Origin of the sequence: Terriglobus sp. ADX1 (assembly GCF_036877645.1) — a bacterium.
Taxonomy (GTDB): domain Bacteria; phylum Acidobacteriota; class Terriglobia; order Terriglobales; family Acidobacteriaceae; genus Terriglobus.
Window position 1 is genome coordinate 1 of record NZ_JAEDXV010000014.1, and the last position, 57671, is coordinate 57671.

Below are 57671 nucleotides of genomic sequence, written 5' to 3' on the forward strand. Positions count from 1 at the left end.
GTGGTGACTTTATGTTTATTCATAAAGTCACTGAATGCACCGTAGCCCTTCGTCGTATTGCAGATGATCGTCGTAGGCTTCCCGTCGCGTGGTCCGTAACGGAACTTTTCCAACGCCGCAACTACGCCGTTGTATTGCGTAGCATCCACGCTGTGTGCATTCCAGCCAAACGAGCGGAAGACTTCATCCAGCGGCGGCATCGGAAAGAGCGTGCGGTTGTGAACATCAAGCTGACCATGGTTTCGGTCAACCAGCACGCACAAATTATCCAGATGGCTTTGCCCCGCATACAGGATGGTCTCCCAGCATGTTCCTTCCTGCAGTTCGCCATCGCCCACCATGACGTACGAATCGAAACGCGGACTGGTCTTTCCAGCAATGGCAAATCCTTGTGCTGCGCCGATGCCCTGCCCCATCGGTCCGGTGGCGATGTGAATGCCAGGCAACACAGGACCGGGGTGCCCATTGAGCAGGCTATGGTGCGAGCGCGAATGTGATAGCAATTTCGAATCAAAGTAACCAAGCTCCGCATAGATCGAGGCAAGCGTTGCAACCGCATGCCCCTTACTCAACGTGAAGATATCTTGCCCCCGGCGCGTTGGGTCTTCTATGTCGAGCGAGAGAAAACCACCATAGAACAAGGCCACCATGGGAATGGTGGCAGAAAATGCCCCACCTGCGTGTAGTCCATTATCGACAGCATCACGGCTCTGCGAGAGTATCAGCAAGCGTATGTCTGAATCCTTAATTGCAAGCAGCCTTAAGAGCCCTTCACGAATCAAGTAGTTGGGCTGGGAGAGCAAAGCCTCTCCAAAAGCAAATGGTGTTCCCGTTTTCATCTTGTTCAAAGTCCTTGCACCTTCCAGTCGCTTATTGTTTTGACGGCAGAGCAAACACGTAATATCCCTGCGAAGGTGCCGCATCACCTGATGTTTCCTTTGCAAGTGGTCCATCGCTGTTCTGATGAGCTCCCACATCCGTCCCGGCGAGTACCGTACCTGGTCTTGCACTGATTACGATGTACTCTTTACCATTCACCTCGTACACAGCAGGAATGCCTTCGGGTGCTGCAGGAAGTTCTTTCTCCCATAGAACTTTCCCAGTGTCCTTGTCATACGCGCGGAACTTGGAATCAGACTTGGTGCCAGAGAAGATAAGCCCCCCGGCTGTAACTGCAACACCGCCACGAGGCCAATAACTTCCAGTTCCCTTAATTCCTTTCGCTTCAAGGCGGGTAATTCCTCCAAGCGGAACCTGCCACGCGATGGTGCCACGATTCAGGTCATACGCAGTCAACGTCGACCACGGCCCCTTAATAGCGGGCAACCCATCTTCTGAATCCATGTAGCCATAGCCCGTCCAATAACGCTGACCGGCGGTCTTAGGTGGTGGGGCTAGTAACGCATCCAAATTCGGTGGGGCCTTAGCCGTCGACGGACTCTCAAGATACGCAACAAGCGCATCAAGATCAGTGTTCGTGAAATCAGCGAAGGCAGGCATGGGCGACTGACCGTTGTGCACGGTCTCTTTCACGCGAGACGCACCAATCCGTTCCACAACACCTTTCAGTGAGGGGATAGCAGGCGGTTGCCCCTGCTGCTCTGCAAGATGACATGCCTGGCAATTTTGCTTGTAAAGAACTAATCCGACTGTAGACGGCGGGCCCTGGATTGGGCGACGTGGCGCTCGTGGCTCCAGCTTCAACATTGACGGAGCATTCTTGGCCTGCACATAGACGAATCCCGCATCAGGATCAGCTGCAAGAGCACCCCAATTTGCACCACCGCCATTTCCAGGAGCCTGAATCGTGTTCTGCAGTGCGGGCGGCGTAAACAAGCCGTCGTTCTTTGCTTCCCGCACAAGCTTCCGCAATCGCTCTTGTTCCGCGGGTTCCTGGATATATGGGTTGATGTCGTCTGCAGTAAAGGTCTGTCGCACGAACGGCGGTACCACTGTGGGGAAAGGCTGCGTTGGCCACGCCTGTTCTCCAGGAACAGTTGAAGCTGGCACAGGCCGTTCTTCAATCGGCCACAGTGGCTTACCCGTCACGCGATCCAGAACATACAGAAAACCATTCTTACCCGCAGCTGCAAGAGCATCCACAACCTTGCCGTCATGCTTCACGGTAATCAGCTTCGGCGATGCTGCCAGATCGTAATCCCACAAATCGTGATGCACAGCCTGAAAGTGCCACAGGTATTTGCCGGTCTTTGCATCCAAAGCAAGAATGCAATTGGCGTACAGATTCATACCCTTTCTGTCCGCACCATAGAAGTCATACGTGGCCGATCCAAGCGGGAAATAAGCAATGCCACGCTTCTCGTCAATTGAGAATTCGCCCCATGTATTCACGCCGCCTTCGTGTTGCCATGCATCCGGTGGCCATGTGTCATATCCAGGCTCACCCGGATGCGGAATCGTATGAAAGCTCCACGTCAGCTTGCCCGTGATCACGTCATACGCACGTATATCTCCTGGAGGCGAACCGTAGTCCTCACCAGGAGCCGACCCCATAAGGATCAGGTTTCCAAATATCTTCCCAGGCGTACTCGACTGAATGGATCGAACCTTCGAAGGATCACGCCCCAACCCTTCTTTTAGATTCACGCTCCCATTCACACCAAAGGAAGTGATCAATGTCCCAGACTTTGCGTTCAACGCATGTAATTCGTTATTGCTTGCAAACAAAATGCGCGCATCCGTGCTATCGCTGCTCTTCCAATAGGTGAGGCCACGATTGGTAATCCCACGAGGATTCTGCGTGTCATGCACCCAAATCTCTTTGCCTGTAACGGCATCCAGAGCCGCGATGCGATTACTCCGGCCCAACACAAACATCACACCATCAACAACGATAGGATTTGAACCGAATAGCAAGCCGTTATTACCCGCTGGATAAAACCACGCTTGCTGGAGCTGGGTTACGTTCGTTTTATTGACCTGCTTCAGAGAAGAATACTGAGATGCATCCGAGCTGCCTTCGAACTGAGACCAGTCAGCGTATCGCTTGTGTTGTTCCGCACGAACGGTAGTCGCACGTTTGCTGGAGAGCGCCACTATTAATGTTGCGGATGCGCATAAGCTCGCGCCGATGAACTTGCGATATTGCATGAAGTTTCTTCCCTAAGAATTCTTACTTCCAATTTCGCGACAAACACCCCGTGCGCGGTTTAGCACACGGGGTGCGTGAACAGTTAAAACACCAGGCGTGCGTGCATCTGAATCTGTCTCGGGTCAAATGCATTCATATTTACGGTTCCGAATGTACTACTGGTACCGAGACCAGGGATCAGGCCTTTGCTCGCATTGTTCACCAGGTTGGGTGATCCAAGACCTCCGACATAGGCTCCGTTGAACTCAGCAGTGTTCAGCAAATTCGTCGCTTCCGCTGCAACGTCCAGCTGGAATCGTTCAAACAGCGGGAAGCTGCGCCGTAGACTGAAGTCCACGTTGTAACGGCTGTTCGTCCGGATGTTTCCATCCGTTTGTGCATGATTTCCAACCCAGTACAAATCCTGCACGATGCTTCCGTTCGGAGTCGTAAGCGTTCGGCTGGAGTAAGCGCATGCGTTGTATTTCAGCAGTGAGTATTTTGCTGGCGTCACCGTTTTGCCGCAAGGAAGAGTAACCGTTGTCGAACCGTTGTACCGCTTCTGGAACTCCTTTGGAAGAACAACATTCTGTCCAGCGACACGATCCAAGCGAGATGTCAGCGATCCATTGTTTGAGAAGCTCAAAACAACCGGCATGCCGGATTGCATTGTCACTACGCTGCCAAAACTCCATCCTCCCAGCAGCGCGCGTCCCACCACATTTCCAAGGGCGTACTTTCCATCCTTTCCAAACTGTGACTTGTAAATCAACGTGGCTACAAGACGATGCGGTTGGTCAGCAAGACCATAGTTCCGATTAAGCCCATTGTTCAAAAGATCCGGTGTTCCAAGCGAACCACCAGCATTCACGCCTTGTCCATCTTCAATGCCTGTAACTGAATAATCCAACTCCTTGCTCCATGTGTAATTCAGAATCATATTGAAGCCAGACTGGAAGTTGTGGCGCAACGAAGCCTGCAATGAGTTGAAGTTGGAGTAGCCTCTTGATCCGTTGAGAAACGCTCCGTAAAGCAACGGATAGGGCGTCTGTGGGATGAACTGCTGAATCGTTGAACCTGCAAGCGCATTCTGGAACGGCAGCAGTTGTCCACCCACTGGCTGATACGGATTCTGTACCAATGCCGTTGCCGGATTCGATGTCCCGTTGTTTGCGATGTACTGACTACGATAGTTCGCGAGAATGGTAGGGTCGACAGATTGCAGCGTCTCAAAGGGCTGATTACGGGTTGTCAGGTTTGATCCATAGGATCCTGCCCATCCAATCGACAACAGGTAACCGCCGCCTTTGCCAAAAGCCTGTTCAAGGAACACATTTCCCTGCTTCATCACCTGGTTCTTCAGGTGCCGATCGAAATACGCACCCGTTGTTCCATACACCTGCGGTGCAGCCGCATTCGCTCCGACTGCTGGCACAAGCGGAGAGGCATCCGTGAATCGCGTAACAGGAACACCTTGCGGGTTTGTGCCAAACGGCAACGCCTGATTACCTGGAGAGAATGGCGTTCCACCGTAATCGTTCGGGCTTGAGAAATAACCTGTATTGCTTGGCAGATACGCGAATGCAAATCCGCCGCGAATCACAGTACCCTCATGCACCTGGTACGCAAGTCCAACGCGAGGCTGAAAGTCCGTGTATTCCGTATCCCACAGGTTTCTGCTGTAGCCATTCGTTCCGGGAAAGGCAATCACCCCCTTGCTTCCGAACGGATTATTCCGTGTAAAGTCAATACCGGATAGACGGTTATACCGCTCCGTCGGTCCAGGCTGCAGATCCCAACGAAGGCCCAGGTTGATGGTCAGATTCGGCCGCACCTTCCAGTCGTTCTGTGAGTACACAGCAAAGTATTTCGCAGCGTAGGCGGGCTTCAAGTTGGCGCCCGGACGAACAAACCATACACCTTCGCCCAACAGCATGGTTGCACCTGAAATTCCCTGCAGATTCGGGCTCGTGTTGCCAGGCGCCTGGCCACCGCTTGCAGTTACATACCGGAAGGAATAGTTTCCTCCGGGATCGGCAGCGCAGCAACCACCAATGTTCGCGGAAGCCTCTTCGAAGTCGTTGTAGTTAGCCAGCATGACACGGTATTCAGAGCCAACCTTATACGTCCATTTGCCCGCGACTTTCGTCACACTTCCATTCACGGCGTGAACCAGTTGATGTTCGGCCTTGCTTGCGAACTGTCCGGCCGAAAGCGCCGACCAGTTGCTGCCTCCGCCGCTGCCGCCAAATCCCGCGGGGCTCACAACCGGGGCAGCGCCAGGTTGAGCAAACAGAGCCTGCGTCGCCGTCGGAATTCCAAAGCTACCGTAATCGGTGAATCCAGAATGATTGCCCGCATAGTTGTAGGTGTTAATTCTTGTCACGCCATAACGTACGTCAACATACAGTGTGGGTGAAAGCGTGATGGTATCACCGATTTGCGCATACGGATTCTGATCCTGCGTCGTTGTCGGCGCGTTGTTAAACGGCGCCGTACCAAACGGGCGCGGCTGAGAGATCGTCCCGTAATCGATACCACCGCTTGCATAAAACGAATGACGTCGCCACTTGAAGTCGAGACGGTTATTCGATGATTGGCGACGCACCATATTCACCACCGTAGCGGTGAAGTTATTGGTGTTGTACACATCATCCGGTGTGCGATTCGGCAACGGATAGTAGCTAAACATTTTGACCGCATACGGATTCGGATTCGGAATGATTGAATTTGGAATCTGTGCACGTTCGTATAAGTTCGTGCCGCGTTGTGTCACATTGAATGGATCGAACACCAGTGCGGGAACCGGGTTGCCGTTAGCATCCTGCTGGAAGGTCTTACTGAAATCGCCGACCCGTTCCAGCGCCGTAGGCACAGTCTGAAGATACGTCTGCCCTTGGTTAAAGCGCAGGTAGTGATAGCTAGACGAGAAGAAGATCCGATCGCGCCAGATCGGCCCCGTGATGGCTCCGCCAAAGTCATTCACCTTGAAAGCAGGACGCCGGATTCCCTGCGCCTTATTGCCAGGCGAGTTTGCATTCAAGGCCTCATTACGAATCATGTAAGACACCTGTCCGTGAAACGCATTCCCACCCGACTTCGTTGTAATTGCCATCACGGAATCACCGCGTCCATAATCCGCAGTGAAGTTATTCGCAATCACGCGAACTTCCTGAATGCCCTCGGTATTCGGAACGATCGCTGCTTCGTTGAAGCCGTTGCCCGTAATTGGAAGACCATCGAGCTGAATGTCATTCTCATAAGCTCGCCCACCGTTCACACCGATCGCGGAAAACTGAGCACGTCCCGCAACACCCACGCCGAACGAATTAAGGTTCTGCGTGCTTGCCGAAGTGTTACGAGGCTGGACACCATTTTGTAGGGTCGCGTAATACAACGGATTTTGCGTGATGTTCGGGATAGCCTCAATCGTCTGAGCATCTACCGCACCAGACACCGTGCTGCTTTCTGTCTGAATCTGTGCAGCGGAGGCATTCACTTCCACTTGCTCTACAGAACCTCCAACAGACAGCGTGCTATCCACCTTCACCGTCTGCGAAGTGGTCAGAACAACTCCCTTCGCCTTGAAGTCCTGAAAGCCGCCCTTACTCACCGTAACGGTGTACTTGCCAGCAGCAAGATACGGAATGGTGTATTGTCCGGCGCTCGAAGCTTCCGTCTTTTGAGTTTCATTGGTTGCTTCGTTCGTCACGGTCACCGTGGCGCCGGGCAAGAGAGCACCGGTGCTGTCGATAGCTGTTCCGGTGATGGTTGCGGATCGAATCTGTGCGCTCGCAGATGAGACAAGTACTGCGGCAAGTGCGATTGCCGATCCAAAACTCTTTCTGTAGTGCATGTGTTGGCCTCCAACTACGCGTTGCGTATTATGCAATTCGGGTTGCGTTAACGAGAGAAGGCTAGCAACGTTAAACAGAATTCGTCAAGGATTAAAAAATATTTTCAGACGATTGCTGTAATGCCTACTTACGCTCGATAACGCGCAACAAAATGTGCGTATCCACGCGAATAAGCGCCGCCGCTTTCTCAATGTGAGAAGGTACGTGTGCCTTCCCCACATCGCATGCGACGACTATGGTGAACCCGGGAATACAGTGGTCTACAACTGCGCTTCGCGCGTGTAGGTATGCAAACGCATCTGCATCTTCACCAGATTTCTGCGGAAGTGCCCGTGACCTAACGGACACGAAGACTCTCTAGTGTCTGCTAACGAATTGACTCGTTACAGTACCTCAGATGAGTACTGCAACGGCGAACTATGTGTGTACTCCCATTCTCATCTTTTGTTGGTAACGACAGCGTTATTTGTTCTTTGTGCGAGCTGCGTGCTTGTCTCGCGTATTCCAGTAGATGTCTGTTCCAAAACGAGTGGAGGTTACGATATCCAAGACACCATCCCGATTCAGGTCCACTGCAAGCACATCTGACCCCACACCACTGTGCGTATCAATTAGCTCTGGAACCAGCTTCGCGCCGCCAGGTGCCTTCGGGTCATGCACCGTCTTGTACCAGTAAAGGACTGGTGCATCTCGCGGATCAGGATCAAGGTTCGTATCCAGATGCGAGAAGTATCGCTTTCCAACAATGAAATCGGTAAGACCATCTCCGTCCACATCTCCGAAGCCAGAGCCATGCAGCTCAGAGAAGGTCACGTTACCCGCATTTGCAGTGGTGAAATCATCCATCACCATGTGTTCAACGAAGGTGATGTTCCCGTTCTCACGCTTCTGCTCATACCAGGCAAGTCCCCATCCGTGAGAATTTAATGACGTCACAATGTCATTCAATCCATCTCCGTTTACGTCGTAGACAGCCATAACGCTGCCTCCCATCATGCCGCGACCATACTTCGCGAAAGCCTGCGGATGATATGTCCAGGCTGTATTTGCAGCGTTCTGGGCGGGTTGCTCCCACCATCCGAACGGATCAATGATGTCCATGCGGCCATCCCCGTTCACATCGCCTACCCCAATGCCATGCGATGCTCCGTATCCCTTCTCAGAGATGTTATGAATCCTCCAGGGTTTTGTAGGATCAGAAGGATCAGGCTTCAGATAACGAACGTATCCTTCGCCAGAACAAACGAGTTCTGGCTTGCCGTCACCATCCACATCACGCAGAACCGCAATCTCACTCTGTACAGCGGAACCAACGGTGTACTTGTCCCATCGGCGATTCTCTCCTTTGGGATTGATGTAGAGCTGAATACCGGGGCCATTGCCAAACATCACGGTCAGAACATCAGGCCAGCCATCCCCATTGAAGTCTGCTGCAAACTCCATCGTCGAATCCGTTGCAAACTCGGTCGTGGGGTTTGAGCTTAGCGCCATCCATATCTCACGAGAGGTACGGTAGTCCGGGCCGTAGTAGATGTAAGGCCCGGAAACAATGTCCAACACACCATCGTGATTGAAGTCGGCGGCAGCGGTGCCCCACGAATAATAAAAATCGTTGAGCTTCTGCTTGCGGAAACCGTCGCCCACCTTCTCCGTGTCGCGAACCTTGCGATTCAGATCCTTCAAAGCTACCTTGCGAACACTGACCTGGCCGCCACTTCCCACATAAAGCCCAACGCTTCCGTAGCCCTCTTCTGAGATCGCACCTTCCTGGTGTCCATCATTCAGGAAAGATCGAACTGTGTTCGCATCAAAGAAACTCTCGACGCGATTCCAATCGCCGACTTTCAATGAAGTATCAGGAGCATGCAATGGCAACGCAACAGTGTTTGCATTTCTTGGCCGGGGAGACCCAGCGGTCTGAGGCTTTGCTGGAGGAGGCGTAACCCGCTGCAACAAGCCACCACGCGCTAGCGCTTCTTTGTGAACGATCTTGCCATCCCGATCAATGGAGACAGCAAACGTTGGAAGAGAGCTTTCGCTGAAAGAAACAAGAACGCCTTTCAAACCACCATCGGGAGTCGGCACTGCACGCAACAGAAATCCTGAATCGCAAGGATTGCTGCAGCGGAATTCACTGTAGAGGGCCACATCCTGATAGGACGTATCCGAGAGAAGCCATTCCCCATTCGCTCCGCCGTGGCCAACAATACTGTCTCCCTCCGGCTGCCAGGACCCACTCCCTTTCGAAGACCATGTATGCAATGTGTTGTTCTGATATCGAATATCCGGCTGAAAAGACTGCGCTCCCGCGCTCGACGTCGAACATGCAATACCAAGAAATAGCAAGAGGATGGCGAGATGCTTCATAGGAAGTTACTCCAGAAATCAGCGTGACGTGTTGCGAACTTAGTCTGTGACGTGAACGGCGTAATAAACCAGCTATGGAAGAGCGTAAGCATAGACTGTTGGATGAGCCGGCGTGGGAGCATTGCCACCGCCAGCAACGACAACGACATACTGTTTCTTATTCGAACCCTGATAAGAAATGGGAACAGTAAACCCGTTTGAGTTGAGAGTTGTCTCCCACAATTTCTTACCGTTGTGCGAGTCAAATGCGCGGAACTTCTGATCCTCCGTAGCTGCAATAAAAACGAGGCCGCCAGCAGTTGCAATTGGGCCCCCGGTGTTTGTTCTTCCAGTGGTTGGAATCCCCATCGCATCAAGTTCTGGGAATGATCCCAAAGGAATACGCCACGCAATCTCGCCCGTGTTGACGTTCACGGCGCTTAATTCACCCCATGGCGGCGCCTGACAGGGCCACGGCCCCACTTGAAACAGGTCTTTCACACCAGCTGGAGGATGATCTGGCCCAACACGGCTATAGGTTCCGTCTTTCTCCAGCACCAACTTGCTCAGCATGCCTTCACTCTTGGTATTCACGAAGAGCAAACCAAGCTTAGGATCGAACGCGGTTCCACCCCAATTCCCTCCACCTGTCCATCCCGGAAACACAATACGAAGCTTGGGACCATACTCGGCATAGGGGCCTCCCGTCAGAACACCACCTTCCAACCCAAGCAAGTTTTTGCATGCCTTATCGTGCTCTGGAGTCAACTTAGCCAGCTCAGCATCCGTGCCTTCGAAATGATTCAGACTCAAAGCCCCCGGCTTAACCGGAAATGGCTGAGTCGGAGATGGCTCATCTCCGGGAGGCACGTTATCTGCAGGTATGGGCCTTTCTTCAACATCAAAAATCGGCTTTCCTGTTTTGCGATCAAGGATAAAGAGCAGACTCTGCTTCGTGCTCTGCGCGACTGCCTCGATCGTCTTACCGTTTCGATGGACGTCTACTAACACCGGAGCAGCTGTAATGTCGTAGTCCCAATTGTCGTGATGCGTTGTCTGGAAAAACCATTTCAACTTCCCAGTAGTCACGTCCAGCGCAACAAGTGACGAACCATACAGATTCGTTCCTTTACGATCACCACCATAAAAGTCGGTCGTAGCGGTCCCCAGAGGAATGAAGATCGTGCTGGTCTGCGCATCCACCGTCATCAATCCCCATACATTCAACCCGGAGCGATCCTGCCATTGATCCTCTCGCCACGTCTCATGGTTCGCTTCGCCAGGACGTGGAAGCGTATGGAAAGTCCACACGAGTTTTCCCGTCCGCACGTCCCATGCCCGGATATCACCACTCGGCCCTTTACTCGGCATCTCCTGCAGTTGGCACCCGGTGATAACGAGATTCTTGAAGATCGCAGGAGGAGATGAGATGCCATAGTGTGCATTGGGATATTTATCGGCAACGCCAACGCGCACATTCAAAGCACCATCCTCACCAAACGACTTCGCTGCCTCGCCAGTCTTCGCATCAAGCGCGAACAGCTTTCCGTTTGAAGTTCCAATAAAGATGCGTGGTCCATCGCTTCCTTCTCCGGGCCAATAGGAAATTCCTCGCGACGCCGGATTGGCTGGCAACGTGTGGTCCCAGATCACAGTTCCATCCGTGGCATGCAGCGCAACGACATGAGAGAACGGCGTAGAAAAATACATCACGTCGCCAACCACCAGCGGTGTCGTTTTCGAAGTCCGAACAATTCTTCTTCCACTTGCTGTCATCACAGTGGGTGTTGCCACTGGCGCGGTCATATCGAAGCTCCACGCAAGCTTCAAGGCTGCCACATTCGAAACATTGATTTGCTTCAGTGGCGAAAAGCGCGCGCTTGCTGTGTCGTGACCATACATGGGCCAATCCGCACCCTTCTGAGCACTCATGGTGGCAGCAAAAGACAGAACTGAGAAAAAGATCAAATACTTGTTGAACACGAAGCCCTCTTGTTGCGTATTACGCAATTACATTTGCTTAATGAGAGTGAACAAGTGTATAAATCTCCGTGTTCAGGAAAGTCAAGCATCCCCGTAATCCTTTCCGTGGGTTTCATCAGAAGCGAGCTTTGAATGCACCGAGCAATAGGTTCCCTCCAGCCGAATCGAAAGAAATATCACCAGCAAACGCACAGTGGGGTAGGCTTTTTGGCGCGGCTGTGCACTGCTTTCCTCCTGATGGTCACCCTGTGTATCAAGACCTATGCGCAGTCGGCACCCCAAGCAGCTTCGTCCGACCTCCCACCCGGTGACGGAAAAGCCGTTGTCCAGCGCGCCTGTACCACGTGCCATACAACGGGAACAATTTCTCGCAAACGGGCCACCGCGCCGGAGTGGTCAGCCACAGTGGATGAAATGGTGAATCGAGGCGCGGAGCTGAGCGATGAAGAGATCGTCACAGTCAGTCGTTATCTTGCGGCGAGTTTCCCTGCGACATCGAATCCGAACACAACAACCACACCAGCCCTTCCATAAAGATTCAGGTCCAATCGCATTCACGCCGGTTACGATGCCGGCAGTACGGGAGAAACAGCATGGAGTTAAACCGCCGCACGTTCTGCAAATCAGTCGTGTTCACTGCCAGCCTTGCAGCACTCACCCCCGGTTCCCTCTTAGCATCACCTCGCAAGCGCAACATCGTTGTGGGCCATACAGCGATCACGTGGTCAAACAAAGACGTTGCAACTGCAATCGCAGACATCGGTAGCGTGGGCTTCTATGGATTCGAAACATTCGGTGAAGTACTGGAAAGTTGGGAGCAACAGCCAGGCGGCCTGGGTGCCGTGCTTCGCGCACATTCTCTGCCATTGATCTCTGCGTATTGCGCCATGAACCTAACCGATGCCTCAGCAAGAAAGGAAGAGATTGCCAAGGCTGTCCGCTGGGCAAGTATCGTTAAGAAATACGGCGGTCGCGTTGCCGTCATCGGACCCAATGCCGTGGATCGCAAGACGTATGACTTCTCGCAGCACAAGTCCACCATCGTAGATTCGCTCAACCAAATCTGCCAGGCCGTAACTGACGTTGGCATTACCGCAGCGTTGCATCAACACACGGGAACATGCGTTGAATCGAAGGACGAAACATACGAGATTCTCCATACCGTGAACACGAAATATGTTCGCTTCGGTCCTGACATTGGCCAACTCACAAAGGGTGGCTCCGATGCAGCCGCAGTCGTTCGCGACTTCCTTCCCATCATCGAGCATATGCACCTGAAAGATTGGAACGGCAAAGACGATCATTTCGCCGGGTATTGCCCACTAGGACAGGGCAAGGTCAACGTACCAGCAGTGCTGGATCTGATGGCAGGTCGAAAGTTGAAGGGCATGATCATGGTGGAACTCGACTACGACGGCAAGGAGTCGTTCGTTCCCCTAAAGCTGGTACAGGAAAGCAAGCAATACCTGCAGTCGCAAGGCGTCCGCTTTCGAAGTTAATTGGGACGTCTTTTATAGACGAGCAAAGACAAGCTGTTATGGAATTTGCCTCGGTGGAATATATAGAAATCAAAACGGGAATCGTCTTTAAAGGCGACACCAGCGATGGCGACTATAGCGTACCGCTTTTGAATTCATATCGCTCCGTTTGGGAGCTTCTTCGACAGTGGTGTGGGATGGATGCAGCGATTGCATCTCGTGAAGGGCCGTATAGCTGCCTTAGAGAGGCAGGTCTGGGATGCCGCGTACGCCTTGCAGAAGGCGGGACTTGATAGCGAATCAGACAAGCTGCGCCGAAAGCTGACTGCATAGAGCACTTCTATGCACCGGAACAACTGCTCGCTGGGTGCAACGCGTATCCTTCGGTATTCACCAGCCGGTCGCTTCGGAACGCTTTGTTACCCAGAATATGTTTATCTGCGTGACCGTCTTCGCAATCCGGCTGAGTTCCTGCTTGAGCATTGGATCACCCTGACGTCGAGGCGGTTAACTCAACGCACCCACCATCACGATTGTCGTAGAACTTCTTCCACACATCACTCATCGTGCGTTTCAAGATTGTGTCGTATGCCTCTTTGAGGCCGGGATCATTGGGCCGATTCGGTACTGGGGAATCTCATTGTCGGGAGTACACTGCCAAGCTTCTCACTGTTGCAACAGGCCAAGGCACTCATCGAGCCAATCAACCGACTGCTGGATTTCTTCCGTGATGGGCGTTTCTCAGTAGTAATCTGCTTCGACCCTAGCTTGCAATTCAGGGAAGCTGCCAAAAGTGGGTGAGTTCGCGTATACATGGCCGTAGGAGTGGAGATTTAAATGCTCTTACCGATCGTCCTTGCCGCATCATTGGCCATGTCGGATTCCGATCAGGCGCTCGCCATTCACATCCGCGAGATTACAACTCGGAGGCTCCTGACCCAGGTTCCCTCTGAAGAAGCTGCGATAGACGCCGAAGTCCAAGTCATTTACGCCAAGCACGGCCTGCTTACCAGATCGGAAGTCGGTGATGAAGCAGCCTACGACTTCATCTTCCTGCTTACAAATCAGTTACACGCTTTTCAAACGCGGGTTCTGAAAGCATTAGACCAGCCCGGCGCTGGTCACGACCTCCCTCCGGATGCGGTGACCTTTCTTCGGACGCGGTACCGCTTGGATGGGGTCAAAGCTGCAAGGAAGGGCAAGCTGCCAACTGATCCCGCACTTCGTGACATGATAAACAGCCTTTACGAAGCTGACCAGGCTGTAAGGCGACAAAGCGGATTCGATCCCAAGCGCCTCGGTGAAATCGACAGGGCACACACCGAACAGTTACAGACCATAGTGAAAGAACATGGTGTTCCGACATTCTCCACGGTTGGTCCTGAGGCTGCCGGTCATTTCGTAGTCATGATCCAACATCAATCTGCGCAGATGCGCGATGTTGTCTTGCCTCTTCTTCGTGCCCACGTAGACCAAGGCGAAGCCGATCCAGAGTCATACGCCTTGGTCTACGATCTCTCCCAAGTAGATCAGAGCAAGGATCAGCGTTTCGGGGAGCGCCTCGTTTGCCTGTCAGGCAAGCTAAAGGAAGCCCCAATCGAAGATGAAAAGCACGTAAATGAGCGTCGTGCCGAGATCGGGTTGATGAGAGTCGAGCTCTATTCATACCTGGTCAGCCAAACAATGCCGCAGATGTGTTCGGCTAGTTCGTCCTGAGCGGGCGCAAGCTGCAAAGCGACGAAGTCTCGTTCCAGAAGCTCTGCATTGGTAATGACAAGTCGGCATATAGGAAGTGATCTCTGTACTCCCTCAGTTCGTGACAACAGGCCAATGCGCTCATGGAGCCGGAAAGAGTGAAGGATCGCGTCCGCTAAGGGCATCTATATGTACTAAGTAATCCGTCTCGATAAGCAATTTGGCGATTTGCTATTTATCGAGATCATCAACTGACAAGAGAAGCTTCCTATCGATACTGGCTGTTCACGTGGTTTCGTATTGCTGGATAATCAGACATCGATAGAGTCCTTATGTTCTGCTCAGCATTGAACGAGCCAAAGGCCATTCGTCCCTCCAGAAAATCGGTATCGCTTGAGTCGATGAGATCTTTGCGTGCGAAATCGCGACACGAATCAGTTCACCGTGACCGTCCACGTAACTGGACTCGGAGGCTGCGAGGTTCCCGATGACGATGCGCTGATGGTCAACGTCGCAGTACTGCCGGCAGAGCAGCTGATGGGAGCACTGTGGCTGGTTGCACTGAAGGGCTTGGAGAGGGTCTGTTCGAGCAACGTCCTAAAGCATAGATAGCAATAAGCCCGTTATCATCATAAGGAGTGCCCCTACAGTTGAACCTTGCCGGCTTTTCGCCCCCGGAGCGGTGGAAGGCTGATGAAGTAGGCATTCAACCTGTAAAAGAGAGCGGAACGGAAGGACACGCTGCAGCTTAGGCTGCACCGAAAAGGGCATCGCACCGATCTCGTCGAGAAAAAGCGTACCCCCATCGGCCTGTTCGAAACTGCCGACCGATTTATGGATATGGGGCGGGCCTAACCCATGATGTCCGCATTCATCGGCAGGAGCAGTGAAATAGCTGTTCCATGCCAACGCTCATGGATCGTACTCTTTATCGATATTTTTCCATTCAGCTTGGAGACAAGCTCCTGCACGACCCACATGCCCAGACCTGTTCCAGAATCATTCTTTGTCGTATAGAACGGTTCGCGGATTCTCCTAAGCGTTTCTGGGGTCATGCCCGGTCCGGTGTCGGAAATCGTGATTCGAACCGCGCAAGAATCCGACGTTTCTCCGCCGCAATGCTCCCGCACGCGCACTGCGACCATCCTTGGCTGGCGGCTCGCTTCGGCGGCGTTATTCAAGATGTTGGTAAGGATCTGTTGCAGTTCTCCGGGTGAGCACAGGAGTTGAGGGGAAGCCTGGAAATCAGTCTTCACCTCGACCGCATTCATGGTTAGCTTCGGACCAATGAGCCGGAACGTCGATTCAATCACTTCGACAACATTCACCAGCCTCGGCTTCGATGCGCGCGCGAACTTTAACGTCTGTTGACTGATCTCCGACACTCTCTGCAGTTGTTCGATTGTCTGATCGAGAAGGTCGGCTTGCTCACCGGGCGATGCGAGGCCGCGTGCTAGATACAAAAGGTTGTAAGCAGCTTCGAGGGGATTATTAATCTCATGCGCGAGAGCGGCACTCATGCGACCTGCGATCGCAAGTTTCTCGCTCTCCAGTAGAGCCGCGTCTGCGAGCTTGCGCCGCGTAACATCACCACAGTATCCCCTCATGGCCAAGGGACGTCCTTCAGGGTCACGCGCCATCTGAGCCTGAAGACGCGTCCAACGAAGCTCGCCAGTCGGATGGACGATACGATAGTCGACATCAAGATGTTCGCCTTCCTCGACGACGCGTCTGATTTCGGCATCTACCTTAGCAATATCGTCTGGATGGACCTGGCCCCGCCACAGTTCATAGCTCGCCATCTCGTTCGGCTCTAGGCCATGCAACAGGTAAAATCCTGTCGACCATCGAGATCGATTTGTGACGACGTCCCACTCAAAGAGTCCGACATGGGCGCCATCGAGTTGTAGTTGCAACCGGGCGTCGTTTTCAAGAATCAATTCGCGGGCGCGGAGGTCTTCGGCTTGGGGATCACCAGTCATCTCGAAAGTTATTCTAGCTTTTTCCGAAGATGCATCTGCGTCTCGCGTGCGACCCCAGCGGAAGAGGTGAAGACCCCGCGTAAATGTGAAGCACCATTTGCGTTGATCTGATCAAGTTGATTGAAGGCGAGAATTCGCAAAATCCTTTTTGGCGCGATCCCACTCCTTCTCTTCCGGCTCAGTGGTTCGCGCTAACGGCCTCACCATCCCACCTTCCGAACGCTGGACAGAGAAGCTTCGGGTGACATCCGCAATGAGAGACACATACCCACTTTGTAGGTCGCATAACTAGCACGAACGGATAGTGTCATATTCATAGCAAAGGATGCAGGCCCATGTGCATCTGCGGCGTGAATAGATGTGGCGGCACGCAGAAATATTGTGCTGGAAAAACGAAAACGCGATTCACGTGAGGTGTGTTTGCTCTGCCACCCCAGGCGAAGTGCCATACACGCACGAAGGCTGCATCTCAATCATGAGGAATGGCCGTCAGGGATAGGACACACGAATGGGTAATTCATCCGATATGGTGCGTGTGCGCGGCGCGCGCGAACACAACCTCAGGAATATCGACGTCGATGTTCCGAGAGACTCACTTGTAGTATTCACGGGAGTATCGGGTTCCGGGAAGTCTTCCCTCGCCTTTGGCACCCTTTATGCGGAAGCACAGCGTCGATACCTTGAGTCAGTCTCTCCCTATGCGCGCCGACTGTTCCATCAGCTAAGCGTGCCGGAGGTGGATTCGATTGAGGGCCTGCCTCCTGCCGTTGCACTCCAACAACAGAGGGGATCGCCAACAACACGCTCCTCTGTCGGCAGCGTGACGACGTTATCGAATCTATTACGCATGCTCTATTCACGTGCCGGAATATATCCGCCCGGACGACCGATGCTGTATGCAGAATCGTTTTCAGCCAACAGGATTGAAGGCGCGTGCCCCAAATGCCATGGGGCCGGTCGCGTTTACGAAGTGACTGAGGCGTCGATGGTGCCTGATCCTACGCTTACGATTCGGGAACGTGCTGTAGCGGCGTGGCCTACAGCATGGCAAGGGCAGAACCTGCGGGACATCCTGGTGTCGATGGGCTACGACGTGGACATACCTTGGAAGAAGCTGCCGAGCAAGGTGCGAAAGTGGATCCTGTTCACGGACGAGCAACCAACAGTTCCGGTGTACGCAGGCTTTACTCCAGCTGAAACGCGGGATGCACTCAAGCGCAAACTCGAACCCAGTTACATGGGCACTTTCACGAGCGCCCGGCGCTACGTGATGGAAACCTTCGGAAAATCGCAGAGCGCAATGATGAAGCAGCGCGTGTCACGATACATGTTGAGCCAGGAATGTCCGCTGTGTCATGGCAAGCGCCTTCGGACGGATGCACTCGCTGTGACTTTTGCGGGTATGGACATCACAGAGATGACCCGGCTGCCACTGAACCGGTTGATGGCGCAACTCCAACCATACTCTACCGCTACGACAACAGAGTACCGAGACTCGCCGGAGAAGGCGGCAACAGCGCAGCGGATTACGCAGGATGCGATTGCGCGCCTGCAAGTGCTGATTGAACTGGGCCTGGGCTATCTAAGTATGGAGCGAAGCACGCCCACGCTATCACCCGGTGAGTTGCAACGTTTGCGCCTGGCCACGCAGTTACATTCGAATCTGTTTGGCGTGGTGTATGTGCTCGACGAGCCATCCGCCGGCCTCCATCCCTCAGACACAGAGACTTTATTGAAAGCGCTGAATGCGTTAAAGAGGGGCGGCAATTCTCTGTTCGTTGTAGAGCATGAGGTTGACGTGGTCCGCGCGGCCGACTGGATTGTAGATGTTGGCCCCGGCGCGGGCACGAATGGCGGACAGATTCTGTATAGCGGTCCAATGGATGGGCTGCGACACGTGGAAAGCTCAGTAACTGCGAAGCACCTTTTTCGTAAGACGGGGTTGAGTGTCCCTTTCAGACGAAGTCCCCAAGGGTGGTTGCAACTGGAGGCTGTGACGCGGAACAACCTGAAGGATTTGAACGTGGGGATCCCACTCGGGGTTATGACTTCCGTCACAGGTGTTTCCGGATCCGGCAAATCCACACTCGTGAGCCAGGCTTTGGTTGATCTGGTTGCGCAGCAACTTGGTCAACTCATTCAAGATCCGTCGAATGACGATGAGCCCGAACTGCACGAGTCATCGGACAGGACGCTCGGAAGAATAGTAGCGGGCGTACACGACATTCGACGACTCGTCCGTGTCGATCAAAAGCCAATTGGCCGCACGCCTCGCTCAAACATAGCTACCTATACGGGGCTGTTTGATGATGTGCGCGGGGTATTTGCATCAACGAAACTTGCGCGGTCGAGAAAATACGACGCCGGCCGTTTTTCGTTCAACGTGGCGAAAGGCCGCTGCGAAATGTGCAAAGGCGAGGGACAAGTGTGCGTTGAACTCTTATTCCTGCCGAGTGTGTATTCGCCTTGTCCCGTTTGCCATGGAGCACGGTTCAACGAGCAGACGCTTCAAATAAAGTACGAGGGCAAGAGCATCGCAGACGTGCTGAGTCTTCGCGTTGACGAGGCGCTGAAGTTTTTTGAAAGTGTTCTGGCAATCCATCACGCGTTGGCTGTTCTTCAAGAGGTGGGTCTTGGATATTTACGTCTCGGACAACCAGCAACAGAGCTGTCTGGAGGTGAAGCTCAGCGCGTGAAGCTGGCGACAGAACTGCAGCGCACGGGTCGTGGAAATTCTCTTTATATCCTGGATGAGCCCACGACAGGGCTGCATCCTGAGGACGTGGTGCGACTCTTAAAGCAGCTCAACAGATTGGTCTCGCTGGGCAACACGGTCGTCCTAGTCGAACATGACATGGATGTGATCGCCGCCAGCGACTGGGTTATCGACATCGGCCCTGGTGCTGGCGCGGAGGGTGGCTGTATCGTCGCGGAGGGCACACCGGAAGCTGTAGCAGCGAGTCGCGAAAGCCGAACGGCGCCCTATATTGCGAAAGAGCTCGGATTGAAGCGTTGAGTGACACGCGCATGGAATTACTTTGTGAAGCTGAGTTGAGCGGGATTCGTTCCCACTGTTCATTGAATCCAAAGGTTCGTTGTCCACCATGGAAGACTCACTGAAAACGAAACGCGGAAATACTGATTCCATACGCTGTAGATACATAAGCAAAAAACACCGCAACTAAGGCAACGATAGCGAAGGTCTTGAATCAGATTCTTCCGCTTGCAGATCCACTCGACTTCTCTGACATCACGGTGACCTTATGAAACTACTCGCTCTTGGCCTCCTTGTATCTTCTACGCTTGCGGCACAAGTATTCACTAAGTCCTACGATGTCGCGCGAACCTCCGAAACACGAAACGAGACAACCCTTACCTCAGCCAAGGTACGTTCCGGCCTCCAGATGCAGCCTCGCATTCCGTGTATTGGCGACGCAAGAGGCTGCGAAGCCCAACCACTCGTCGATGGCGCCGTCATGATCCTTGCCTCTGAGGCAAATGTGATCCGTGGTGTGCGACCGGAAGATGGTGCGGCGATCTGGCAGACACCTGCTTTGTGCACTCCTGTACGCTCAGTTCCCGAAAATGATATGTGGCGTGTGAATGATCACTTTGGGATGCTGAGTACAGGAGTGATCGATGCTTCTACCCACAAGCTCTATCAGGTAGCAACCTGCTCCTCCGATGGAAGCGGCTCGCAACAGTCCATGTCACAGCGCATGTATGTGATCGACACACGCAGCGGCAATGTGGTCGCGACCACGCTGATCGATGCGACTAGCAACGGACAGCGCTACGCGACTGCTCCCCGTAAACAGAGGGCCGCCCTTGCCCTCTGGTCTCACAATGGCATTCGGTTTGTCCTGATTGCCGCAGGTTCCTTCACGGAAACAGGCGAAAATGCAACCGGGTGGATTCTTGCTTTTGATACGTTAGACAACCAGATCAAGGCTGCAATTTCTACGCGCGCGGGTATCTGGATGTCGGGCGGTGGTCCCTCCATCGACTCCGACGGTCTTATCTATGTCGGTGCGGGAAATGGACCTTTCAACGGCACCACGACCTTTGGTGAGGCCGTGATGCAGTTGCAGCTTATCCCGCCCACTGCCACCGCCCCCGCAAAGCTAACGGTTCTTCATGCTTGGGCTCCATACAGTGACTCGGCAAGGACGTGCGCCAACGCACAACTTACGCAACCGAAGGCAATGATCTCAAACAAAGTCGCGGGTGACTCAGCTCCGAGCGATCCACCGCCTGGCGCCAGAATGCCAATGACACCGGAATGCGGAGCGCAATGGGGAGACCAGGACGCACACCTTTCCGGCACGCTGCTGCAGCGCTTCAATCTCTATCTGACAGCGGGAAAGGATGGCATCGGATACTTGACGAATATCTCGAATTTTCCTGACAGCCACCCCGCTGACTTCGCCAACGCTAAGGCCAATTGCGCGAAAGTCAGAATGTATCAATTGGGCTGGGATCTGGGTATGGACTCCTGCCCTGCTTCCCTTCCTGGATTGAATCGGTTTCCTGGTGGCAAGACCAGGCATATTCATTCGCCGCTAGCGCAATTTCTGGCACCCGATTCCTCACTATATGTTCTGGCATTTGCTGAGAACTCTCCGCTTCAGGTATGGAGAGTGAATCAGAACGGAACGATGACTTACGTAGCCCGCGGCACGGAGATGGCTTCCTCCCAGTCCACCGCCCAACATGGTGGCATGCCTGGCGGTTTTTGTTCGGTGAGCTCAAACCAGGGAGCAGACGGCATCGCCTGGTGCGCAATCCCGGATGGCGATGCCAACCGAACGATTACAACTGGGCGCCTTGTAGCGTACGATCTGACGAGTTTCGCGGGAGGTCGTATCCGAACCCTATGGACGTCGGAACGGTTTGTTTTCTCGAAGTTCTCCCAGCCTGTGATTTACAACGGCCACGTATACCTAGCCGACTACGCGGGGAGCGTAATGCACTGGAAATAAATGCCGCGTTTGTCGAACTCAGAAAGTCTTGATGAACTCGATCAGTGCCCGTTTATCCGAGTCGCTTAAGGCCGGTTCCTCGGGATAGTAGCTGGTGCCGAAATAGTGCCCCCTATTCGCCACATAATCCGGGCACTTACTTAGGGCAAGCATTTCCGGTAATACATTCGCGAATACGCGTTGTGCTTCGGCGTCGCTTGCTCCTGCGGGAAGCGCGGCTAGATCGAACTTTAGCTTCACCAGAAGCCGAACAACACGCTGCTGGCGTGCTGGCCGTTCCTCCGGGCTTACTCCTTCTCCAAGCAGGTCAAGATTGGCTAGGAGGTCAACCGGTGTACCCGAAGGAATAGGCCCGATACGAATCGATTCCTCACCAAAGACCGACGGCAATAACCTGCTCCCCGGACTCAGCAGAGGTCGCAACTCCGGAGGGATGAAACCCGCAGGGATCGAAAGAAAACTCTGTTGCGTGGTACGGTCCATCGCACCAGGCAGTTTATCTGGAAGCAGAGAGTCTTTGTCGCGACGTTCGGGCCACAGCAGCTTTTCAATGGCATCCTGAAATGAACGCATTCGCGCCTCAACGGATGGGCTTGGATCGAACGTCCCCACACTGTTATTCAATAGGAATGGTGCGGTCGACCAGGCACTGATCAAAGATGGAGGCCTTGTGTATCCACGGCCTCCTGCAGGAAGCACAAACGCACTTTGCTCGCCCGTGTACGGGTGGTATACGGTGATGGTTCCTGCAGATGGAAGCTCCTTGTAAGTGCTTGACGAGAAATTATCCCAAATATTGCCCGCAATCGCGTTCGTCGCTAGCGGACTGCAGGCATTTGTCTTTAGCAATGTGACTGGGACACGCTGGTCCGTAGATAGATAGTTGTTCTCAAGAAAATCAGGCTCATGTACGATGACCTGCATTTTCCTTTTGAAATCATCTGTCTTTGTCCAGGCCCAGTATCGGTTCCAGCAATTTAGGTAGTCCTTTCCGGAACAACCATTCGGATCAAGTCCCGGAGCGGGTTGCGGAATTTTACTGGAATGGCAACGTGCGCAACGGTCTGCAAATACTGTCTTTCCACGTTCCAATTGCACTTGGTCTCTCGTCAGATAGGCGTCGCCGCCCGGTGCATCTTTCAAGTGATGCCCAGCAGTACTCTTCAGGAAAAACAAAGCCATGTTAGGTGTTTGCTGCTGTGTTACTTGCCAATAAACGGACTTTTCATTCGCCGTCTTAATCTCAATCGGACTTACATCCTGACCACCAACAAGGGGGCGAAAGTGCTTCGTCCACTCTTCGCTATAGAGCCCGATGTTGAGATATACGCGGTTGAGCGCTCCCAAAATTCCTACGGAATCAGCACCGTCCTTCAGCACCCGCGGCGTCTCCACCAAATCAGGAGCGCGGTAGAAGTTCGTCAATGGGCCAGATGAAATGAAGTCATTCAGTTGCTTATTGTTCTGTTCGCCGCCGCGCAACGTTTCACGTCCCCAACGCTGTGCGGCCGCCATGCGGGAGGGAAGATCGTATACCGCATTCATGCTGCGGGGGTTGTTGATGTTGTCCGTGGAAATGAGTGATGTGTCCAGCGTTCCCGGTCGTGACGCGTGGAACAGTTGCACCGGAAAGTTGCTCATGTCGGATTGCCATGCAAAGACACGATCAATCCAGAAATACTGGGCACCAACATTCGAACTTAAGTTTTCCCACTTGGGATTTTCCGGATCAGCGGGGGGCTTCAATGGGTTCGGACCCACGTGACAGAATCCGCATGACATACCGACCCGATATGGTCGAACAAGATTCTTGTCGTTGTAATAGGCCGGATCGTTGTAATAACGTTCTGGATCCCAACGCTTGGCGGCCTTTTCATCGAACGCTGGGTTTGGAAACAGCCGGAGACCGACGATGCCCGTTGCGTACCCATAGAACGAGCCGATCGGCAGGGTCTTGCCTCTGGCTCCGAGCTTTACCCCAGGGTACTTTTTTTCGTTTTCGAAAGGATCGGGACCGCACGCAGGATCGCGCGTATCAAGCCAGAGTCCATATCGCTTTGGGTCCGGACCGGACGCCTGCGTATAGCAAGGTTCGTTCACTAATCCCAGATAATTCCAGCGGTTGCTGCGAGAGGCTTTTAGACCGGGTCGAGAAGAGATCGTCTTTAGAAAGTCCAAGGTACCCAGACTGGTGGTGGCCAGGGTGTCCCATAGGCGATCATCACCTCCGGTCCACGCAAGCCACATATTTCGCCCCTTAATCTCCTCCGGTGAAAGAGAGATGGCGCCGTCCATGTCGTGATAGTAGTCTTCATCCGCAGATGGAAAGGATGCTGCGCTGCGCCCGGCAAGCATGGCTTCGTCTTTGGGATGAAAGAGGATGATTGGGTGGATAAGGAAATAGACCACAATCAATGCACAAGCAAGCAAAGCAGAGATTACCCACACAAGACGCTTTAGGACGCTCATGCGACCCTCCGGACCTGGCTAAGTAAGAAACGTCCACCTGTTCGAAGCAACTAATTAAACGAACCAGGAAGGTGTACTTTTTACCACAAGGTAGAAAGGGATGTAAGTAACAATCTGAATTGATTTCAAGAAGACAGCTTGGATGCTTTTCGCTCGCGCGGTGATCAGACATAGATCGCGCCGCGAGAGACGTTAGTCATTATTTGAGGTGCTGATGGACCACATTGCGGAAGCAGAATATATTGTTGTGGGTTCAGGAGCGGGTGGCGGCACAGTAGCAACACGGCTCGCCGAGTCCGGGCGCACGGTTATTTTATTGGAAGCGGGAGCAGACCCACGGCTGGAACAGGGAGGCGATCCTGCTTATCCGGATTCCGATCGACTTCCAAGCACCTACGATGTTCCGTGTTTTCACCCGTTTGCTTCCGAAAATGAAGCTCTGCGCTGGGACTTCTTCGTTCGGCATTACCGCAATCAGCAACAGCAGGAACGAGACCCGAAATATGGAAGGGACTATGCTGGAGCGCCAGTAGACGGAGTGTTATATCCACGAGCGGGAACGCTCGGTGGATGCACCGCGCATAACGCGATGATCTTCGTATATCCCGCTGATGAGGATTGGGCTGCCATTGAGACACTCACGGGCGACCACGGCTGGAACCCAAAACAGATGCGTCGTTACTTCCAACGTCTGGAGAAATGCCGTTATCTCCCACTTCACCGCTTCGCTGCATACTTCGGTTTCAACCCGTCCCGGCACGGCTTTCGTGGATGGCTGCAAACGGAGAAGGCCATCCCCATGTTATCGCTCTCGAACCGAGATTTGCTGGATACGATTCTGACCTCAGCGCGAAATGCGAATCAGGAACTGGGCCACTTTGCGCATCGCCTGCGTTGGTTCTTCCAGGGAATGCTTGACCCGAATGACGACCGAACATGTGGTGAGGATGCGTTTGGCATCCGCTATCTGCCATTGACCACGCACCAGCACGCGAGAACCGGCACACGCGAGCGAGTGCTGGATATTCAGAGGCGTTATCCAGATCGCCTCCGCGTTGAGCTCAACGCCCTTGCCACCCGCATCATTTTCGATGACTCGAACCGGGCCATCGGAGTTGAATACTCGAAAGGCGCCCGCTTGTATCGGGCACACGCCAGTCCTAGTGAATCAGAAGGGGAGCTTAGGCGTGTTTTCGCGAGCCATGAGGTGATCCTGAGCGGAGGCGCCTTTAACACGCCGCAATTGCTCATGCTATCCGGAATCGGGCCTCGTGAGCATCTCGAGAACTTTGGAATCCCACTGCGAAATCATCTTCACGGTGTGGGGAAGAACCTGCAGGACAGGTACGAGATAAGCATCGTGTATCGCATGAATTTTCCCGCATGGCATATCTTGCAGGATGCGCGGTTTGACACAACAGACCCCCAGTTTGCGCAGTGGGAGCGTTGTCGTGGTGGGGCATACGCTACGAATGGCTCTGTGCTTGCAGTTTTTCGTCGCTCTGGCAACAGAGTCGCTCCTGACCTGTTTTGCGTTGCGTTTCTGGGCAGCTTTAAAGGGTACGCTCCTGGATACTCTCGCAGCTTCGTCACGGATACAAACTGTCTGACATGGGCGGTGCTGAAAGCACACACTGACAACCGGGCTGGCCATGTGTCGTTGCGGTCGCCCGACCCCAGGGACACTCCGTTAATCAATTTCGCGTACTTCGAGGAAGGGACATCCGACAATGACCAAGATCTGGACGCAGTCGTGGAGGGGGTTCAATTTGTTCGCCGCATCAGCTCATCACTCATCACTAAAGGTTTGATTGAAAAAGAAGAATTTCCCGGACTAGAAGTCGAGAGTGTCGACCAAATCCGACAATATATTCGCGACCAGGCGTGGGGGCATCACGCCTCCTGTACTTGCCCCATAGGAGATCCTGAAAGCGGCGGAGTCGTCGATAGCCGCTTCAGGGTACATGGCACGAGAGGCCTACGACTTGTTGATGCCTCTATCTTTCCTCGAATCCCGGGATTCTTTCTGGCCTGCCCCGTATATGTAGTTGGCGAAAAAGCTGCCGCGGACATATTGCAGGACTCAAACAGATCACGACAGTAAGTCATTCATACTCCCTTTCACGTCTTAGTTCTAATTTTTGTTGACACGCAGAGTGGCCAGGCGAATAGTGTTTTCTGAGCAATCGAAGCAGTCGCATTCGTAGCAAGTTTGCCTTAACGGCAACAAGGTGGTGCGCATGTCTTACTCCGCTTCCGATCTTTTAGACCTTTCCGACAGCCAACTGGACGATGTTTTCAAAGGCGGCACTGTGGGTGCTATCCCGGATGGGGAGGCCGATGGTCAGGCTATTATCCCAGCCGGCACGAAGTTTACGCGTGACATCGCGTCCATCATCAACATATTTGCCTGGCAAGGGAAAACATTTGACGCTAAGCATGGGACGCTGACAAATCGAATCTCGGCTCTTGGAGTGAATGCGATTGTCGCTCAGGTCTACGTCGGCCAGAGTCTCTTCGACGGCAAAGACTGCATAGTCCTCGACTACTCGAAAACATCCCTTCTTGCAAAGCATGTGCGCGATGAAATACGCCTCGTCGGTCCTCAGCTATATCTAGGTCTCGTCTATTGGGATACAAAAAGGACCATCCATTTCTCGCTTCAGTTTGGAGCAGCATAGGCGTTGATCTCAACCGGCTCACTCACATCTGGCCGGTCTAAACCTCGTTCGGGAGCTAACTGGATGGCCGAACCGCGTGTTGTAACGAATCGAAGCCAGCCAATTCCGAGAGCCCAGACGGGATCATGGATTAAAGACGTCACGGCTGATTTGGTTATTCGACTCATTCAGATGGAGCGACGTATCGATCCCTGGATACGCCCCGTCTTCGATGCCACGTTACGAGATCCGATTGCACATTGGATCACCGCATTCATGAACTCAAGACGCTCCGACGAACATCTTGCTCTGGCACAGGAGCGAACGTTTCCGCACGAAGACGAATTCAACCGGGACGTTATCGCCAGCTTCCGCCGGCAAATGACTAGCCTCTGGAAACCTGGCGGTTTCGAACGCGGCGGGAATACCAAGACTCACGGCATTGTTCGGGGTGAATTCATTGTGCACGACGGATTGCCGGCAAATCTTGCGAAGGGAGTTTTTAGTGAGCCTCGTACCCTTCCTGCGTTAGTACGTTTCTCCGGGCCGGACCTTACATTACTCCGGATATTGACGATGTAGGCTTCATGAGCATCAGCGTTAAGATCCTTGAGGTTACAGGTCCCAAATTGCTGCATGAAGAAAGGTTCACTCAAGACTTTCTCGCCGTCTGCACACCCACCTTTGTCACGGGTGACATACAGTCGAATGCAAGTCTGCAGCGAGCTAGCCTACAAAATGCAACCATTTACCACTTCCTGAATTTAAGGCAGAGTCACGTGCTCGATCTGATAATGCAAGGACTCTGGACAAAGACGCAAAGTAGCCCGCTGGAAGCCCCCTATTTCAGTTGCGTTCCCTATCTAATGGGCGAAGGCCAGGCAATGCAATACTCCTTTTGGCCTAAATCAGGCCACCGTACTCCAGTGCCTCGGCTGCCTAGAAGACCACCCGATGACTATCTGCGTTTGGCACTGGAACAAAGGCTTTCACGTGAGACGGTAGACCTCGACATGAAGGTTCAGGTACAGACGGATTCGTTTCGCATGCCTTTGGAGAATGCTAGCGTCTTATGGCCGGAAAACCTTTCTCCGCGCGTAACAGTAGCGACATTGCGCTTGCCTCAACAAGCCGTCGACTTTGCGTACGCGGCGAAGATGGCACGCCTGCTGTCGTTCAACCCTTGGCATTGCATTGCCGATCATCGTCCCCTTGGAAACCAGAGCCGTGCGCGTAAGGTGATGTACACGGCTCTCTCGGACTTACGACATCGCATGAACGCTGAACCGCACTTTGAGCCGAGCTCAAGTGATCTGCCATGACCCCTCAGAGCACTGTGATGTATTCAGCTGCGCTTCTGCCCGGAACTGCCACCACAGTCCATCAGCTTCTCTGTGCGATGAATAAGAAACCGGGTGTTTACGACCCTCAGAACGGCCTCATCGCTCTGCACGCGTTCCCTCAGCTTCACTATGCACGTTTGTTGATCGTCCGGGACCTTGCGAAAGAAGATCGTGAGATTTACGGCCTGTCTACGACGGGGTTGCCGGAATATCTCGTTTTTCTTGCGGAAATTGACGGCGAAGAGTCCGTGTTTCGAAATGACCTAATCCGAACATGCAGAAATGGATTGGTAGCAATCTTCACACACTGCGCGAGTTTCACCCGTGAATCCGATCTAGAGGAATGGCTCGGGCGCAGCAGAGTTAGCCCGGCGGCTTCCTATGTAAATTGGCGCGGCCGTACCGTGATACAGGTGAGAGAGGAGGAGCTCTTACGACGTTTTCTGAAACAAAAGCTAAGTACAGAAACAATTTATGAGGCTGCAAATTCTGCCGAACAGATTCGGCTCGCGTTACAGTCCGCTGTTGAGAGATGCCAAGAAAATGGGACGATTCAGCTTACTCCACCTTTGCCCACTCCATTCACATGGCAGATTCGGCACGCTTTCAACCTGGTTTTCATTCCAATGATGCTGACTGTCCTCTCGCCACTTCTATTACTTCTTCTTCCCTTCTTACTATTCCGGATACGACGTTGGGAAAAGATCGACCCTGGCGTAGCGCCGCCGGTCGATCCGAATCATTCGGAGGAGCTTCTCCAGATGGAGAACCATGAAGTGACAAACCAATTTAACGTTTTCGGCAGTTTGAAGCCTGGCATTCTACGACTCTGGATTGTACGTTTTCTGCTCCTGTTCACCGACTACGCAGCTCGCCATTTGTACTACCGCGGCAACTTAGCCCGCGTCTCCACGATTCATTTCGCGCGATGGGTTTTTATGGATGGCGGTCAGAGAATGCTGTTTTCTAGCATCTACGACGGCAGTCTGGAAAGTTATATGGATGACTTCATCAACAAGGTTGGTTTCGGCCTGAATTTAACGTTTAGCAATGGCATTGGATATCCGCGCACAAGATGGCTACTTCTGGATGGGTGCCAGGACGAACAGACATTCAAGCGTGTACTGCGTCGACATCAGTTGCCCACAGAGGTTTGGTTTAACGCACATCCCGGTTTGACCGCCGCAAACAAACATCGCAATCTCCTGATTCATGCCGGTCTACAGAAGCGATCCATGAGTGAGAAGGACGCTGTGGCATGGTTGGCGTTGATCTAAGGAGAAGCCTATCTATGAATTCCGTTGAATTCGAGGCAATTCAAGGCATCGTGCGCTTTGGCTACGGCAAGCTCACAGAGTCCTGCTTCCTTTTGGCCACGATCAAGGATGCGGATCAAGCTCGCCTTTGGCTTGACACTGCTCCAGTCGCCAATGCGGTTATTCGGTCTGAGGCGCCACAAACTGCCCTTCAAGTCGCGTTCACGTATGAGGGACTGCGCAACCTTGGATGTTCCACAGAACTTCTGTCGCAGTTTTCGACCGAATTCAAGGTAGGACTCGATGACAGCGCACGTGCAAGACTACTCGGCGATGTCGGCGATAGTTCGCCGGACCAGTGGCTTTGGGGCTCCAAATCCAACCATGCCGATGTGCTCTTTATGCTGTATGCACGTCCAGCTACATTGGAGACATGGAAGGGATCGATTCTCACACCGCAATGGGACGCTGCATTTGAGGTAGTAACTGAGCTCAAGACCTCAAACCTCGACGGCGTGGAACCCTTCGGATTTACTGACGGAGTAAGTCAGCCGGAGTTCGATTGGGAACGATCAAGAGTCCCGCGACAGATTGAGGATGCATATACCAACCGGATCTGTCTTGGCGAAGTGCTCCTCGGTTATCCCAACGAATACAACCACTATACGGATAGGCCGCTATTGCCTTTGGACTCAGCCTCCGCTGAGGTTCTTCCAATCGCCGAGGAGCAAGCGGACATGCGAGACTTCGGCCGCAATGGTTCCTATCTTGTTCTCCGCACATTGGAACAAGATGTAGAGGAGTTCTGGCGATTCGTGAGGGAACATACCGATGATGATGAGGCTGCGGAGACGATGGCCGCAGCAATGGTCGGCCGTCGAAAGGACGGCTCACCCTTGGCGGCTCCATCGAGCCATATCATCCCAGGTGTCGATAGGAATGACTTCCATAATCAGTTCGATTTCTCCTCGGATCCCGACGCCGTGAAATGTCCGTTCGGGGCACATATCCGAAGAGCGAATCCACGCAATGGGGACCTTCCCTCGCCACCAGTAACCGGCATCACGCGGTTTCTGACGCTCTTGGGATTGGGGCACAAGACGTTGCACTCTGATGCCAAAGCCTCGTCGAGATTCCATCGGATCCTTCGCCGCGGACGCGAATACGCAGGAAGCCCGGTTTTGCCCCCATCTAGCGATCAGGACAAAGGCAAGGGCCTTCACTTCATGTGTCTCAATGCAAACTTAGCCAGACAATTCGAGTTTCTGCAGAGCGCGTGGCTTATGAGCACAAAGTTCGACGCCCTTACCGACGAAAGCGATCCATTGATAGGGAGCCGCGAGACCATTGAGGGCGCCGCGCCCTCAAACTGCTTCAGCCTTGCTGGAACACGATTCGGAGAACGAAAAACAGTGGAAGGGCTTCCCCGTTTTGTGCGTGTACGTGGCGGTGCCTATTTTTTTCTTCCTTCTTTAGCTTCATTGCGCTATCTCGCATCCGTCGGTTCAAGCAGGCAATAAGTTCAGGGCTACAAAAAGTGACGCGACGACGCGAAGCAGTCCTCCTTGACTCGCTTACGGATCGCGCGACGCGCCAACCAACCGACACATCGAGTTGGGCCGAGAAATTACTGATATCGGCTGAACTTCGACCTACTATTAGTTTCTGGCGATTCGAGTCGCCACCATGATCGGACTCAGGCGTACTCTTTGTGGTGGCAGCTACTTCTCTAACAGGAGTAATGATGACTTCCTCTCTTCGTAATGCCAAAAAGCAGACAGATGAGCTACCGAAGGCAGCGAGACCGGCCCGTAAGAAGAATGTCGTTCCCGACAGCATCGATCTTCGGGATCGAACCTATATGCCAACAGTAAGAGCTGCCCCCCTGGAAGTTCTTGCCCCAGAAGTGGATGTTCCTGTGCTTGATCAGGAACAGAGCAACGCATGCACTGGATTTGCACTTGCAAGCGTCATCTATCATCTTCAATTTCGCTCTAAACGTGAGAGGGAAGTAACTCCCGTCTCTCCGTTCATGCTCTACTCCATGGCTCGGAGATACGACGAATTCCCTGGGGATCCCAATGCAGACACAGGTTCGAGCCTCCGTGGAGCTATGAAGGGCTGGTTCAAGCATGGAGCTTGCGCTGCTACCCTTTGGCCCTCATTCGTTATGCCGGATCCACAGAAGAATCCGACTGAGGATTGGTGGCAAGATTCTGCGAAGCGGCCTTTGGGAGCGTACTACCGGATCGATAACCAATCCATCACAGATATGCAGAGTGCACTCAACGAGGTCGGTGCAATTTATGCCAGCGCAGCCTGTCATCAAGGCTGGGAGACTTGGAAGAAGGGAGCGAAAGTATCAAAGGAGGGATACTGGACTATCCCCTATCAAAAGGCCACCGCCGCGGATGGAGGACACGCATTCGCAATCCTGGGTTACACAAAGGATGGTTTCATCATTCAGAACTCTTGGGATGTTTCATGGGCCACGAAAGGCCGTGCCATCCTTACCTACCAGGACTGGCTAGATAATGCGATGGATTGCTGGGTCGGCCAGCTTGGTGTTGTCAGCAGTCTTCATCTCGAAATTGCAGCAGCACCGAGCCTGAGAACAAATGCATCTGGCGCTGTCACCTTAGCGGTTGACAACACATTGCGCGATCGTGAAATTGATCCTTTCATTGTGGACATGGAAAACAATGGACTGCTTAGCAACACTGGCGAGTTTCGTACTCAGCAGTCGGATCTAACAGCGCTGCTCACAAATCACCTGAATGAAGCACGTTCCAAATGGGGTTTATCAATAGGTGATGTCGTTGATATTGCCATCTACGCACATGGTGGCCTCACATCGGAAGACGATGCGGCAGATACGGCCGCCCGATGGATACCTGCGCTCTACGACGCGAAGATTTTTCCCATATTTCTTATGTGGGAGACGGACTTATGGTCAACCTTGAAAGACCGTGTTGCGGATCTCCTTGCGACTCAGCAACGTATTACCGGTGGATTTTGGGATAAGACAAAGGCATGGTGGGATGAACGACTCGAGAAAATGCTCACAGTTCCCGGCACGGCCGTTTGGGGTGAAATGAAGCAAAACGCGGATGCGATATCTGCGGGCCAGGGCGGCGGTGTGCTGCTGTATGACGCCTGGCAAGAAGTTGGGTTAGACCCTGCAAAAGTAAGATTGCATCTGATTGGCCACTCCGCCGGCGCAATCGTCCATAGCTGGATTGTGAAACGACTGAATTGGAACTTCGCCACGGTAAATCTCATGGCGCCCGCATGTCGTCGGGATCTGTTCGAACAGTGCGTGATTCCAGCACTCCAAGAATCTCGTGTGAAACAGTTCAACGAATTCCACATGAGTGATGATGTCGAACAGAAAGACAATACCTGCAAGCCGATTCTTGGCTATAGCCGTTCCCTGCTTTACCTGGTTTCTCAATCTTTTGAGAAAGGGACCATCACTCCGATTCTTGGGATGGAGAAGTATTTCAGTGGCACCGCAGGAATTGCGGATTTAAAAAACGTCAAGGTTTTCACCTCCCCGGGTCCAGATACAAGGAGTACAACCCACGGGGGATTCGACAACGACCCTTCGACGATGACGACGATCATTGGTTGCATCAAATCAACGGGCTAGCTCGCGATCCAAAATGGAAATCTGGGACGAGACCATGCTGCTTGTGTCAGCAATCTACGACTGCAACACGACGCAGACGAGAGTATCGTTACACCATTCAGGCGTGTCTTCTGAACTCTCAGCCGACAGTAAATGCAGGAGCGACCACAAGCCACTCACCCGTCGGACCCGCTTCCTCTGCCTCGCTGCGAAAGTGAATGGCCTTAGTCTTCCAACATGAACGCGACAAAATCTCTTCGGATTTGTCTTTGCCAACCGGAATAGCCTCCCTTCCGATGTTGAAGAGCGATATACACGCGCCCACGCAAGGAAACGAAGTCGACCTCTGATCTCGAAAGCCAAGCTTCTCCACTTCGCGAAACAGCAGTTCATCCAAGCGTTGACCATGTCGGTCTAGTTGCGGCGCCTGCAGTTCTGAATTTACAGCTCGTCTGGATTTCAGACTGACGAACTACACAATTCCTTCCGCGATAGCATGGCTGATTGTCGCGATGGTCGGCCTGAAACCGAGCCTGCGGCTTAGCTTGTATCCGGCCCCTCCATGAGTTTTCAAGAGGCCGAGCAGAGGCTTCAATGGTGACGCCAACGGATCGAGCCACGTCGTACAGTGTGCATGGCGGATCATCCGCAATGTTGACGATACCTCCATCACTGAACCTGTGAGCGCAAGTTCGAATGTCCGCGCAACATCTCGCGTTGGTGCGCGAGGCTAAAGGTCTGCGCCGGGTGCATTTCATCCTGGTGATGATTGATCTAGGCCAACGGTGGAGGCTTTATCAATAGCCTGCGGACGCTGATACTATCCTGATTGTGCCGGTAGCCATTATCTTCCACGACAAGCTGCTTCTTTCAGTTCATGGATACGCTCGCCAGCAGACTTCATCACACCCGTCGGGAACCACCACCAATTGCGTTCCAACTCGTGACTTTGAGGCCTCCTGAGCATTGAGCGCTCTATCGTGAGTTCCTAGACAAACTCTCGGCAGAGCTGAGCAGATGCAACCCGGCACTTAATTCTTGACGAAACAATCCGAAGGCAACCAATGCATGGATCAGGATGTTACTAACCTTCCCTCTCCGCACGCTTCCGCAGGAAGCCGGGTACGGTGAGGAGTGTGATCGATGTTACCAGCCATCCCAAAGCTGTAGAGGACGCCTGGAGATACCGCCAACGCCAAGCTTTTGGCTTAACCTCACAAAGCTGTTCCTGCCCTAGGTCGAGTGCCGGAACCATAGTGTCGGCAGCATAAAGGAATGCATTGATACGGTTCGGGTCGCACGGCACTTCTTCAACCCCGTCACCTTCAGGAACCTGTAAAACCGAGATTTTCTTGCCTGAAGGGTCTGAGAATAGAGTCAGTCGGCCCGGCGCGGTTTCCATGTGATTTGTTGCGAGAAAGTGACTGTTGAGCCGTGGCCGGAATGTTAATTTGCCGGACTCCGAGAAGAGCGTCGGATACACAAAGAGTCCACGCTCTACCGAAACGAGACCCGCCCCAAGACTGAGGGTAACTGCAAACATCACGAGACACCGTGTTGTGGAGAGCCCGTGGTCGAAGCCAAAATCAAAGGCCCACAACGCAAACCGTTGTAGGGGACGGAAACTGAGAAACCATGACAAGCGACGGTAACGCGAAACGCCGTATTCGACGCGACGGCGCATCGCGAGTTTGCTGCTCAGAACGGTGTTAGCCAACTTATCTTGGCCATCTTCACGAAGAACCGAGGCAAGCTGATCGTATGCTGAAGGAGCAAACTCGCCGAGCTTTGCTTTTTTAGGGGAGGCGTATTGGCGGTTTAGAAAGGCAATGTGCGCATCGGATCGAAGCTCCGGCCTCAATCCGAGAAGCTTACGCCACGCCCTTCTCATGGAGGAAAAAGGTACGAAGAAGCCTGTATGAAGATCACGTTCACAATTGCCGAAGGTGGTTTTGTCGGGGATGCGAAGAGGAGCTCTTCTGCAGACGAAACCCTGTAACTTCAAAGGCATGTCCAACCCCCATCCCGCGCCATTGTCATCGTCCAGCGAATCAACCACACACTCTCGAAGATCGATGTAACACGGAACTGGGACCCAAACCGGTTGGTCGCTGTTCTCAGCTGGTTCAGAACAATTGATATCCTCTTCGGGTTCCCGACGATTGCTGTTCTCGAGACGAAACGTAATCTTCTTTTCGAGTTCACGACTGAAGGTCAGTTTGCCTGCGACCTTCATCTGTCCAAAATCAATGACATCAACTGAACTCTCACGACGCGGGCTTAGGGCAGGTGCATCCGGCGATTCATTCGCGATTCGCTCAAGTGCCAACCCTGCGGCCATGTGCGGCCCGTCAACACATTCCGGCACATTGCCTTCTTTAGGAAACGCCTTAAAAAGCATCTCTGAAACGACATGGTCCTTCGCCAGCTTGTCGGTGTCAGACGGAGGAATCCCATAAAGTGACAGGTCACTCATCTCCAGATATCCCACACGCGAATCCCAAAGATCAATGCAGCCGTGAAGTACGCGCATTTTCGTTGCATCAACGCCCCGCTCGCACTGAAGACCCCGAAGGCGAAGAGATCCCACAAACTTCGCGTTTGAGAGATCGAGCATACGAATGGTAGCCATTTTCGCCCGGAGCGCAGGCCGTCTCACAAATCGTGCGGCTTGGCTTTGCGCCGAAAACTCTTCAACGACATGACAGGTGATCTCAACTCCCCGCATCGAAAGGCCTGCGGAGAATACTGTACTCGTAAGTTCAAACCCACCGCTGGCCGTTAACGGCAAAGTCGAATGTTTATCAAACAGACCAAGATGCGCATAACCCGACACGTGAAGTCCCACTGCGTCGAGGACTATCCCCATTCGCCCATCTCGCAGAGGCTTTTTCGGCGCATCCAGCCGCGCCCCTCCCATGTAAAGCAAGCCGGATATGCGCACGCTCCGTAACCATAGTTGGCCTGTGCTCTCGAAGCATTGCCCCTTTTTCGTCGCGCCTGAGGAAGCTATGTGCGTGAACGCTCCCTCGGCTCCTATTGTTACTGTTCCGTCATCCACCGAACTAATATTTTCGTCCTTGATCCATTTGGCGCTGAGAGCAGCATCTCCTGCGATACGCAAACACGTGAGATCAAGCACCGGTCCATTCCCAGCGGTGCTCAGGCGAGCTCCCCTCATATCGAAGTTCGCGCCGACCACAGATCGCGCGAGCCACATGCCTCCCTTTGATTCCGAACGCACGTAGTTATCGGAGTTCTTCTGTTCTAAAGGTAAAAACTGAAACGACCCTTTGATCTGCACTTGTTCCGCTACGAGGGAAGCATGCTCTTGATGTGGATGAACGACGTAGGGTAGTTCGCAGTCCTTGGGCGACCTCAGAATCGCCCCTCGAAACTCCAGATCACGGCCGATCGTTGCGCCGGACATAAGTATGAGACCGTCCGTTTGAAACGGACGGAAGTAAGGTGTATTGCTCGCCTCTTTAGAGTCACACCATTGAGCTTTCATTTGCGCTCCGCCCTCGACGGTCATTCCAACAGCGAAGAGCGCAGTACCGTAGGAATTTGCGCAGAGGTGAGCACCTGTGAGGTTGAGCGTGCCTCGGATAGTAGCGCCTCTGAGAGCCACACCGCCCTCCGAGTAAAAACCTAGACTCTCACGTCGTCTTCCACGGGGGATTGGAGCGAAACTTGGATAGAACGAGTTGAGAATGCAATTGCCGCCGACCGTCAATCCAGAGGCAAAAAGTCCGGCACGGGAATGGTGATCGGATCGCAGCTCGGCACAATGCATGTTGATCGAAGAGCCGATTCGCGCACCGGTAAGATCGATGAACCCCCAAGCTCGAAACAGTTCAATTTCGTCCCGACCTTCCCAGGCATAGTCCAACATCAAGCGGCCGCCGATCACCGTTCTCTCAGCGCTAAATGCGTTCCCCTCTAATGCGATTAGCGTGGCCCCCGAGGCACACACTGATCCGCCGATCTGACAACGTACGACGCTGACACCTCCGATTGCGCGGAATACATCAGGATTTATCTTTCTTTCAGACTGTAGCTTGTCTGCATCGTATCGGTCGTCTTGACTAATGTTCAATCGGCCTTCGATCTTGGCTCCGCGGAGATCCAGGGCGTACCACGCGTGTGGCGAATTGAAGTAGCGATACCTCCGTATGTTTTTCCCGCTACCCCCGTCGGACAGGTCGCTGCCGCGACGCTCCGCAGGACAAGCCAAGTGTGCACCACCCGCATCCACGTCAATGCCGATCTGTGCATTTCGAAGTTCGACCCAACACAGCGGAAAGGGATCACCTTCATCTTCAGCGAAGTTACAAACTTCGATTACGGGCTCCAGAGGCTCGATCGCCCGTAAAGGCTCCGCATCTTTCGGACGCTTCGGGACACGCGGACAATGGAAGTCGGAGGAGTCCTCGTGCCGCATCGTGACAGGCGAACTGGGGATGCCCTGAAATTCGACCGTGGGTCGGTCCTCGTCTAGGCTAGCCACCAAAGAGAGATCCAACGTCCCATCGACTTTAATACCATTGGCACGAAGCCACCGAAAACGCGATCCACGAAACGAGAGCTGCTCGAAATGTGACCGTGACAGGAGAATCGTCTCATCGAAGGTACAGTGGCTAAATTCCACGGGAGGTAAAGCTCGCCCGCTGGAACTGCGCGCTTCATGAAGGTCCAAGTTGCCGTGGATTGTGACGTCCTCTAAGCGGATTCGATATTTGCTGCTCCAGTGTGCCTGCGTGATCGTCTCAGTTTTTAACTGGGCAGACTCGAATGCGTCCCAAACAACAATGATCTGCGCTAAGGTATCGGCGTCGATTTCTTTCTTGAGGGGCTTACCATTACGCAGTGCTCTGATCCAATACTTGACGTGAGTAGAGACAACGGGGTTCGCGACACGCATGTCGAGCTTTCTCCAGAGCGACCCTTTTATCAGGAATATCCGTGGGCGAGAAAGGAGAATCTCGGTCGTGCACGAATAACCTTCAGCGCACCCAGATCCGTCGTGCTTACGGACTGTCGCGAGAATCTGTGTGGAGTCGCGCTGCTCAGGCTGCGAAGGGTGCCCCCAAGTCCTTCTCTTCATCGCGGAGGTGCGACGAAGAGGCATCACGACAATGCGTGCAACATTGACTGTGCTGCGCGGTGGGTCCGCGCGACGCTGTAATAGCAGGCATGGGAGAAGGATCAGTCAATCGCTGGTTGGGCTTGGAATATTTCAGTCCCAAAGGAACGATGTATACCGCTCAACCGCGGGGCTGAACTGGGGTTCCCGTAGTTAGCTGAGTCAGGATGGGGCGTCCTTTGGGACGTGGTTCCCAGGCAGGAGATTTGAGTTCAGGCATCGGCTTTGCCTGGAAGATTTTGCGTGTCTGCCGAGCAATCCACCGTGCGGACGTATTTGCTTTCTTGCGACGGGCACTGTCGGTCGAGATACCGGTTCCTGCATACATCTGGCGATAAAGCTTGGACAACAGGACGAATGCGAGTCGTGCACGCAATGTCGGTGTGCAGGCGGAGCGTTTCCAGATCGCTCCGAACTCATAAAAGCGGTCCCACACACCTTGGGTGCGATCACGGATGTCGTCAGAGCTCATGCTCGGATGTGGCGTGAACATCTTGGGTCGGATTGCCGTGGGAATTAACCAGTACCGTGTGATCGGTGTACCTTGCACCATTTCCGGACGCAACGACTGTTCTTTCTCCCAGCGGCCAAAATCAACGGTTCCGGGGAACGGCGTCATCATCACAAACTGGGCAAACGTCACATCTGCTTTAAGTGCCAGTTCGACGGTCGCGCCAAACGTGCTCGGCTTGTCGGTCGGCAGGCCAAAGATGAATGAACCTAAAACATGAAGACCGTGCGTTCGGAAGGTCTGTAGCTGCTGCACCAATCTGTCGCCTGAGTAGTTGAAGTCCTTATACACGGCCTTCAGACCTTCCGGCGTAACCGCTTCTACGCCGACAAGTGCGCCCTTGATGTTGGCCCGTCGCATAGCGTCCAGGTACTCCGGGTCTTCTGCTGACTCCATGGTGATCTGCGTAAAAAACACCATGTCCTTCGGCAGCTTTGCCAGTTCCTCCATAAGGGAAAAGCGTTCGTTCCGAGTCTGTAAGAGAGATTCGACACGTTCGAGATTGTTCTGTTCTCGTGCCAGTCGCAAGTCCGTCAGCGTGACCGGATAGAAGTTGTCATCCGCCAACGCAATGAAACGGAATCCTCTGCGTCGGAGATCTACGATCTCGTCAATGACGCTCTCGAAGGTTCTTTGTCGCGGCTTCTGTCCGTCGGTGCGCCATACAGAACAAAACGAGCAATGCTTTGGACATCCGCGAATCGTCTGCACGGAAGCCCACATGTACTTATCCGGCTGCATCAGATCCCAGCGCGCAGCCAGAAACTGGTCTCCTTCGAGCTTTCCACCTTCATATATGCGTCCGGCGCAGCCGGCCTGAATATCCAGCAGGACTTTGCCCCACGCTACATCACCGTCACCCTTCACCACGACATCTGCCCAGCCACGCGCGAAGGGCTCCTCCGGAAAGAGGGTCGCATGAATACCACCGTAGACGACCGTGGCTCCGCGCTCGTGTGCAAGCCTTCCCACCTCATATCCACGCAAGGCGTTTCCCGTATGCACGCTGATTCCAATGACATCACCAGCATGAATCGTGTCCGGATCGAGCTGCTCCAGCGATTCATCCACCAGGGTTGGGTCTCCCATCGAAGCCGGTGTCGCGGCTGCCAAAACGAACAGCCAGCGTGGAGTGATGACAGCAGTTCCGAAGGAATTGTCACTGGGGTTAATCAGGTGTACAGCCATCGCTTAAGGCCTCATCTCTCGTACGTGGTCGACAGGCGAACCGAAGCGATGAGTGCTCCATCTGGCGAAATCGTGAACTGCTTATCCGACTGAACTGACTATCCAATCTGGATGGACTGTAACGATGCAAAGACATGTTTGTCGTGCCGCCCCGGATCGATCTCGATCTCAAGCGTCGTAACATCCTTCAAGTCAAAGAAGTAATCCTCAACCTCAGTAGTCGCCCCGCGCGAGTTGAATACCCATTGCTGGCGCACCAGTTCTCTTCGTGATGAGCCAATAGAAGTCGCGAACAGCGCTATTTCCTGCGAACGATCTACCTGTTCCTCCCGAAATTCGAGATGGATGCGCTTCACGGATTGTGGATGGTCAAACCGTAGCCGTATCAGTTGCGCTCCTGGAACGGATGCTTTCCAGCCCTTTGCCGTATCGGTTCTCAGTGCTCCCTCGAAAGGATGCTGAGGGTCTTCCGACGAGAGTTCGGCACTCGCAACCCTTTCGATGTCCAGCCACGTGCCGGCTGCAGAAAGGCCATATTCGGTCCCAAATTCAGCTATGGTAATTTTCCGCATACGTGGCCTCCTTCCCTAGGATGATGGCCGTTCGGTTTTGGCCGTAGGTACTATGCGGAATACTTGAATTTAGGCCGCGTATGGATGGTGGCAGCCATTACGTACAGACAGTTTAGTGATTCACAGTGTTTTTAATTGAACGATTCATAGTGTTTTTCGTTGAACCACAGAAAGGGCATATCGCGGCGTGCATGATAACGGCCTCCCACAGCCCAATCGTGATCACACTACGGATATGTGTGATGGGATGATTCTCCCATGCGTAATAGAGTCTTAATCCTTCATCGCACAAACCAAAGACATTAGGTGTAGTGGACATAGTTATCCTTCCCACCTATGCCGTTCGTAAAGCTCAGGGTGTCGTTGTGTTAGCTGTCATATAGCCGTTTGGAGTTGCACAGTGACGTGCGCACCGCAAGAATGACGCACCTTCCGATGAGTGGCGCCGGGCCAAGTTTCGAATAGTCCGTCTCCGACCGATAGCCGCCAATCTTCATGCGAAAAACCATTGGGTCCCGAAGCTCATGCATCAACAAAGATTTGAGGAGCTTTGGTCGCTTAAACGCTATTCCTGCGTGTGAAGGCGGGCTGACGCTTGCGCCTGTATCCCTGGATAGCTGCGGTGACGCCGTGGATCGATGAGATAAAGACCGCCACTGCAATCCTGAGCAGGCTTATCGGAAAGAGCGTACAGTTCGCTGTAGAGTCTTTTCTCGCCTTCAGCCTTCTCGGCATTGCTCCAGACGAGCGTCTTTCAAGTACGCAACCGTCTTGGAGCATTTCATGAGCTTTCTCCGAACTACCGATGTGTCAAAGCATCTTGCGCGCAAACCAATCCGCAAGAGTATCGCGTTGCCGTTTCCATCCTCTGCACCGTCGAGTGGTATCGATGCGATGCCAGCGAAAGGACTCATCGGCAAGAAATGCCAACACGCAATTCACTTACTCGAGACCGAGAGAACAGCGACGACTGAAGGTTCCTGTTTCGGTGAAGACGAGGTAAGCCGGTGTTGACCCGCCAGTCTGAGTTTTGGATCGATATGAGCCGCAAATCGCCGGCTAACCCAAACATCTTCATTGCAAAAGGATGTGGGGTACGTGCAGTCGGTCGTCCCTTAACGCACACATTCGAGAGCTACGAAGAACTGCGAGACGACCTTGAAAACCTCGGCATCAAGCTTTCTTATCTGGCGGATCGACACCTCTCAGGAGGTTTGCATGCGACAGTTCAGTGCGATGAACGAACTCTCTGCTTGCTGGGCGTTTGGGACCCACAGCCAGCCTGTATAGAACTGGCGATCTTGCTGAGGGCGGGACTGGGGCCAATCGCGTCAACTGCACCTAGTACCGTTAAGCTCAATCGCCCCTAAGCCAATCGGAGTGAGAATATACTGTTTGTCATCCATGACAGCTAGCCGATGCTTGGCCTTACTGCTCGCTACTTGTTTCTTCGTTGCCGCCAGTGCTCAATCTGCGCCTCCGAAGAATATCTTCGTTCTGCACATGGAAAACTCACATGCGCCCGCAAACATCGCGGCGTCAGACGCGATTCGTCAGGTCCTTGGGCACGAGCCTACAGTACAGATATTTGAAGAATATCTCGATGAGGATCGACTGGGCGCCGATAGTGCGGCGATGGCCGATGCCTTTGCCCGCAAATATGCCGGACAGCACTTCGATCTCATCATGACGATAGGGCCGCCCTCACTGCGATTCCTCGCGCAATACGGGGAACGGCTATGGCCATCCGTTCCGAGAGTTTTTGCGGACGTCGATGGTAGGCCCTCGCAGCTTCCGCTGAACACCACCGGGGTATATGGTTTCTTTCGCTTCGCACCCACCCTCGAGTTGGCACTTCAGCTGCAACCCGATGTGCAACACATCTTCTACATCGGGGGCGGAACTCCAGGAGAGATCGCGCGACGCGGCATTGCGGAGAGCGAGTTCCGCCCATACCAGGGACGACTGGACTTCACCTACATAAACGGTCTCTCTCTGCCACAGCTTGTGAATCGACTTTCTAGCCTACCTCCACACAGCGTTGTGATCTTCACTACGTTCTTCAAGGACAAGGAGGGAAATACGTTCGTCACCGCAAACCTCGCGCCCGTGATTGCCGCCGCTTCCAATGCCCCGGTATACGGGACCCTGCAGGGAGTTCTTGGTAGCGGAATCGTAGGCGGCAGCCTGTTCGATTTCGGTGCGCAGACGAATGCGGCGGCTGAGCTAAGTTTGAAGATCCTTCGCGGTACTCCCGTCGCTTCTCTGGCCGTTGAGGAAGGCCCCCCAAATAAGGTCGTAGTCGACTGGCGGCAATTGAAGCGATGGGCGATTCCGGAGAGCAAATTGCCTCCCCACACCACCATCACATTTCGAGAGCTAACCATGTGGGAGCGCTACCGGGATTACGTTTGGATAGTTGCAGGGATACTGATAGGTCAGACACTTTTGCTAGTGGTGTTATTTACACAGGTACGAGCCCGCCAACGTGCCAATGTAGCGATCCGTGGCCTGACGATGCGTTTGATTCATGCAACCGAGGATGAACGCAAGCGCGTCGCCAGCGAACTGCATGATGATATCGGCCAGCGGCTTTCGCTCGTGTCGGCGCAGCTCGACTCAATGGTCATCAAATCGGGAAACGAAATCGAGTCGCAACCACTGAGAGAATGCCTGCAAGAGGTAGATTCTCTTGTCACGGACGTGCACGATCTATCGCATCAACTGCATTCCTCACAGGTGCAACATCTCGGCTTGGACGTTGCTTTGCAGAATCTATGCAAACGCATCGCGCAACGAAATAATCTGACCATCGAGTTGAAAGGTGCCGAGATCCTTCCGGAAATGCAACAGGAGGTGTCGCTTTGTTTCTACCGCGTGGCGCAGGAAGCTTTGAATAACATCGCGCGTCACAGTGGTAGCGACCGCGTTGAAATAAACTTCTGCGTGGCAATGGCCCGACTCACGATGATTGTGAGGGACTTTGGACATGGGTTCGAGGCAGCCAGATCTCCCGCAGGCCTCGGGCTTGTAACGATGGAGGAGCGCCTGAAAGCGATCTCTGGCACTTTCTCAGTGTCTTCCAAAGTAGGGGTCGGCACCACAATCACTGCTTCGTTACCGTTGGGTGGCGCAGTCATAGACCACGACTCCAGTGCATGATCCAGGCATCTCAGCTTAGCTTCACCTGCGATGCCTGAAACCATCTGCGGCTAACCAAACGATAAAGTCAATCAAGGTCCTCATTCGGGCCGCTCGACATTGGATAGGTCAAATCCACCGTCACCCTATGACGGCTATCCTTCAACTCGGCGGATGAGCCTGGGAGTCATGTACTGCCTTCCACTTAGCACTTCCCGAACAGCATGTACCAACTCAGAACTAGCCGACTTCTTAAGCACATAGCCATCCGCCCAACCGTTCAGGGCTCGTGTGGCGATCTCCGCGTCCTCGTTCATGGTGACGATAAGCAGTTTTGTGTTGGGTGCGGTCTCGGCCAATTGTCGACCAGCTTCCTTCACATTGAACAAAGGCATTGAAAGGTCAAGCGTGATGAGGTCAGGCCGCAACTGCACCGCCTCCCGGACAAGGCTGCGACCGTCCGACACGATACCTATCACCTCGAACTCCGGCTCAAGTAACTTGCGAAAAGCCTCCGCAAGCCGAACATGATCTTCTGCAATAAGAATCCGATGACGATTCATTGCAATCCTTCTCACAGGCAGTCCGCACATCGAGGAAGGTGTTCGGCTGATTCTTGAGTGATGTGCGCAGCAAAACTAGCCGAAGCGACAATAAACGGGCCACCGGCCCGTCCAGTATTGTCACTATGGACAGCACCTTCACTGGCGATAGTCATCTGTGATTGCAGCACATAGGCTCTCAAACGGTAGCCTCAGTTAGATTCCGCATTGATCCTTCGGGAACGTTGGAGGCGGTCGCTTGGCCGACGCGTTTCTTTCTACGGGCCCGATTCTGCGGTTGAAGTTTACACTCGCTTACGATTGAAGCATAGGCGGCCTCAGAATGCCCAGTGAACGCAGGAGACAGAGCGAGAACTCTGACGGAGTTGTCAGTCTCCATGCGATGCCCACACCTGCCCCCGGCTCCGAACAATTTGCCAAGCGGACTGCGCTACTTCTTGGGGTTGTGCCTCTTAATTGCTCTGGTTTCTGACAACGCGGTCAAACGATGCGAGGGATACGGTTTGTGCGGAGCTTCCGCTTCTTCCAGGTTTCGGGTCCTTCTAATACGAAGAAGTCCTTTTCGTACTCAAAGAGCCGCGTCACCGTCTGACGGGATCATCACAAGCAGTGCCGCGGCTTCCTGAATCGACAATATGGGCTTGGTGACGAGCGCGATAGGGCGAGCTGTAACGAGCCAATTCTCTGATGATTAGACTGACATGAGCTGACAGGGCCGCGAACGCGGGCTTTCTGAATCATGATTGAGTGCCGACAGTTCGGCATCGCAGTGCATACTGAGACGGCACAGGCGGCTCCATATGTGACTATCGGAGCGCAGTCGATCAATGTTCCTCATCCGAAACACCCCCTATCTGCCGAAGGCCCCAGCCAGAGGAACCACCTACCTTATTTAATTCACTGACGCTCTATCCATCCGTGATCTTCTACGAGCCAACGCTGACTGGGCTAAGACTGGCCGAGCCAGATGCTCCTTCGTCTCGAAAACGTCGCCGCAACGGGACCCAGTTTTATCTCACGTACATCCGCCTCGATGCGAAATCAAACAGGAACTGCCACTCCACTGACACGATGCAAGCGACTCAAATCGTCGCTCAAGAGCGAAATCGCTGTCCGGCCCTGATCGCTGCCGAAGAGTTCGTAACGACCGTGTGCAGTGCGAAGAAAGCCGCAAATGATATGTGTGCCTTTTTGAAAGGCATAGAGACGCCTGCCCCATCCTTCCCGCCCTGCGGGTTCATAGAAGGAACGATCTGAGATTAGAGAAGGTTTATCGAGGAAAAGAACCGAGCCGGGCGAGAGTTGTGGGGACAGTCCTTTCACGTCCGCGCCGTCGGGCAGTCGAACAATTCGGTCCGCGAGGGACTGCAGATTGGGAAAGGTCATCGACAAGGGTGTGGGCCATTCCGCATAGCGGTCGCGAAGTGCGTGCCAACTCTCAGCGGGCTCTGGATGACGGCCTCTTCGGCGTGTTCCCGCCACCTCGTCCAGAGCGTTTGATCGGAGCAAGGTTTCCAACGAGAGACGGCCACAATCGGATGGAAGCATCCGACCAGCATGCAGGGCATCGCTATAGCGGGTCGAGTTGCTGAGGACCATTTGGATCAACGTGTCGATGTGGGGTTGCGAGGAGGAAGGACGGCGGTATCTTCGTTCCGTGCGCTCCGTCAGTTGTCTCTGGAACACCGATTGCAGAACATGTTGAATGAACGATTTCTCCTGTCGCGGACGAACGAAGCGATGATGTTTGGCTCGGAATAGGCGGTCCCATGAGGTGTGTTCCCAGGGAAGAACCAATGGAGCTGGTCGGGGTGAAGAGGGCAAAGGCCCCAGATCGGGGTACTCAGGCAACGGCAGCGCCAGGGAAAAGACCCGCACGCGTCCCGCGATGCGAACCGCTCCAGGATAGGAGAACTCGCGTTGGCCCATCATGCGATGCTCACTGATGAGGAAGAGCTTCTTACCCGTGACAACACATCGACTACACCGGTAACCATTGCCGAACTGGAGGAGATAGATCGAACGAGGGTCTGGACGCTGTTCCTCCGGTCGCGTAATCGGCTCCACGAGCGCCGTGCATCCCGGAGGAAGACTCGATCCGAGACTGTCCTTTGTTCCGACGTGTACATAAAAAGCCCCAGGGCGTGTCCAGACTGGATCTTCCATCACACGGATTGGCAGATCGGTCTGCCACTCGGGAACGAGGTCAGGGAGAGCCGTCTTGGATCGGAAGGCCTCGACACTTCCCAACCGCAATGGAAGGTCGATGAGGAAGTCTCTGTTGTAGGGATATGCGTCAATGATGTGTGTCCGGCCCCCGTTGAGATAGATGTCAAAGTGCCGAATGGCATCGAGATCGTAGCCGAAGAGTCGATGCGCCCCGTCGAGGGTCAGGGAAAAGATCTTCGCAACGTCGAGGACGGTGCGTAACGTAGGATGTTCGCTTGTCCGGAACAAATTGTCGAGTAGGTTCTTCGTTATCGCCTCTCGTTTCTCATGGGCGATACGCTCTCGATCGTTCGACGGACGGCGTTGCCGATAGAGATTACGAAGATGAATCAACCGATCAGCGATGTCTTCTTTCGATACGGCTTGATACACGATCAAAACCTCCACGGGTTGTTGATTCGGGAGGAGAGAAACGCTTGAAACCAAGGGGACAATCCATGAGGCCTTGAGCCTTCTGAGTGCAAGTGGCCTACCGCTGCCCAAAGCAATTGGTGTGCAGCGAGACTAAATGCCATGAGACGTTTGAAGACGATCTATGTCGCAAAATCGCGCCTGCGTGAAGCATGGCGACTGTCTTGTTTTGGGAAAATACAAGCGGACGCAGACGCCATCTCCGAAACCAGTGATCCCTGTGTCATAACAATCTGATGCATCTCCTCGATCATTGCCGCGAAATGATCGGCGTAAGTTTGGCCGACTCAATGATTCGTTGTTGCGCTCATTCCGAGAGGAGTTAGTCTCACCCCCGTCGAGCTCATTTCTTCTGAGTGCAACGCCTGGGGAGGACCTTGATGAGCCATGCGGGACAAAGTCTTCGTAGCATCGTCAATCACGATGGTGCCGCTATCCTCGACGTTGACAGAGGTACCATCACGACGCTCAATACGACGGGGGCGTTTGTATGGCAGGAACTTGGTCGTGGACAGACCACGAATGCCATCATCACCGCCCTCGCAGAGCGAACAGGCGAAGCGATCCCGACCATCGCAAGAGATGTACGAGATTTCATCGAGGCTCTTGCTTCTCGAGACCTGCTCGGATCGGGAGACGACCGATCATGAGCAACAGCGATTTCGTTCCAGACATGCTGCACTGTCGCGTTCTGATTGTCGATGCGGCCTCGCGGTCGTCGCTCGTCCTAAAGCGTCCCGGAGGATATCGCCTTCCGGTGGCGCGTCTTCCATTGCACAGCCGACATGCGGAAGAACTCCGAAGGGAGCTTCTTGCACGCTGGAACGTAACTACCTTCGTTGTGGGATTCTTTTGTGATCAGTTCGATGGCACTACAAATTACGCGATTACGGAATTGCTCGCCCCCTACGCAGACGCCGATCTCACTGCGGTCCCACTGCTACACCTCCTCGATGAACATTTCGCGGGGCTTCTGAGAGACTTTGTATTTTCCTGCGTGTCGATCAACTCTCGTGAATCCATGATGCGTATCGGCTGGCTCGATGAGGCGATCTCATGGGTCGAATCGGTAACGCGAAAGAAAGTTGCAAGCAAAGCCCAGACAGAACAGCTCCATGTCGGGTCCGGGTTTTGCCTGATGAAGTTTCATCTGGATGATGGCCACGCGTGTTGGTTGAAGGCTGTCGGTTCCCCAAACATTCACGAGACTGGTGTTACGCGCTTTCTCTCGCGGCCCGATCAACCGACAGCACAATTTCTTCCTTCACTTATTGCCTTCCATGAGGAGTGGAATGCATTGCTCATGGAGGACGGTCCGATGCCGTTGCAGGAGCTACCGACCGAACCGCAGTCGGCGCTTGTGATCTTGCGAGAGGTCGTGTCCTGCCTCGCTAGGCTACAAATACACACGATCTCGCTTGTCGAACCGCTTCTGCAGCTAGGGGCGTTTGATCAGCAACTCTCGACAATCGCGGCTGACGCCGACAAGCTCTGCGGTTATCTCGACTTGGCGATGAGCCACCAAACTTCGTCGCGAGTGCCACCTATCGCGTCGAACCGGCTGCGGAAGATCTTTGAGACGCTCAAGAAGGTGTGTACATATACCAATAGCCTGGGCATCCCGACATGCTTGGTCCACGGTGATTTGAATCCTGGCAACGTGCTCCTTGGCGAACGTTGCATCTTCATCGACTGGAGTGAGGCGTACGTGGGCTACCCTCTCGCCTCTCTACAGCATGTGCTTCTCCTCAATCGAGTCATCGATGACACCGCGAGAGAGTGGGTGCGTCAGAACCTTCTTAGGATCTATTGCGGAGAATGGTGCGACCTCGTTGACCACGATCGTTTGGTCGAGGCAATCCGATATATGCCACTCATCGCGGCCGCGTCAGCCCTGTACGGACGTGGCGACTGGCTCAATTCGACTGATCGGGAATCTCCGGCACGATTCTCGTATGCACGAACTCTCGCGCGTCACATGGATCGAGCAGTTGCCACGCTCGAGCAGGAGTTCGCATGATACCCGCCCACGACTTTGAACTTCGGCCAGAAGAAGATGTGCTGCATGGCATTCACGTGCCCGATCCGTATCGGTGGCTCGAAGATCGCTCGCTTCCAGCAACGGAACAATGGATTCGTGGTCAAGCTCAACGGTGTCGGGAGTACTTCGATGGATGCCCTGCACTGTCTGAGATTCGATCCCGTGTCGAGACTTTTCTCAACGTAACTGTCGTCGATCAGCCGGTACGGATCGGGACACGCTATTTCTATCGCCGCCGCGCCAAGGGTGAGGAGCAGGCCAGCATCTATGTGCATGATGTAGCCGCGAAGCGCGAAGAAGTTCTTGTTACCGCACCGAAAGATCCCTTCGCCTCCGTCAAGATTCATCGAGTTTCCCCTACAGGGAGGCTCCTTGCCTACGAGCTGCGCTATGGGGGCACCGATAGGAGGACGATTCATGTGCTGGATGTCGAGCGTGGCATCGACCTAGACACGGACGTCGAAGCCGACTGGTTTCGAGGGCTTGTCCTGAATGAGATCGAGCGAGGTTTTTTCTACTGTCGGGACACGGATTCACTGTCTAAAGAACACACCGTTCGTTGGCATGCCTTCGATACTCTCTCTCGAGACAGCATATGTTTTCGCGTGCCGTTGACCCCTTTTAGCCGCATGTTACTGACTTCTGACGACGTTCACGTTGGCCTGATCCACATCTATCGCGACGGTCCGGATGATGTGCTCGACTTGTGGGTTGCGAGGCTTGCGGACGACTTTCCGAAGTGCTGGCATCACGTCTTTCGCAGGCAGCGACTTCCCTTCTTTCCGGTTCTTTCACAAGGGCGCATCTTCGCCAAGACTCTCGCCGGTACAGGCAACGGCAGATACGCAGAGTTTGATTGCAATGGACGTGAACTGCAAACCGCGATTCCAGAGATGCCCGGATTGCTGCGTCAGGTGATGTTAGTACGCGATGGATTCGTCGTGCAGCGTTTTTACGAGAGAAAAAACGAGATTCGATGGTGGAGCCTGGATGGCGAAGATCGCGGCGTTGTGAACCTTCCAAAAGACAGGACTGCGACTCTGTTGCCTACACTTGCTGGAGCACAAGACAGCCTCTTTCTGCGTTGCGAGTCGTTCGCTTCCGCGCCATCCATCTACGAGTTCTCTGCGATCGATAGGACGACTCAGTTATGGCAAGCGTCTTCAGAAACCCAGGACGTAGGGAAGCTTGAAGTGCTCGACAGTAGCTATGTGTCCGCGGACGGAACCATGGTCCCGATCACAGTCGTGTCCAAGGACCGGAAGGAGCAGAGACGTCCAGCGACTTGTGTCATGACGGCCTACGGCGGCTTCGGCGTGCCCGGGATGCCGCAATTCTCTGTACTGGTGAATATTCTGCTGGAGTTCGGCGCTACATTCGCGCTGCCTCACATTCGTGGTGGAGGAGACTTCGGAGCGGCTTGGCATGAAGGGGGTCGGAGGAGAAGACGCCAGACCTCGATCGAAGATTTTCTCGTCGCTGGCGACTGGTTGAAGGCCAGTGGATTTGCAAGCGTCGACGGCTTGGCCATCTTCGGAGGATCGAACTCGGGTCTCCTCGTGGGCGCCGCCCTTGTACAACGCCCCGAGCTATTTCGCGCGGCCCTTTGCATCGCACCGTTATTGGATATGGTTCGATATGAGCGCTTCGACATGGCTTCGCGGTGGCAACCAGAGTATGGAACCATCACTGATGAAGAAGACTTCTTGGCGTTGTATAGCTACTCTCCCTACCACCAAGTAAAGGAACGTGTGAACTACCCTGCGACGCTCTTCGTCACCGGCGACAGCGATGACCGCTGCAACCCAGCGCATGTCCGAAAGATGGCAGCCGCGCTGCAAAACCGAGAGGCACAGTTGGCTCCCGTCCTAGTGGATTACAGCGAGGCGCGGGGTCACACGCCGGTTCTTCCGCTCAGCATGCGGATCGAAGCATTGACAAGACGAATTGCATTCCTTTGTCGCGAGTTGGGTTTGGAATTTTCGTAGAGGTTGGTCCATGAAGCGACTGGTGCTGAAGAGTTGGTGGCTGCTCCTGTACTTCGAAGCCATAATGCGCGTAAGTGACTTCAAGGCCCTGCACCTGCGTGTGTCGAAAGAGCCAGTGCGGCGATGCAAGGAAACGGCGATAACTCCCGAAGCGTTAAACCACGCCATGGATCTTGCGTGTGTTTTCTATTTCAAGCAGGTGCTGTGCCTGCAGCGGTCAGCTGCGACCACGTTGCTCTTCCGTCGTTATGGATTCCCTGCGGAGATGCTCATCGGAGCGCAGATGCTTCCTTTCAAATCGCATGCATGGGTCGAAGTCGGCGAGGCGGTAGTGAACGACAAGCCCTACATGCGTGAGATCTATCAGGCCTTGGACCGTTGCTGAAATCAGGGGGACCGAATGAGCGTGATCTTCGGAGTGCGACGCGAGGTTGGGGCAACGATACGGGAAGAAGATGTGTTGCGTCTCGCGATTCCCACCTATCGATGGGCTCCGGACGGCACATTCGCGTTCGCGAAAGGACGGATCGGCATGGGGAAGCAGCCCTGCTACACCCATGATCGCTCTCGGCTGGAAAGCGGTCCGATCCAAGACGAACGCGGGAACATGCTGGTCCTAGACGGCAGATTGGACAATCACATTGAATTACGCAGCTTGCTTGGCATCGCGGATCCAGAGGTCTCGGATGGACGCATCATGCTGGCCGCGTTCCATCGATGGGGCATGGAATGCTGCTCACGATTTGTTGGCGATTGGGCTCTCGCTATCTGGTCGGAAACAGACAAGGCGCTATCACTTGCGCGAGATCATGCCGGCACTCGTTCACTTTACTTCGAAGAGCGATCAAGCGAACTGCGATGGTCGACATTCCTCGAGACTCTGGTTGCGAAGCAAGACTCTCCTGCGCTGCGCAAGGATTACGTTGACGCATATCTGGGTGGCGATTCCATCGGTGACATCACGCCATACGTTGGAGTCCAGTCTGTATCGCCGGGACACGTCATTGTTTTCCATGACGGACGCCGTCATCAAAAGCCCCATTGGCGCTGCTATTCAAAGGGAACGATCCGATATGGCCACGATAAGGAGTATGAAGAACATTTCCTGGATCTTCTGAAGCAATCCGTCCAGCGCAGAACCGTCCCCGGTGCGCCCGTTCTTGCCCATCTCAGCGGAGGCATGGATTCGTCCACGATTGTGTGTATCTCCGATCTCCTAAAGCGGGAAACGGGGAACTCCCACGATCTGCTGGATACGGTCTCCTTCTTTGACGATTCGGAACCGAGTTGGAACGAGCGCCCCTACTTCACCGAGGTTGAGGCGCAGCGCGGCAAATCTGGAGAACACATGGATGTTTCAGGTCTTCGTCCAAGCTTTGAACTAGACGAAGACGAGACACGCACTTCCCTCTTGCCAGGTCTTGATCCGTGCATGCGAACGCACGCAGAGGAATTCGAGCGGCGCATCAGGGATCGCGGATACCGCACCCTCCTTTCGGGACTCGGAGGTGATGAACTTCTGGGCGGAGTCCCGACACCACTGCCCGAGTTGTCGGACTACCTGGTTCGCTGTCAGTTTGCTGTGCTCTGGAAGCGGGCGATTGCATGGAGTCTTGGTCCTAGGAAACCCGTCGTGTACCAGCTCTGGGAGACTGTCCGCTTCTCAGTGAATGCCTACCGTGGTCAGCCTGGCAACGTGCATCGTCCTCCATGGGCGATCTCCCAGAGTGACCACCATCATCGCGACATTTCAAACACTCCGCAGGGTACAGCTTGGGAGGAGAACTGGAATACGCCGACCGTAATCACAACCGCGAATACATGGGAGACCCTGCTGACTACACTTCCCAATCCACAACTCACACTGGGAGAACGGCGGGAGTATCGATTTCCCTACCTCGACCGGGATCTGGTGGATTTCCTGCTGCAGGTGCCCAGCGAACAACTGGTACGGCCAGGGAGACGCCGTTCATTGATGCGCAGAGCGGTCAAAGGGATTGTTCCCGAAGCGGTCCTTGAACGACGCCGGAAGGGCTACCTCGCGCGCAGCCCAATGCACACGATTTCTGTGTCAACGGTGCGGATGCGAGATGTGATGGCCACATCCCACCTCGTCCATCAGGGCTACGTCGACAAGGATCAGTTCGATGCCTATCTTCAACGAGCGTCGCTCGGCGTTGAGACCCGGTGGGCTCCAGCGCTCATTCGAACATGCCTTCTCGAACTGTGGCTTAGGTCGCACGCGTATTCACTTTCACACTGAAGGGAAGGACATTCCGATATGTACTACATCCGACCGGCGATACGGTGCTCCGAGATGACATTCAACTCCGTTCAAGGAACCCCGAAGGCGACGGCGCTCGTAGAAAACGTTCAAGCGGGTGCGCCTAGCTACAGCGCATCGGCAGCATACGAGGCCGATGAGTAGTTGCCCTCTCTTGGCGTCGATAGAGGCTCGTTCATCAACACCCGTTCAAATTTCGCCTATCTGGAATCAGGCGAACAGGTTCCACATGGATGGTCCATGCGGAAAACACGCACCAAAGGAGAAACACCATGCGCTACATCAAACCAGCTGTACTGTCCTCCGTGATAGCAAGCAAGTCTGTCATGGGTATCCCGAAGGCCGCCGTTATGCAGGACAACAGTTCTGCGGGGGATCAGAGCCTAAACACCGCATCTGCGTATGAGGCCGATGAGTAAAGCTGTCGCCTCTTGTCTAGGAGCTGCGCGTTGGATCCGCGCGCAGCCTTCTGGACTCATCGCTCGAATCGTTTGTTAAGCTTTGTTGGATTTAGTCCTCAGGCAATGGTCAGCATAACCGGCCCTGTGTCCTATCGGTCTCTCTATAGGCAGGCTGACCCGGTCCATTCCGCTTGATTGAATTTCTCTCGTCACTCTCCCATGCGGGCTTTCCTCAGCGCACGCCATCGGACATATTGTTGTGGATCGACACTGCCCGGGCGCTCAACATCCTCGAGCCAGAAGGCATACCAGTCGAGGTTCCTCTGCAACGATGCCAATCGAGCCAGAGGATCATCGGGCTGATGATTTTCTAGGGGATAGTAGTACATCTCAACAGGCTTCCCCAGACGGTTGAGACCCGTGAATACCTCTGTCTTGAGCACGATATTGCTCGGCGCTGTATCCACGTCTGTGTAGTGGACTCCGTACCCCATAACTTCCATCAATATCGGTGCTTGGATTTTCTGAAGGTTGAACGAAATGGAGTGATCGAGCCAGTTGTTGAGGCTGTCACCATACGGTGGTCCCCCATACATGGCGTCATAGCCTTGGAGTGTCCCACTGGAATGGATGAGCCAGTATTCACCAAGGCTGTATTGAACGTTATCTGCAACCGTCGCCGCTGCGTACTTCGTTCGACCGTGCGTCAGAGCGAACTCCGTATACCAACCGGAGCGACTGAAGCCGATAACGCCAACCTTGTGCGGGTCCACAATGCCTTCCGCGGCAAGTTGATCGACTGCGCTGTCCCAAACGTCGGTTTGAAATGCTGCTTCGGAAAGTTGCCCCGGATAACCTGGCGGCGCGTGCTCCTGTTCATCCGTCTGCCGGGCGCCATCGGTGTAAATGCGGATGAGATACAACATGCCAGCATTCGCGATCGGTTGCGGAGCGAATGAAGGCATGTGATTGAAGCCACTATCGCAGAAGAAATTCGATGCTGCAGGATACGCATGAATCACCAGTGGATAGGCCCGGTGAGGGTCATAGTTCGGAGGCATGTATAAGTAGCCTGTCGCTCGAAATCCAGTCGAGGTCTTCCAATGAATCAGGCGATACGGAGCGAGCGTGAGTGTATTGAACTGCTCATTTAATGGAATAACTTGTTGCGGTAAGCGTTGATCCATGGAGTACACGAACAGTGAAGGCGCCACAGATGGTGTCTCGAAATCGCCCACAACCACTGATCCGTTGCTCGCGAGTTCTCCCATCTTGAACTGTCCAGGCGCAGAAGGGAGACGAACCGTTTCCCCTTCTTGCCATTGATCTCCCTCTTGCTGCATGTGCGTCAGTTCCCCGTCGCCCGTGCGCAAGAGCAGGTCACCGCCGTTGGACCAAAATGCCGGTCGACCATAAAAGCCATGCAGGTCGGAGCGCACGAGGCGAACAGTACCCTCTTTGGCACGGATTTCAAAGAGATGAGTCGCATCCATGACGGCTCGATGTTGCCGTTCATCTTCCTGATCCCACCGGGAGTTCGCAGGTGAGTTGGCCGTCACGACGAATGACGCACTATCGGGTGACCAAGAGGGCGGGATCAACGCCCACGGGCCTTCGAACGGCAGAGTCGCAGTACCAGTCTTCAGATTGAGCACCGGCATGAGTTCCACCCCGCCCGCCGTCGTCGTGATGCTGCGGACCGTGGCACTACTCCTCCATGTCTTTGGTGCATCTGCTGCGTCGACGAAGTAAGTGAAGAGCAAGTACTCACCGTTCGGCGATATGCTCAAGCGAAGATTCAACACAAACGGGAACGTGTCACGCCCTTCCATGTTGGGCAGGCGGAGATGCACTGGCATCGGGTGCGTCCAACCAAACCGAGTCTTTCGTAGCACGTAAATTCTTCGCTTGGCCCGAAGTGAGGTTTGGGTTCGTTCAAAGGGAATGCGATAGCCACGCGCTTCGTCCTCGGGACTGGGCAACGCAAGCTTCGTACTCCTTGGCTCGTTCACTGCGAGGGCAAGTGTCTTTCCGTCATTCGAGATGCTGAACTCGGCAATGTCGGCCCTGATCCTCGCAAGGACACTGACGTGAGCACCCGGCACCGATATCTTCATGATCACGACATGATCGCCTCGCTTTGCGAGCAACGCGATCGCATGACCGTCGTCTGTCCACTGCAAGCCCGAGACGTCGGTTCCGACGAAGAGATGTTGCGCGTCCTTTGCTCCTGCTCCCACGGGGGCAAGATCGAGGCGAACATCGTTGACGTTCGATGCAAGATTCGGGACTTGGACTAGATACGCGGCGGCTGTGCCCTGCGGATTGAAGCGGATCGAAGGGCGACCGTCATCCTGCAGTATCCGACGCACGGTGACGCAATCCGAAGGTAAGACCGCACGACGTACTTGTGCGGTTCCCGAATTGCTGAGGACCATGACACCTAGTGCGGATCCAATACGAAGGAGGTTTGCGATTTGCTTGAATGTTCTTGTCATCTCTCGTCCCCTTTCGCCTAAAACTGCAGCTTCAAAGCAAATTGGAGCGAACGAGGGCCACCCTGCTGATATTGGGAACTCAGCGTAGAAAGGCTCTGGTTGAGCGTCTGGGTGGACTGGCCGAAGGTAGCACTTGTGAGTGACGCATCGACTCGCCCAAAGATGGGATGGTTCAGCAGATTGAATGCCTCGGCCCGAAACTGCAGCGAGAGGTCACGGAACACCGGAAAAGAGCGACGGACGGCGAGGTTAACCTGTGTTGCGCCGAAGCCGCGCACAAAGTTACGCGGTGCAGTTCCCGCTCCACTCGACGCGGGAAGTTGAAACGCAGCGCGATTCACGCTGCGACCTCCCGGAAACTGCTCGCCGTAGAGATACACGGGCTGTCCCGGAACAAGATTCACGTTGCCGTAGTAGGTCTGTCCCGTCGCAGCATTCGTCAGGAGATTGCCGGTCAACGTGATGGGGAAGGCGGTGCGCGTGGTGAGACGTCCGTCGAAGCCCCATCCCGAGAGCAACGCGTTCGCAGTTCGATTCGTTGCAACGGAGGGGAGTTCCCATGTCAGCCCGGCCTGGAAGTTGCTCCGAAGATCGGTGTCCGCATTTCCGCGTGTCAAGGGCAGCGCCGCATCGTTGGAGCCGAAGTCGAGAGCATGCGCCCATGTGTACGAGGCGAGTACCTGGAGGCCATGCTGCACGGAGCGTTGGAACTGAGCCTGAAGCGCCTGGTAGTTCGAACTTGTGTTCGATGTAAGGATAGTCACGTTGGCAAAGTTTGGATTCAGAGTCGCAAGTGACAACTGCTGCTGTTGCAGTAGTCGCCTACCGTTTGCCCCCACATAGGACAACGTCAGCGTCTGTGGTCCATGAAGAGCCTGTTGTACGCTGACGTTCCATTGCAAGGTGTAGGGCAGTTGCATATGCGCAGGAAACGCAACGACGTTGGTGCTGGTATAGGGAGCGGTTGTCGAAGGTGAGAACGCGAGTTGCGACGAAGCGATTGGGAATGCGACGCCGGATTGAGTCCTTGTCGCCAGAAATCCGAGATATTGGAAACCGATGGTTGCGGTTTGGCTGCCGGTGTCGAAGAAAACGCCACCGCCGGACCGGAAGACCGTCTCCCATCCCGATTTGCTGTTCGCGGTCCAGGCCACACCGAGCCGTGGTGCGATGTTCAACCAGGTCGTCTGATACAGAGGTGTCCCACGGGGTGCCACTGTGAGGGATTTGGGATCGTTCAAGTTCCCCGACAGCGTGAACGCATTATTGCCATGGGCTTCCGTGGGAGCGGGATTCACTTCCCATCGCAGACCAGCTGATAAATTCAACGTCGGCGACGCGCGCCATTCATCCTGAAGGAACATGGCAGTCTCATTGAAGACCGGCGTTGCGCCAAGCTTCCTGGAGAGGATACCGAGATCGGCTACACCTCTTGCGACGGTCGAGGAGGAAAGAAAGATCGCGGAAACGTTAGGCGATGATGGGCTAATCGGGGATTGGATGTGACGGTAATCGACACCGAATTTCAGTTGATGCTGACCGAAACTCAGATTGAAACTGTCCACAAGGTTCCACTGGTGGCTTTCGTTAACGGTCGAGGCGACTTGCAGAATCGAGTTTCCGGTGCCGGCGAAAACCAACTCCATCACACTCGCCGGCGTTCCCGCGGTCTCGTTGCCGAGCGCCGCGTTCAGGTCTGTCGGGGTCGCGCCGCCAAATGCATCGATCTCCGCGCGGTTGGTTGAAGTGCTGCGCGCATATCCAAGCCGAAACTCATTGGTCGCGTTGTCGGTGAATTGACTGGTGGCGCCTGCAGTGTAGGTCCGTGTGCCGAACGCCGTAGTCGTGAGCGCCGACAGGGACCGCGACTGCAGCGAGCTTGGGGTATCGCTGTAACGAAAGAAGATGCTAAGGCGCGAAGTGGT

General features: G+C 54.0%; 34 protein-coding genes (1 of these 34 running past the window's edge). 19 read left to right on the top strand and 15 right to left on the bottom strand.

Annotated elements, in window-relative coordinates; translation table 11 throughout:
* From JAO32_RS10800 to JAO32_RS10820, 5 genes are all read right to left on the bottom strand, one after another.
* A partial coding sequence (locus JAO32_RS10800; RefSeq protein ID WP_334240181.1) for a hypothetical protein occupies nt 1–839 on the bottom strand: 839 nt, incomplete at its 3' end.
* Between the two features lie 31 nt (nt 840–870).
* Nucleotides 871–3111 carry an outer membrane protein assembly factor BamB family protein gene (locus JAO32_RS10805; protein ID WP_334240185.1) on the bottom strand — a complete coding sequence of 747 codons (2241 nt, stop codon included), beginning with the start codon at nt 3109–3111 and terminating at the stop codon, nt 871–873.
* 83 nt (nt 3112–3194) lie between these two features.
* Nucleotides 3195–6947, bottom strand: a complete 3753-nt coding sequence (locus JAO32_RS10810) for a TonB-dependent receptor (RefSeq protein ID WP_334240187.1) — start codon at nt 6945–6947, stop codon at nt 3195–3197.
* Between the two features lie 463 nt (nt 6948–7410).
* Nucleotides 7411–9315: an FG-GAP-like repeat-containing protein gene (locus JAO32_RS10815; protein WP_334240189.1), complete on the bottom strand. Its 1905-nt coding sequence runs from the start codon at nt 9313–9315 to the stop codon at nt 7411–7413.
* Nucleotides 9316–9387: 72 nt separating this feature from the next.
* On the bottom strand, nt 9388–11226 hold the full coding sequence (locus tag JAO32_RS10820; RefSeq protein ID WP_334240191.1) for an outer membrane protein assembly factor BamB family protein: 1839 nt from the start codon (nt 11224–11226) through the stop codon (nt 9388–9390).
* A 183-nt stretch (nt 11227–11409) separates the two neighbouring features.
* On the opposite strand from JAO32_RS10820, the gene JAO32_RS10825 reads away from it, so the two are divergent.
* The 3 genes from JAO32_RS10825 (at nt 11410) to JAO32_RS10835 (ending at nt 14471) form a co-directional block, all read left to right on the top strand.
* Nucleotides 11410–11811 (top strand): hypothetical protein, encoded by a 402-nt coding sequence (locus tag JAO32_RS10825; RefSeq protein ID WP_334240193.1) that lies wholly within the window; start codon nt 11410–11412, stop codon nt 11809–11811.
* A 59-nt stretch (nt 11812–11870) separates the two neighbouring features.
* Nucleotides 11871–12776: a sugar phosphate isomerase/epimerase family protein gene (locus tag JAO32_RS10830; protein WP_334240195.1), complete on the top strand. Its 906-nt coding sequence runs from the start codon at nt 11871–11873 to the stop codon at nt 12774–12776.
* Nucleotides 12777–13592: 816 nt separating this feature from the next.
* Nucleotides 13593–14471, top strand: a complete 879-nt coding sequence (locus JAO32_RS10835; protein ID WP_334240197.1) for a DUF6624 domain-containing protein — start codon at nt 13593–13595, stop codon at nt 14469–14471.
* Nucleotides 14472–15047: 576 nt separating this feature from the next.
* Here JAO32_RS10835 and JAO32_RS10840 read toward each other — a convergent pair.
* Both JAO32_RS10840 and JAO32_RS10845 read right to left on the bottom strand, forming a co-directional pair.
* Nucleotides 15048–15359, bottom strand: a complete 312-nt coding sequence (locus JAO32_RS10840; RefSeq protein ID WP_334240199.1) for a sigma 54-interacting transcriptional regulator — start codon at nt 15357–15359, stop codon at nt 15048–15050.
* Nucleotides 15302–16432, bottom strand: a complete 1131-nt coding sequence (locus JAO32_RS10845; RefSeq protein WP_334240200.1) for a sensor histidine kinase — start codon at nt 16430–16432, stop codon at nt 15302–15304. The genes JAO32_RS10840 and JAO32_RS10845 overlap by 58 nt, the downstream gene beginning before the upstream one ends.
* A 508-nt stretch (nt 16433–16940) precedes the next feature.
* Here JAO32_RS10845 and uvrA point away from each other — a divergent pair.
* Both uvrA and JAO32_RS10855 read left to right on the top strand, forming a co-directional pair.
* Complete coding sequence (gene uvrA, locus JAO32_RS10850; RefSeq protein WP_334240202.1) at nt 16941–19448, top strand: excinuclease ABC subunit UvrA; 2508 nt, start codon at nt 16941–16943, stop codon at nt 19446–19448.
* Between the two features lie 388 nt (nt 19449–19836).
* A complete protein-coding gene (locus JAO32_RS10855; RefSeq protein WP_334240204.1) occupies nt 19837–21414 on the top strand; it encodes a hypothetical protein in 1578 nt (525 codons plus the stop codon).
* A gap of 18 nt (nt 21415–21432) precedes the next feature.
* On the opposite strand, the gene JAO32_RS10860 is transcribed toward JAO32_RS10855, so the two are convergent.
* Entirely contained in the window at nt 21433–23709 is a 2277-nt protein-coding gene (locus JAO32_RS10860; protein ID WP_334240206.1) for a hypothetical protein, read from the bottom strand.
* 388 nt (nt 23710–24097) lie between these two features.
* On the opposite strand from JAO32_RS10860, the gene JAO32_RS10865 reads away from it, so the two are divergent.
* From JAO32_RS10865 to JAO32_RS10895, 7 genes are all read left to right on the top strand, one after another.
* A complete protein-coding gene (locus tag JAO32_RS10865) occupies nt 24098–25987 on the top strand; it encodes a GMC family oxidoreductase (RefSeq protein ID WP_334240208.1) in 1890 nt (629 codons plus the stop codon).
* A 136-nt stretch (nt 25988–26123) separates the two neighbouring features.
* Entirely contained in the window at nt 26124–26564 is a 441-nt protein-coding gene (locus tag JAO32_RS10870; RefSeq protein WP_334240211.1) for a hypothetical protein, read from the top strand.
* Nucleotides 26565–26627: 63 nt separating this feature from the next.
* Entirely contained in the window at nt 26628–27125 is a 498-nt protein-coding gene (locus tag JAO32_RS10875) for a hypothetical protein (RefSeq protein WP_334240213.1), read from the top strand.
* Nucleotides 27126–27130: 5 nt separating this feature from the next.
* Nucleotides 27131–27865 (top strand): hypothetical protein, encoded by a 735-nt coding sequence (locus tag JAO32_RS10880; RefSeq protein ID WP_334240215.1) that lies wholly within the window; start codon nt 27131–27133, stop codon nt 27863–27865.
* A 17-nt stretch (nt 27866–27882) separates the two neighbouring features.
* On the top strand, nt 27883–29163 hold the full coding sequence (locus JAO32_RS10885; protein ID WP_334240217.1) for a hypothetical protein: 1281 nt from the start codon (nt 27883–27885) through the stop codon (nt 29161–29163).
* On the top strand, nt 29145–30662 hold the full coding sequence (locus tag JAO32_RS10890; protein ID WP_334240220.1) for a Dyp-type peroxidase: 1518 nt from the start codon (nt 29145–29147) through the stop codon (nt 30660–30662). Before JAO32_RS10885 ends, JAO32_RS10890 begins: the two co-directional genes overlap by 19 nt.
* 221 nt (nt 30663–30883) lie before the next feature.
* Entirely contained in the window at nt 30884–32794 is a 1911-nt protein-coding gene (locus tag JAO32_RS10895; protein ID WP_334240222.1) for a C1 family peptidase, read from the top strand.
* Between the two features lie 1063 nt (nt 32795–33857).
* On the opposite strand, the gene JAO32_RS10900 is transcribed toward JAO32_RS10895, so the two are convergent.
* The 3 genes from JAO32_RS10900 to JAO32_RS10910 all read right to left on the bottom strand — a co-directional run bounded on the left by JAO32_RS10900 (nt 33858) and on the right by JAO32_RS10910 (nt 40190).
* A complete protein-coding gene (locus JAO32_RS10900) occupies nt 33858–37697 on the bottom strand; it encodes a pentapeptide repeat-containing protein (protein WP_334240224.1) in 3840 nt (1279 codons plus the stop codon).
* Nucleotides 37698–38040: 343 nt separating this feature from the next.
* Entirely contained in the window at nt 38041–39618 is a 1578-nt protein-coding gene (locus JAO32_RS10905; protein ID WP_334240226.1) for a B12-binding domain-containing radical SAM protein, read from the bottom strand.
* Nucleotides 39619–39716: 98 nt separating this feature from the next.
* The gene (locus JAO32_RS10910; protein ID WP_334240228.1) at nt 39717–40190 is read right to left on the bottom strand and encodes a hypothetical protein; all 474 of its coding nucleotides are present in this window, start codon (nt 40188–40190) and stop codon (nt 39717–39719) included.
* A 1422-nt stretch (nt 40191–41612) separates the two neighbouring features.
* Here JAO32_RS10910 and JAO32_RS10915 point away from each other — a divergent pair.
* Nucleotides 41613–43352: a sensor histidine kinase gene (locus JAO32_RS10915; protein WP_334240230.1), complete on the top strand. Its 1740-nt coding sequence runs from the start codon at nt 41613–41615 to the stop codon at nt 43350–43352.
* Nucleotides 43353–43486: 134 nt separating this feature from the next.
* On the opposite strand, the gene JAO32_RS10920 is transcribed toward JAO32_RS10915, so the two are convergent.
* Complete coding sequence (locus JAO32_RS10920; protein WP_334240232.1) at nt 43487–43894, bottom strand: response regulator; 408 nt, start codon at nt 43892–43894, stop codon at nt 43487–43489.
* A 1041-nt stretch (nt 43895–44935) separates the two neighbouring features.
* A complete protein-coding gene (locus JAO32_RS10925; protein WP_334240234.1) occupies nt 44936–46495 on the bottom strand; it encodes a hypothetical protein in 1560 nt (519 codons plus the stop codon).
* Nucleotides 46496–46914: 419 nt separating this feature from the next.
* Between JAO32_RS10925 and JAO32_RS10930 the strand changes: the two genes are divergently transcribed.
* The 6 genes from JAO32_RS10930 to JAO32_RS10955 all read left to right on the top strand — a co-directional run bounded on the left by JAO32_RS10930 (nt 46915) and on the right by JAO32_RS10955 (nt 53266).
* A complete protein-coding gene (locus JAO32_RS10930) occupies nt 46915–47184 on the top strand; it encodes a PqqD family protein (RefSeq protein ID WP_334240236.1) in 270 nt (89 codons plus the stop codon).
* A 107-nt stretch (nt 47185–47291) separates the two neighbouring features.
* Entirely contained in the window at nt 47292–48554 is a 1263-nt protein-coding gene (locus tag JAO32_RS10935) for a phosphotransferase family protein (RefSeq protein WP_334240238.1), read from the top strand.
* Nucleotides 48551–50563, top strand: coding sequence for a prolyl oligopeptidase family serine peptidase (locus JAO32_RS10940; protein WP_334240240.1), 2013 nt, complete (start codon nt 48551–48553; stop codon nt 50561–50563). Before JAO32_RS10935 ends, JAO32_RS10940 begins: the two co-directional genes overlap by 4 nt.
* 10 nt (nt 50564–50573) lie before the next feature.
* The gene (locus JAO32_RS10945; protein WP_334240242.1) at nt 50574–50948 is read left to right on the top strand and encodes a lasso peptide biosynthesis B2 protein; all 375 of its coding nucleotides are present in this window, start codon (nt 50574–50576) and stop codon (nt 50946–50948) included.
* A 15-nt stretch (nt 50949–50963) separates the two neighbouring features.
* Entirely contained in the window at nt 50964–52826 is a 1863-nt protein-coding gene (locus JAO32_RS10950; RefSeq protein ID WP_334240245.1) for an asparagine synthase-related protein, read from the top strand.
* Nucleotides 52827–53119: 293 nt separating this feature from the next.
* The gene (locus JAO32_RS10955) at nt 53120–53266 is read left to right on the top strand and encodes a hypothetical protein (RefSeq protein ID WP_334240246.1); all 147 of its coding nucleotides are present in this window, start codon (nt 53120–53122) and stop codon (nt 53264–53266) included.
* Between the two features lie 191 nt (nt 53267–53457).
* Here the strand turns inward: JAO32_RS10955 and JAO32_RS10960 are convergent, their stop codons facing one another.
* The gene (locus JAO32_RS10960; RefSeq protein WP_334240248.1) at nt 53458–55620 is read right to left on the bottom strand and encodes a prolyl oligopeptidase family serine peptidase; all 2163 of its coding nucleotides are present in this window, start codon (nt 55618–55620) and stop codon (nt 53458–53460) included.
* Between the two features lie 143 nt (nt 55621–55763).
* Nucleotides 55764–57671, bottom strand: partial view of a TonB-dependent receptor gene (locus JAO32_RS10965; protein WP_334240250.1) — the 3' portion only. It continues 1200 nt past the right edge of the window; the window shows 1908 of its 3108 coding nt (coding positions 1201–3108); its start codon lies off the right edge, out of view; it ends in the stop codon at nt 55764–55766.

What these genes read in the sequence shown, in the direction of transcription:
- JAO32_RS10900 (WP_334240224.1), bottom strand. Translation starts at nt 37,697, where the DNA reads ATGCGTGTCGCGAACCCCGTTGTCTCTACTCACGTCAAGTATTGGATC.
- JAO32_RS10940 (WP_334240240.1), top strand. Translation starts at nt 48,551, where the DNA reads ATGATACCCGCCCACGACTTTGAACTTCGGCCAGAAGAAGATGTGCTG.
- JAO32_RS10810 (WP_334240187.1), bottom strand. Translation starts at nt 6,947, where the DNA reads ATGCACTACAGAAAGAGTTTTGGATCGGCAATCGCACTTGCCGCAGTA.
- JAO32_RS10955 (WP_334240246.1), top strand. Translation starts at nt 53,120, where the DNA reads ATGCGCTACATCAAACCAGCTGTACTGTCCTCCGTGATAGCAAGCAAG.
- JAO32_RS10895 (WP_334240222.1), top strand. Translation starts at nt 30,884, where the DNA reads ATGATGACTTCCTCTCTTCGTAATGCCAAAAAGCAGACAGATGAGCTA.
- JAO32_RS10905 (WP_334240226.1), bottom strand. Translation starts at nt 39,618, where the DNA reads ATGGCTGTACACCTGATTAACCCCAGTGACAATTCCTTCGGAACTGCT.
- JAO32_RS10820 (WP_334240191.1), bottom strand. Translation starts at nt 11,226, where the DNA reads ATGAGTGCTCAGAAGGGTGCGGATTGGCCCATGTATGGTCACGACACA.
- JAO32_RS10920 (WP_334240232.1), bottom strand. Translation starts at nt 43,894, where the DNA reads ATGAATCGTCATCGGATTCTTATTGCAGAAGATCATGTTCGGCTTGCG.
- JAO32_RS10910 (WP_334240228.1), bottom strand. Translation starts at nt 40,190, where the DNA reads ATGCGGAAAATTACCATAGCTGAATTTGGGACCGAATATGGCCTTTCT.
- JAO32_RS10815 (WP_334240189.1), bottom strand. Translation starts at nt 9,315, where the DNA reads ATGAAGCATCTCGCCATCCTCTTGCTATTTCTTGGTATTGCATGTTCG.
- uvrA (WP_334240202.1), top strand. Translation starts at nt 16,941, where the DNA reads ATGGGTAATTCATCCGATATGGTGCGTGTGCGCGGCGCGCGCGAACAC.
- JAO32_RS10860 (WP_334240206.1), bottom strand. Translation starts at nt 23,709, where the DNA reads ATGGACGGCGCCATCTCTCTTTCACCGGAGGAGATTAAGGGGCGAAAT.
- JAO32_RS10865 (WP_334240208.1), top strand. Translation starts at nt 24,098, where the DNA reads ATGGACCACATTGCGGAAGCAGAATATATTGTTGTGGGTTCAGGAGCG.
- JAO32_RS10875 (WP_334240213.1), top strand. Translation starts at nt 26,628, where the DNA reads ATGGCCGAACCGCGTGTTGTAACGAATCGAAGCCAGCCAATTCCGAGA.
- JAO32_RS10835 (WP_334240197.1), top strand. Translation starts at nt 13,593, where the DNA reads ATGCTCTTACCGATCGTCCTTGCCGCATCATTGGCCATGTCGGATTCC.
- JAO32_RS10880 (WP_334240215.1), top strand. Translation starts at nt 27,131, where the DNA reads ATGAGCATCAGCGTTAAGATCCTTGAGGTTACAGGTCCCAAATTGCTG.
- JAO32_RS10950 (WP_334240245.1), top strand. Translation starts at nt 50,964, where the DNA reads ATGAGCGTGATCTTCGGAGTGCGACGCGAGGTTGGGGCAACGATACGG.
- JAO32_RS10825 (WP_334240193.1), top strand. Translation starts at nt 11,410, where the DNA reads ATGCACCGAGCAATAGGTTCCCTCCAGCCGAATCGAAAGAAATATCAC.
- JAO32_RS10830 (WP_334240195.1), top strand. Translation starts at nt 11,871, where the DNA reads ATGGAGTTAAACCGCCGCACGTTCTGCAAATCAGTCGTGTTCACTGCC.
- JAO32_RS10855 (WP_334240204.1), top strand. Translation starts at nt 19,837, where the DNA reads ATGCAGCCTCGCATTCCGTGTATTGGCGACGCAAGAGGCTGCGAAGCC.
- JAO32_RS10870 (WP_334240211.1), top strand. Translation starts at nt 26,124, where the DNA reads ATGTCTTACTCCGCTTCCGATCTTTTAGACCTTTCCGACAGCCAACTG.
- JAO32_RS10845 (WP_334240200.1), bottom strand. Translation starts at nt 16,432, where the DNA reads ATGACTGGTGATCCCCAAGCCGAAGACCTCCGCGCCCGCGAATTGATT.
- JAO32_RS10890 (WP_334240220.1), top strand. Translation starts at nt 29,145, where the DNA reads ATGGTTGGCGTTGATCTAAGGAGAAGCCTATCTATGAATTCCGTTGAA.
- JAO32_RS10945 (WP_334240242.1), top strand. Translation starts at nt 50,574, where the DNA reads ATGAAGCGACTGGTGCTGAAGAGTTGGTGGCTGCTCCTGTACTTCGAA.
- JAO32_RS10805 (WP_334240185.1), bottom strand. Translation starts at nt 3,111, where the DNA reads ATGCAATATCGCAAGTTCATCGGCGCGAGCTTATGCGCATCCGCAACA.
- JAO32_RS10885 (WP_334240217.1), top strand. Translation starts at nt 27,883, where the DNA reads ATGTATTCAGCTGCGCTTCTGCCCGGAACTGCCACCACAGTCCATCAG.
- JAO32_RS10930 (WP_334240236.1), top strand. Translation starts at nt 46,915, where the DNA reads ATGAGCCATGCGGGACAAAGTCTTCGTAGCATCGTCAATCACGATGGT.